Origin of the sequence: Saccharopolyspora flava (assembly GCF_900116135.1) — a bacterium.
In the GTDB taxonomy this organism is placed as follows: domain Bacteria; phylum Actinomycetota; class Actinomycetes; order Mycobacteriales; family Pseudonocardiaceae; genus Saccharopolyspora; species Saccharopolyspora flava.
Window position 1 is genome coordinate 115,344 of record NZ_FOZX01000010.1, and the last position, 57,671, is coordinate 173,014.

General features: G+C 68.9%; 49 protein-coding genes (1 of these 49 only partly in view). 31 read left to right on the forward strand and 18 right to left on the reverse strand.

The window, feature by feature from the left end:
• From BM424_RS23985 to BM424_RS24005, 5 genes are all read left to right on the forward strand, one after another.
• On the forward strand, positions 1–166 hold the 3' portion of the coding sequence (locus tag BM424_RS23985) for a xanthine dehydrogenase family Fe-S subunit (protein WP_093422265.1). It extends 1,058 nt beyond the left edge of the window; 166 of the gene's 1,224 nt are visible here — the last part of the coding sequence; its start codon lies beyond the left edge, outside the window; the stop codon is at positions 164–166.
• The gene (locus tag BM424_RS23990; RefSeq protein ID WP_093422267.1) at positions 166–1,551 is read left to right on the forward strand and encodes an aldehyde dehydrogenase family protein; all 1,386 of its coding nucleotides are present in this window, start codon (positions 166–168) and stop codon (positions 1,549–1,551) included. Before BM424_RS23985 ends, BM424_RS23990 begins: the two co-directional genes overlap by 1 nt.
• Positions 1,552–1,678: 127 nt before the next feature.
• On the forward strand, positions 1,679–3,061 hold the full coding sequence (locus tag BM424_RS23995; protein WP_217649816.1) for a sodium:solute symporter family protein: 1,383 nt from the start codon (positions 1,679–1,681) through the stop codon (positions 3,059–3,061).
• On the forward strand, positions 3,058–4,443 hold the full coding sequence (locus BM424_RS24000) for a UbiD family decarboxylase (RefSeq protein ID WP_093422272.1): 1,386 nt from the start codon (positions 3,058–3,060) through the stop codon (positions 4,441–4,443). The genes BM424_RS23995 and BM424_RS24000 overlap by 4 nt, the downstream gene beginning before the upstream one ends.
• A 55-nt stretch (positions 4,444–4,498) precedes the next feature.
• Positions 4,499–5,839 (forward strand): MFS transporter, encoded by a 1,341-nt coding sequence (locus BM424_RS24005; protein ID WP_093422275.1) that lies wholly within the window; start codon positions 4,499–4,501, stop codon positions 5,837–5,839.
• 393 nt (positions 5,840–6,232) lie between these two features.
• Here the strand turns inward: BM424_RS24005 and BM424_RS24010 are convergent, their stop codons facing one another.
• From BM424_RS24010 to BM424_RS24020, 3 genes are all read right to left on the reverse strand, one after another.
• Positions 6,233–7,498 (reverse strand): NAD(P)/FAD-dependent oxidoreductase, encoded by a 1,266-nt coding sequence (locus BM424_RS24010; protein WP_093422278.1) that lies wholly within the window; start codon positions 7,496–7,498, stop codon positions 6,233–6,235.
• A gap of 61 nt (positions 7,499–7,559) precedes the next feature.
• Positions 7,560–8,924: a TIGR01777 family oxidoreductase gene (locus BM424_RS24015; protein ID WP_093422447.1), complete on the reverse strand. Its 1,365-nt coding sequence runs from the start codon at positions 8,922–8,924 to the stop codon at positions 7,560–7,562.
• A 202-nt stretch (positions 8,925–9,126) separates the two neighbouring features.
• Complete coding sequence (locus BM424_RS24020) at positions 9,127–10,683, reverse strand: cryptochrome/photolyase family protein (protein ID WP_342742648.1); 1,557 nt, start codon at positions 10,681–10,683, stop codon at positions 9,127–9,129.
• An 89-nt stretch (positions 10,684–10,772) separates the two neighbouring features.
• Between BM424_RS24020 and BM424_RS24025 the strand changes: the two genes are divergently transcribed.
• From BM424_RS24025 to BM424_RS24065, 9 genes are all read left to right on the forward strand, one after another.
• Positions 10,773–11,615 (forward strand): SDR family oxidoreductase, encoded by an 843-nt coding sequence (locus tag BM424_RS24025; protein ID WP_093422283.1) that lies wholly within the window; start codon positions 10,773–10,775, stop codon positions 11,613–11,615.
• 340 nt (positions 11,616–11,955) lie between these two features.
• On the forward strand, positions 11,956–13,065 hold the full coding sequence (locus tag BM424_RS24030) for a polyprenyl synthetase family protein (RefSeq protein WP_217649817.1): 1,110 nt from the start codon (positions 11,956–11,958) through the stop codon (positions 13,063–13,065).
• Positions 13,066–13,111: 46 nt separating this feature from the next.
• A complete protein-coding gene (gene crtI, locus BM424_RS24035) occupies positions 13,112–14,641 on the forward strand; it encodes a phytoene desaturase family protein (RefSeq protein WP_093422288.1) in 1,530 nt (509 codons plus the stop codon).
• On the forward strand, positions 14,638–15,687 hold the full coding sequence (locus BM424_RS24040) for a phytoene/squalene synthase family protein (protein ID WP_093422291.1): 1,050 nt from the start codon (positions 14,638–14,640) through the stop codon (positions 15,685–15,687). The genes crtI and BM424_RS24040 overlap by 4 nt, the downstream gene beginning before the upstream one ends.
• Complete coding sequence (locus BM424_RS24045) at positions 15,677–16,036, forward strand: lycopene cyclase domain-containing protein (protein ID WP_093422293.1); 360 nt, start codon at positions 15,677–15,679, stop codon at positions 16,034–16,036. The genes BM424_RS24040 and BM424_RS24045 overlap by 11 nt, the downstream gene beginning before the upstream one ends.
• Positions 16,033–16,374 carry a lycopene cyclase domain-containing protein gene (locus BM424_RS24050; protein WP_093422296.1) on the forward strand — a complete coding sequence of 114 codons (342 nt, stop codon included), beginning with the start codon at positions 16,033–16,035 and terminating at the stop codon, positions 16,372–16,374. The genes BM424_RS24045 and BM424_RS24050 overlap by 4 nt, the downstream gene beginning before the upstream one ends.
• Positions 16,371–17,123, forward strand: coding sequence for a class I SAM-dependent methyltransferase (locus tag BM424_RS24055; RefSeq protein ID WP_093422298.1), 753 nt, complete (start codon positions 16,371–16,373; stop codon positions 17,121–17,123). Before BM424_RS24050 ends, BM424_RS24055 begins: the two co-directional genes overlap by 4 nt.
• The gene (locus tag BM424_RS24060; protein ID WP_093422301.1) at positions 17,113–18,687 is read left to right on the forward strand and encodes an FAD-dependent oxidoreductase; all 1,575 of its coding nucleotides are present in this window, start codon (positions 17,113–17,115) and stop codon (positions 18,685–18,687) included. The genes BM424_RS24055 and BM424_RS24060 overlap by 11 nt, the downstream gene beginning before the upstream one ends.
• On the forward strand, positions 18,684–19,694 hold the full coding sequence (locus tag BM424_RS24065; protein ID WP_093422303.1) for a DUF5914 domain-containing protein: 1,011 nt from the start codon (positions 18,684–18,686) through the stop codon (positions 19,692–19,694). Before BM424_RS24060 ends, BM424_RS24065 begins: the two co-directional genes overlap by 4 nt.
• Before the next feature lie 940 nt (positions 19,695–20,634).
• Here BM424_RS24065 and BM424_RS24075 read toward each other — a convergent pair.
• Positions 20,635–21,744: a hypothetical protein gene (locus BM424_RS24075; RefSeq protein ID WP_093422306.1), complete on the reverse strand. Its 1,110-nt coding sequence runs from the start codon at positions 21,742–21,744 to the stop codon at positions 20,635–20,637.
• A gap of 100 nt (positions 21,745–21,844) precedes the next feature.
• Positions 21,845–25,072, reverse strand: a complete 3,228-nt coding sequence (locus BM424_RS24080) for a DEAD/DEAH box helicase (protein ID WP_093422308.1) — start codon at positions 25,070–25,072, stop codon at positions 21,845–21,847.
• A gap of 27 nt (positions 25,073–25,099) precedes the next feature.
• On the opposite strand from BM424_RS24080, the gene BM424_RS29600 reads away from it, so the two are divergent.
• Positions 25,100–25,294 carry a substrate-binding domain-containing protein gene (locus BM424_RS29600; protein ID WP_245776092.1) on the forward strand — a complete coding sequence of 65 codons (195 nt, stop codon included), beginning with the start codon at positions 25,100–25,102 and terminating at the stop codon, positions 25,292–25,294.
• A gap of 345 nt (positions 25,295–25,639) precedes the next feature.
• On the opposite strand, the gene BM424_RS24085 is transcribed toward BM424_RS29600, so the two are convergent.
• Genes BM424_RS24085 through BM424_RS24100 form a run of 4 tightly spaced genes read right to left on the reverse strand, consistent with a single transcriptional unit; the run spans position 25,640 to position 32,471 of the window.
• Entirely contained in the window at positions 25,640–26,410 is a 771-nt protein-coding gene (locus tag BM424_RS24085; protein ID WP_093422311.1) for an SDR family NAD(P)-dependent oxidoreductase, read from the reverse strand.
• A 15-nt stretch (positions 26,411–26,425) separates the two neighbouring features.
• Positions 26,426–28,657 carry a glycoside hydrolase family 3 C-terminal domain-containing protein gene (locus BM424_RS24090; RefSeq protein ID WP_093422313.1) on the reverse strand — a complete coding sequence of 744 codons (2,232 nt, stop codon included), beginning with the start codon at positions 28,655–28,657 and terminating at the stop codon, positions 26,426–26,428.
• Positions 28,654–31,131: a glycoside hydrolase family 78 protein gene (locus BM424_RS24095; protein WP_217649818.1), complete on the reverse strand. Its 2,478-nt coding sequence runs from the start codon at positions 31,129–31,131 to the stop codon at positions 28,654–28,656. Before BM424_RS24095 ends, BM424_RS24090 begins: the two co-directional genes overlap by 4 nt.
• Before the next feature lie 14 nt (positions 31,132–31,145).
• A complete protein-coding gene (locus BM424_RS24100; RefSeq protein ID WP_245776093.1) occupies positions 31,146–32,471 on the reverse strand; it encodes an MFS transporter in 1,326 nt (441 codons plus the stop codon).
• Between the two features lie 151 nt (positions 32,472–32,622).
• On the opposite strand from BM424_RS24100, the gene BM424_RS24105 reads away from it, so the two are divergent.
• Entirely contained in the window at positions 32,623–33,612 is a 990-nt protein-coding gene (locus BM424_RS24105; protein WP_093422452.1) for a LacI family DNA-binding transcriptional regulator, read from the forward strand.
• A gap of 16 nt (positions 33,613–33,628) precedes the next feature.
• Here the strand turns inward: BM424_RS24105 and BM424_RS24110 are convergent, their stop codons facing one another.
• Positions 33,629–34,837, reverse strand: a complete 1,209-nt coding sequence (locus BM424_RS24110) for a DegT/DnrJ/EryC1/StrS family aminotransferase (RefSeq protein ID WP_093422319.1) — start codon at positions 34,835–34,837, stop codon at positions 33,629–33,631.
• 208 nt (positions 34,838–35,045) lie between these two features.
• Between BM424_RS24110 and BM424_RS24115 the strand changes: the two genes are divergently transcribed.
• Together BM424_RS24115 and BM424_RS24120 are read left to right on the forward strand one after the other, a co-directional pair.
• A complete protein-coding gene (locus BM424_RS24115; protein WP_093422322.1) occupies positions 35,046–35,426 on the forward strand; it encodes a VOC family protein in 381 nt (126 codons plus the stop codon).
• A gap of 18 nt (positions 35,427–35,444) precedes the next feature.
• Positions 35,445–36,917 (forward strand): FAD-dependent oxidoreductase, encoded by a 1,473-nt coding sequence (locus tag BM424_RS24120; RefSeq protein WP_093422324.1) that lies wholly within the window; start codon positions 35,445–35,447, stop codon positions 36,915–36,917.
• 8 nt (positions 36,918–36,925) lie between these two features.
• Here BM424_RS24120 and BM424_RS24125 read toward each other — a convergent pair whose 3' ends face one another.
• Complete coding sequence (locus BM424_RS24125; RefSeq protein ID WP_217649819.1) at positions 36,926–37,930, reverse strand: MarR family transcriptional regulator; 1,005 nt, start codon at positions 37,928–37,930, stop codon at positions 36,926–36,928.
• Positions 37,931–37,965: 35 nt separating this feature from the next.
• Positions 37,966–38,607, reverse strand: coding sequence for a TetR family transcriptional regulator (locus BM424_RS24130; protein ID WP_093422330.1), 642 nt, complete (start codon positions 38,605–38,607; stop codon positions 37,966–37,968).
• 142 nt (positions 38,608–38,749) lie between these two features.
• On the opposite strand from BM424_RS24130, the gene BM424_RS24135 reads away from it, so the two are divergent.
• The 8 genes from BM424_RS24135 to BM424_RS24170 all read left to right on the forward strand — a co-directional run bounded on the left by BM424_RS24135 (position 38,750) and on the right by BM424_RS24170 (position 46,919).
• Entirely contained in the window at positions 38,750–39,544 is a 795-nt protein-coding gene (locus tag BM424_RS24135; RefSeq protein ID WP_245776094.1) for an IclR family transcriptional regulator, read from the forward strand.
• A gap of 82 nt (positions 39,545–39,626) precedes the next feature.
• Positions 39,627–40,343: a hypothetical protein gene (locus tag BM424_RS24140; RefSeq protein WP_139274150.1), complete on the forward strand. Its 717-nt coding sequence runs from the start codon at positions 39,627–39,629 to the stop codon at positions 40,341–40,343.
• A gap of 17 nt (positions 40,344–40,360) precedes the next feature.
• Positions 40,361–42,067, forward strand: a complete 1,707-nt coding sequence (locus BM424_RS24145; RefSeq protein ID WP_093422338.1) for a 3-ketosteroid-delta-1-dehydrogenase — start codon at positions 40,361–40,363, stop codon at positions 42,065–42,067.
• A gap of 204 nt (positions 42,068–42,271) precedes the next feature.
• Positions 42,272–43,198, forward strand: coding sequence for an SMP-30/gluconolactonase/LRE family protein (locus BM424_RS24150; RefSeq protein WP_093422340.1), 927 nt, complete (start codon positions 42,272–42,274; stop codon positions 43,196–43,198).
• Positions 43,199–43,227: 29 nt separating this feature from the next.
• On the forward strand, positions 43,228–44,121 hold the full coding sequence (locus BM424_RS24155; RefSeq protein WP_093422342.1) for an SDR family NAD(P)-dependent oxidoreductase: 894 nt from the start codon (positions 43,228–43,230) through the stop codon (positions 44,119–44,121).
• A 17-nt stretch (positions 44,122–44,138) separates the two neighbouring features.
• Entirely contained in the window at positions 44,139–45,353 is a 1,215-nt protein-coding gene (locus BM424_RS24160) for a cytochrome P450 (protein ID WP_093422345.1), read from the forward strand.
• Positions 45,354–45,384: 31 nt separating this feature from the next.
• Complete coding sequence (locus tag BM424_RS24165) at positions 45,385–45,702, forward strand: 2Fe-2S iron-sulfur cluster-binding protein (RefSeq protein ID WP_093422347.1); 318 nt, start codon at positions 45,385–45,387, stop codon at positions 45,700–45,702.
• On the forward strand, positions 45,699–46,919 hold the full coding sequence (locus BM424_RS24170; RefSeq protein WP_093422349.1) for an NAD(P)/FAD-dependent oxidoreductase: 1,221 nt from the start codon (positions 45,699–45,701) through the stop codon (positions 46,917–46,919). Before BM424_RS24165 ends, BM424_RS24170 begins: the two co-directional genes overlap by 4 nt.
• Before the next feature lie 16 nt (positions 46,920–46,935).
• Here the strand turns inward: BM424_RS24170 and BM424_RS24175 are convergent, their stop codons facing one another.
• The 6 genes from BM424_RS24175 to BM424_RS24200 form a co-directional block, all read right to left on the reverse strand.
• Positions 46,936–47,724: a 2-keto-4-pentenoate hydratase gene (locus tag BM424_RS24175; protein ID WP_217649820.1), complete on the reverse strand. Its 789-nt coding sequence runs from the start codon at positions 47,722–47,724 to the stop codon at positions 46,936–46,938.
• Positions 47,721–48,749 (reverse strand): 4-hydroxy-2-oxovalerate aldolase, encoded by a 1,029-nt coding sequence (gene dmpG, locus BM424_RS24180; protein WP_093422351.1) that lies wholly within the window; start codon positions 48,747–48,749, stop codon positions 47,721–47,723. Before dmpG ends, BM424_RS24175 begins: the two co-directional genes overlap by 4 nt.
• A complete protein-coding gene (locus BM424_RS24185; RefSeq protein WP_093422354.1) occupies positions 48,746–49,654 on the reverse strand; it encodes an acetaldehyde dehydrogenase (acetylating) in 909 nt (302 codons plus the stop codon). The genes dmpG and BM424_RS24185 overlap by 4 nt, the downstream gene beginning before the upstream one ends.
• 418 nt (positions 49,655–50,072) lie before the next feature.
• The gene (locus BM424_RS24190; RefSeq protein ID WP_093422356.1) at positions 50,073–50,960 is read right to left on the reverse strand and encodes a VOC family protein; all 888 of its coding nucleotides are present in this window, start codon (positions 50,958–50,960) and stop codon (positions 50,073–50,075) included.
• Positions 50,957–51,835 (reverse strand): alpha/beta fold hydrolase, encoded by an 879-nt coding sequence (locus tag BM424_RS24195; protein ID WP_093422359.1) that lies wholly within the window; start codon positions 51,833–51,835, stop codon positions 50,957–50,959. The genes BM424_RS24190 and BM424_RS24195 overlap by 4 nt, the downstream gene beginning before the upstream one ends.
• Before the next feature lie 30 nt (positions 51,836–51,865).
• The gene (locus BM424_RS24200) at positions 51,866–53,050 is read right to left on the reverse strand and encodes an acyl-CoA dehydrogenase family protein (RefSeq protein ID WP_093422361.1); all 1,185 of its coding nucleotides are present in this window, start codon (positions 53,048–53,050) and stop codon (positions 51,866–51,868) included.
• A gap of 229 nt (positions 53,051–53,279) precedes the next feature.
• Here BM424_RS24200 and BM424_RS24205 point away from each other — a divergent pair, with 229 nt between their 5' ends.
• The 5 genes from BM424_RS24205 (at position 53,280) to BM424_RS24225 (ending at position 57,392) form a co-directional block, all read left to right on the forward strand.
• The gene (locus tag BM424_RS24205) at positions 53,280–54,473 is read left to right on the forward strand and encodes a 3-ketosteroid-9-alpha-monooxygenase, oxygenase component (RefSeq protein ID WP_093422363.1); all 1,194 of its coding nucleotides are present in this window, start codon (positions 53,280–53,282) and stop codon (positions 54,471–54,473) included.
• Positions 54,474–54,542: 69 nt separating this feature from the next.
• A complete protein-coding gene (locus BM424_RS24210) occupies positions 54,543–54,758 on the forward strand; it encodes a hypothetical protein (protein ID WP_093422365.1) in 216 nt (71 codons plus the stop codon).
• Positions 54,759–54,760: 2 nt separating this feature from the next.
• Entirely contained in the window at positions 54,761–55,831 is a 1,071-nt protein-coding gene (locus BM424_RS24215; protein WP_175548249.1) for a 2Fe-2S iron-sulfur cluster-binding protein, read from the forward strand.
• Between the two features lie 15 nt (positions 55,832–55,846).
• Complete coding sequence (locus BM424_RS24220; RefSeq protein ID WP_093422459.1) at positions 55,847–56,770, forward strand: aldo/keto reductase; 924 nt, start codon at positions 55,847–55,849, stop codon at positions 56,768–56,770.
• 172 nt (positions 56,771–56,942) lie between these two features.
• Positions 56,943–57,392: a flavin reductase family protein gene (locus BM424_RS24225; RefSeq protein ID WP_281248798.1), complete on the forward strand. Its 450-nt coding sequence runs from the start codon at positions 56,943–56,945 to the stop codon at positions 57,390–57,392.
• Positions 57,393–57,671 lie beyond the last annotated feature (279 nt).

Sequence of the window (57,671 nt, forward strand, 5' to 3'; positions counted from 1 at the left end):
CATCAGCCGGCGCATGTTCGAGCAGTTCGCCGACTCGGTCCACCAGGCCGCCACCACCGGAGAAGCACCGCAGCAGTCCCACGCCGCGCCGAGCGCGTTCCGCATGATGTTCGGCACCCTGCTGGACCGGATCAAGCGAATCGGCCGTTCCCGAGGTGGGAAGTGATGAAGACACCGCTCCAGCCGGTCAACCCGGCGACGCTCGAACCTCTGGAAATCGCCGAACAAGCCACGGACGCCGAGATCGACGAAGCGGTGTCGGAAGCGACGCGCGCCATGCGCACCGGGTGGTCGCGAGACCACCGGCTCCGGGTGCAGTCCCTGAACGCCTGGGCGGACCTGCTCAGCGACCACAGCTCGGAACTCGCCGACGACCTGGTGCGAGAAACCGGGAAACCCATCGGTGAAGCGCGCAAGGAGATCGCGGGCGCGATCGACTCCCTGCGGTTCAACGCCGGTCTCGCCAGGCTTCCGCTGGGCCGTGCCGCCGGCCTGCCCGACGGGAGCGAGGCGCACCTGGTGCGCGAACCGGTCGGCCCGACGGTGTTCATCACCCCGTGGAACTGGCCCGTCCTGCTGTTGCTGCGCGATCTGGCTCCGGCGTTCGCCGCCGGAGTGACGGCGCTGGTCAAACCCGCCCCGCAGACCACGCACATCACCCGACGCGTGATCGCGCTCGGTCACCGGGCCGGAGTACCACCGGAGGTGCTCCACGTGCTCCCCGGCGACGCCGAGGTGGGCGCTGCACTCGTGGCCCACCCCGACACCAGAGCCGTGGCGATCACCGGCTCGACCGAGGCCGGGCAAGCGGTCATGAGCGCCGCTGCCACCACCATGACCAGGCCCCTGCTGGAACTGGGCGGCAAGGCCTCGATGCTCGTGCTGGCAGACGCCGACCTGGAAGCCGCGGTGGAGGCGGCCGCCCGCGCCGCCGTGATCACGAGCGGCCAGATGTGCATGGCGTGCACCAGGATCCTCGTGCACGCGGACCACGCGAAGGACGCCGAGGAACTGCTGCGCGAACGACTGGCCGCCTCGACACCGGGCGATCCGAGGGACGAGAGCACCGATCTCGGCCCGCTGATATCCGAAGCCGCGGTGAACAAGGTCCTCAACGCCGTCGACCGCGCGCGCGAGGACGGTGGTGTCCTCGTCGGCGGAGAGCAGGTGCACCCCGATGGACTGGCAGGTCACTTCCTCACGCCAGCCCTCGTGTCCGAACTGGATCCGCGATCGCCCGTGGTGCAGGAGGACATCTTCGGTCCGCTGCTGTCGCTGGAGGTCTTCGACTCCGACGAGAACGCGATCGAGCTGGCCAACGCCACGCCCTTCGGGCTCGCCGCGGCGGTGTGGACGCGCGATCTCACGCGCGGTTTCGCCGTGGCGCGCGAGCTGCAGTCCGGAACCGTGTGGCTGAACGGCTACAACCACTCCTACGCCGAGATGCCCTCCGGCGGTGTGCGAATGTCCGGGATGGGTCGCACCCGCGGGGTCGAGGGCGTCGAGCAGTTCACCGAGCTCAAGCACGTGCACTTCCCGGTCGGGCTATAACCCGAGCCAATAGGAGCTATGCGCAACAGGTTCTGGCTGGTCCTCGCGCACCGGCCTAACTTCGCTCGTAGTTTCTCTGGCCGCAACGGAGCGGCGTTGGAGGGTTCCCTTGCAATCAGGTTGGTTAGTGGTTCTCATCGTCGCGGGCTACATCGCGTTGCTCGCCCTGATCAGCTTCCTGACCGGGCGGTCGACACGTACCGCGTCAGGATTCACCAGCGGCGGCAAGAGCTTTCCCGCCGTCCTCATCGGATTCCTGCTCGCGTCCGAGTTCATCGGCACGAGCGCGAGCATCGGAACGGCGCAGGAGGCTTACGAATCCGGCATCTCGGCCGCGTGGAACATCGTCTCGCTGGGAATCGGGTTCGTGCTCTTCGCCTCCCTGCTCGCCCGCAAGTTCAGCGAGCTGGGGGAGAACACGATCTCCGGTGCGCTCGACCGCTACTACGGGAGGAGGGTCCGCACCGCCACGTCGATGATCATGGTCTGCTCCTTGCTGATCGTCGCCGTCTCGGTCTACGCCAGCGGTGGTGCGATCCTGAGCGGACTCCTCGGCGTCGACCACGACCTAACAGTTCTCCTTGTCGGCGTGCTGGCCACGCTTTACGTGGTGGTGGGCGGCATGCGATCGGTCGTCTACACCAACGTCGTGCACGCGATCGTGAAGATGGCCGGGGTGGTCATCCTCGCGATCATCGGAGCCCAGCGCGCAGGAGGCGTTGACGGCCTGCGAGCAGCGCTGCCGCCGACGATGTTTTCCTGGCACGGAGTGGGTTTCGGGCAGATCTTCGCGTGGCTGATCGCGGGTGTCGGTGCCATCTTCGCGACCCAGTACGTCGTGCAGGCGATCACCACCGCCGGCAGCGCTCACCGCGCGCAGCGAGCCGGGTTCTACTCGGCGCTGATCCTGGTTCCCTACGGTCTGCTCGCCGCGTTCATCGGCATGTGCAGCGCGGTCGTCTACCCGCACCTCAAGAGCATCCAGGCCATGCCCGCGTTCGCCATGGACATCGACCCGGTCTTGGCCGGGATCGTCGTCGCCGGGCTCGCCGGCGCGATGTTCGGAACCATCGCGGCCCTGGTCATCGGCGCTTCCACGCTGCTGCTCAAGGACTTCTACCAGCCGCACTTCAACGCCGCCGGGGACGACCGCCGCGACGTGCTGTTCCTCCGGGCGGCGACGGTGGTGACCGGATTGGTCCCGATCGCACTGGCGCTGTTCGCCACCGATGTGCTCACCGTGACCTTCCTGGCGAAATCGCTGCGCGCGGCACTGGCAGTGCTGGTGCTGCTGATGTTCTACGCGCCCCGGTACGGCACGAGGAGCGGTGCGTTCTGGGCCATCGTGCTCGCGCTGCCGACCACCATCGGCTGGTTCCTGCTCGGTGACCCCTTCGGCATCGACAACGCCTACATCGCGGTCGCCACGCCCTTGCTGGTGATGACCTGCACCCACCTCACATCGGGCCGGTCGAAGACCGTCCCGGCGGTCACCGGGGAGAAGAGATGACGAACAACGCCCTGCCCGTCGGCGCTGATCTGCGCGGCTGGCTGGACCACCTGCAAGCGACCGGACGCCTGTCCGCAGCCAGGCCGGGAGTGGACCTGCGGTTCGAACTGGCCGGAATCGCCAGCCGGCTCGACGGCGATCGCGCGGTGGTCTTCGGGAAGCCCGGCGGGAAGGACATCACCGTCGTGTCCGGGCTGCTGTCGCGCCGCGAGTGGATGGCAGAAGCGCTCGGGGTCGCCGAGACCGAACTCATCGACCGCTTCCAACAGGCGTGCCAAGACCCCGTTCCGTGGACCGAGGTCGAGCACGCCCCGTGCCAGGAGGAGGTGATCCGAGAGGTCGACCTCGGCTCGCTGCCCGTTCCCACGCACAACGAGCACGACCACGGCCCGTACATCACCGCGGGTCTGCTCATCGCGCGCAACCCGACGACCGGGTCCCAGAACGTGTCCATCCACCGCCTGCAGGTCAGCGGGCCGGACCGGCTCGGGGCGCTCCTGCTGCCCAGGCACACGGCCGCGTTCTTCGGACAAGCCGAAGCCTCGGGCACCGACCTGGAGGTGGCGATCGCCATCGGCGTCGACCCGCTCACCTTGATGTCCTCGCAAGCGGCGGTACCGATCGACCACGACGAACTGGAGATCGCCGGTGCGTTGCGCGGCAGCCCGCTGCCGGTGACCAAGGCGGTCACCAACGAGGTCCGCGTTCCCGCCGACGCGGAGATCGTGCTGGAAGGCAGGCTGCTCGCCGATGTCCGGGAACCGGAGGGGCCGTTCGGCGAATTCCCCCAGTACTACGGTCCCCGCGCCGACCGCCACGTGGTGCGCATCGACGCGATGACGCACCGCCGCGACCCGATCTACCACACCGTCGTCGGCGGTGGACTGGAACACCTGCTGCTGGGGTGCATTCCGCGCGAAGGCTCCTTCCTGGCGCACCTGAGGCAGAACTTCCAGTCCGTGCGGGCCGTGCACCTGCCGCGCGGTGGCGTGTGCCGCTACCACCTCTACGTGCAGGTCCGCGATCCCGAACCCGGCGAGGTGAAGAACCTCATCCTCGCAGCGCTGGGCGCGCACTACGACATCAAGCACGTGACGGTGGTCGACTCCGATGTGAACGTCTTCGACCCGGACGAGGTCGAGTGGGCCGTGGCCACCCGCTTCCAGGCCGATCGCGATCTGGTGCTCGTCGGTGGCGCGCAAGGATCACGACTGGATCCGTCCACAACGGACGGTGTCGGAGCGAAGATGGGTATCGACGCGACGGTTCCGCCCGTCGACGACGAAGACCGGTTCACCAGGATCCGCGTTCCGGGGGCGGAGGAGATCGACCTGGAACGCGCAGTGACCCCCGCGCCGGCGAACTGGCGCTCCGCACGTTGAACCGCACGGACTCTTCCGCAACACCACACCAACAGACCTCGATGAGGAGGTGGACATGTCCACTGCGAACACCGGACTGTCCAGAAGAGCCACGCTGTACGCGAGCTTCGCCTCGGTAGCGGGGTGGGCGTTCGACCTGTTCGATCTGTTCATCCTGCTCTACGTCGCCAGCACCGTCGGCGACCTGATCTTCCCGGTGGCGAGCCCGACCTTGAGCCTCGCCGCCGTCTACGCCTCGTTCGCGGTGAGCGTGCTGCTCCGCCCGGCCGGAGCCGCGATCTTCGGAGCAGTCGCGGATCGCAACGGGCGCAAGCAGACGATGGTCATCGTGCTGGCCGGCGTGGGGTTGTCCACCGCCGCGATGGGTGTAGTGCCGACCTACGAGGCAGCCGGTATCGCCGCACCGCTGCTGTTCCTGGCGCTGCGCCTGGTGCAGGGCGTGTTCGTCGGCGGTGTCGTCGCGGCGACGCACACGCTGGGCACCGAGAGCGTCGGGCAGCGCTGGCGAGGCCTGATGTCCGGGCTGATCGGTGGCGGCGGCGCGGGTATCGGTGCTGCTCTGGCCAGCGGCGTCTTCATCCTGGTCAGCGCGATCTTCCCGGGCGAGCAGTTCAACGTCTGGGGGTGGCGCGTCATGTTCTTCGCCGGGCTCATGGCAGCGCTGATCAGCTTCTTGGTGCTTCGCGGGGTCGAGGAATCGCCGCTGTGGAAGGCGCAGCAGCAGACTCCCGGTCCGAAGACGCGCTTCACCGACCTGGCCCGTGGCGGCAGGGGAGGGCTGCTCGTGCTGAACCTGGTGCTGGTCTCCGGCGCCGGCTCGCAGTACTACCTGACCTCCGGATTCCTCCCGACCCTGCTGGGCAAGGTCAGCGGTGTCGCCCAGAGCGCGCAGGGCACGATCCTGCTGGTCTCGAGCCTGGGAGTGATCGTCGCCGCGGTGGCCGCGGGAGAGCTCAGCGAGCACTTCGGACGCCGACGCACGATGCTGGTGATCGGCTCGTTCAACCTCGTCGCCCTGCCCCTGCTGGTGTGGCTGATCACGAGCACCGACCCGGCGAGCACCGGCCTGATCATGTTCTACGCATCAGCCCTGGCCTTCTTCGCCAACGCCGCCTACGCCCCGGTCCTGGTGTTCCTCAACGAGCGCTACCCGACGGCGCTGCGTGGGCGCGGAACCGCGATCTGCTGGAACCTCGGCTTCATGGTCGGTGGTCTGATGCCGAGCTTCGTCAACCTCGCCAGCCCGGAACTGGCCGACGTGCCCGGTCGGCTCATGGTGTTCCTCTTCGTGATGGTTCTGGTCTTCGTTGTCGCGGGAGTGCTGAGCCCGGAGACCCGCGGAGCCATGAACGCCGAGGAGACCGAGGAACGAGCGGTTCAACCCGCAGCCGAATGAGAGTTCCACGGTCGTCGCGCGGAAGACGGGCGGTCCCAGCGCCGCTGGGACTGCCCGTGCTTCGCGACGCGCGCTCAGGCGGAGGTCTCGGCCAGTGCCGGGATCCCGTGAGGTGTGGTGGCGTCGAGCCACTGGGCGAGCCGGGCGGGCGGGAACAGTTCGTCGAGGACCATGAAGCCGCTCCGGTGAGTCCTGCGCGGTCGTGGAGAGCCGACTGCTCGATGCGGAGCTCCCGGGTGACTAGGGGGAGGGAGCGTTGATAGACGTTCTGCCGGATGGTGGCCAGCAGCAGTTTCCCCGCCTTGGCGACGCCGCTGGGATGCTCTACGCCGGGCGGCTGGAATCCGGCCGCTACCAGGGGCGATGGCGACGAGCTGTCGGTGATCGCCGCCGTCATGCTCGGCGGTACCAGCTTTTTCGGCGGCAACGGCAGCGTCGCGAGCTCTCTTCGGCTCCTTGCTCGTCGGGGTCATCAACAACTGCCTCGTCCTCGCAGACCTCGACGTCAGCCAACAGGGGGTCGTCCGCGGCGCGGTCTACCGAGCGCCGCAACGGGTGCGGAGCCCGCATGCTGGGCAGCGCTTGCGGGATCGAGTAGTGGCGGAGGAACTCCCATCTGCTGGTGTTGGTCCGGTAGATCGCGCCGAGCTGCCTGCGCACCGCCGGTTCCAGGGCCTCATCAGCTGCGTCGAGCACGGTGGCGCTGATCAGCGCCTGCCCGGAGGGTGCGTAGCCGGGTGCGACAGCGGAGAGCACGGCGGTGTTGACCACCGGTCCGCGGCGAAGGGCGTCGATGCTGATCGTCGGCTGCGCCAGGGGCGGATCCGGGGTCGTGTAGTAGAACGTGCTCAGCCCGTTCCACTTCGGGACCGACAGGCCCGGGAGCAGTCGCTTCGCGGTCGTGGCATCGGCGGCGACGATCACCGCGCGGGCGCGGTGGAGGGCGTCGGCGATGGTGACCTGCCCTGGAGCCACGGCTTCAGCGGGTGTGTTCAGCCGAACTGTGCCTGGCGTCAACCGGTCCGCGAGGTGGTCGGGCAGGGACTGCATTCCCGCGGCGGGAAGCGCTGGTGCGGCGCGTGCGAAACTCCGCCACACCAGGTGGAAAACTCGTGCCGAGGTGTCCAGGTCCTCATCACCGAAGATTCCGGCGACGAACGGTCGCAGCACCTCGTTGACCGTTTCGGTGCGCAGGCCCCACCGGTCGAGTTCCTCCGTGACCGAATGGTCCGCCGCGCGGGTGAGCATTCGGGACGGGGCGAGGGCATCCCGGGCCGTGACCGCTGAAAGCCTCGCGATATCGGTGAATCGCGGCTGCCCTGGCCGCAGCGCACCGGTCAGGGCGCGAGCGGTGTCGAGCGGATTTCCGAGCGAACGCACCTCGCGGTCCCCAACGACCCGCAGCACGCGCCAGAACGGGTGCAGCTTCAGCGCGGTCAGGTCGACCATCTCCCGCAGGGCGGGATACGCGGGCAGCAACACCTGAAATCCGCGGTCGAGCAGGAACCCGTCGACCTGATCGGTGCGAACACGGCCGCCTACCTGATCGGAGGCCTCCACGACGCGCACAGGCACGTTGGCGCGCTGCAACTCGGTCGCCGCGGCGAGCCCGGCCAATCCGGCGCCCACCACGATCACGTCGGTCGCTGGTGTGCTCATCGCCTCCTCCTCTCTTCACGCGGAGTCGAGCGCTGCGGGGGAGATGTCGCCGTCGAACGCCTCAGGCAGCGTCACTCGCCCTGCTCGGCGGGAGGGCTCCGAGCACGTGCCGCAGCGCGGAGCGGAGTTCGGCGTGGCGGAACACGTGCTCCGCGGCGAGCAACCGCGCGGGCCGGACGTGCTGGTCGGCCAGGGCGAGCTCGCCGGCTCCTTCCTGTCCGAGCAGGATCCGCGGTGCAAGCGCGGGGACGGGCACGACCGCGGGGCGGCGCAGCACGGTGGCGAGCACGCGGGTGTAGTCCTCGTTGCGCGCCGGGTTCGGCGCAACCGCGTTGAGGGGACCGGCTGCGGCCGGGTCGCACACCGCGCGCAGGTAGATCTCCGCGAGGTCGTCGATGCCGATCCAGGACAGCCACTGGCGCCCGTCCCCGAGACGACCGCCCAGACCGGCGGCGAACAGCGGGTACAGCAGCTGCAGCGTACCGCCTCCAGGCGATTGCACGATTCCGGTTCGCACCTGAACGCAGCGCAGACCAGCCCGCTCGGCCGGCGCGGTCGCAGCCTCCCAATCGGCGACCACCTCGGCGAGGAACCCGTCGCCGCGCTCGCTGTCTTCGGTCAGCGGCTCCTCTCCCCGGTCGGGCCCGTATATCCCGATCGCGGAGGCGGACACGAAAGCGCCGGGCCCGTCAGGAGTGGTGGCCGCTCGCATCGCCAGCAGCCGAGTGGGTTCGACGCGACTGTCGCGGACAGCGGCCTTGTGGGCTTGGGTGAACCGGCCGACGATCGGTTCACCAGCCAGGTGGATCACGGCATCAACACCGCGGAGGAGATCAACCGCCGGGTCGAGGGGATCCCAGCGGCGTTCGTCGCGATGGCGGGCGGCACGACGCACGAGCCGGATCACCCGGTGCCCCCCGGTGCTCAGCAGGGCGGTGACCGCGCTGCCGACCAAGCCGCTCGATCCGGTGACGGCGACGGTCAGCGCCCGATCGCTCAGCGAGCGGTATCGGGCATGGGCGGCGAGGTCCTCGGCGAGTTGAGCGTGGCGGTAGCGGAGCATGGCTCGCAGCGCGCAGCCGGGCACGGGTGTGTCGATCGCGTCGTCCACGCGTGTCCGTTGATCGCCCACCGCTGTGAACCGGTGGGTGTGGCGCCAGGGCAGAGCGCCCACGGGTGGCCGCGACACCAGTGCGTCCACGAATCGGTGGGGCGGGTCGTAACCGTCGGGCTGGTGAGCGGCGACCCATCGAAAACCCCCGGGCAGGCCGAGCACGGCTTGGCCGTCGCGCAGCGACGACGATTCGGCCAGCACCCGCACGGGTTGCCACGGAGGTGTCAGTCGAGTGATCGCCCCGGGCCGGCTGTGCCAGGCGAACACCTCCTCGACAGGCGCGTCGACCACGCTCGAATGAGTCAGCTCCACGCTCGGCACCCCTCTTCGTCGATCCGGCGCACCCGAAGGGCAGCGCGTGAACGCGCATCGGCACACCCCGCACCTCTAGGAGTGATTCTATGCACAACCTATGCAACTCGCCAGCCTCCCGCGGGCCGACGTCCGGTGGGTTTCGGTCGCGTGTTCTCGGCGATCAGCTTCAGCGCCAACGAGTTCTGATCCGGACCAAGGGTCAGAATTCGTGACGTCCGCGTTCCTGCCGGTCGATCGCGTCCAGGTCGGCGAGCCCGCGCATCGTCGCCAGCGGCTGCCGCATGCGGTGATTGCCCCGCAGCTGTTTCTCGTGCCGGTGCATCCATGCCCAGTAGCCTGCGGTGAAGGGACAGGCGTCCTCGCCCACGCGCTGGGCGGGATCGAAGCGGCAGCTGCGGCAGGAGTCGCTCATCCTGTTGATGTAGGCGCCACCGGAGGCGTAGGGCTTGGTCGCGACCCGGCCGCCGTCGGCGTGCTGGCTCATCCCGATGACGTTGACGGGCATTACCCAGGGGAAGCCGTCGACGAACGCGGTCGCGAACCACTCGGTCAGCTCGGCAGGTCGGTAGTCGCGTTGCAGGGCGTGGTTGCCGAGCACCATCAGCCGCTGGATGTGGTGCGCCCAGCCGCGGTCGCGGACGCCGTTGAGCGCCACCCGGAGGCACTCCGCGTCGAGCTGATCGCCATCCAGCTCCTTCCACCACTCTGGCAGCGGACGCGTGGCGTTGAGCTCGTTCGCGCGCAGGTAGGACGGTCCGAAGTGCCAGTAGAGGTGCCACACGTACTCCCGCCAGCCGAGGACCTGCCTGATGAAGCCCTCCACGCTGGACAGCGGCGCCTTCCCGCTGCGGTATTCACGTTCGGCCGCGCGCGTGACTTCCAGCGGTTCCAGCAATCCCAGGTTCATCGGTACCGACAGCAGCGCGTGCGCCATCGACCAGTCGGCGTCGAGCATCGCGTCCTGGTACGGCCCGAATTCCGGCAGGCGGTAGTGGAGGAAGCGGCGCAGCGCTGCCCGGGCCTCAGTGCGGGTCACCGCGAAGAGCCGCGGACCGTCGGCTCCGATCGCGCGCAGGGCACCGTCGCGCTCCCACTGGTCCAGGTCGCCGCGTACCTGATCGTCGACGGAATCCTCGCGGGGGTGCCACGGAACGGGGACACCGAGATCTGAAGCGTTCTTGGGCGGACGGTGCCGGTTCTCCGAGTCGAAGTTCCAGCGCCCTTGAGCTGGTGAGCCGCCTGGCTCCATCAAGACGTCGAACTTCTGGCGCTGATCCCGGTAGAAGTCCTCCATCCGGAAACGCCGCTGCGCCCGCGCCCAGCGCGCGAAGGAATCCTTCGACCGCGCGAACCCCGCTGTCGGCACCACCTCACGCACGAGCCCCTCGTCGGACATCGAGTTCACCAGCGCTGCTGCGGCGTGCGATCCCGGCTCGTGCACCACGACGGGCGTGCCCAACTCGCGCAGGGCAGCTCGATACGTGTCCGCGCGCACGATGCGGGCTCTGCTTCCCAGCTCGTCGGCGAGATGACGCATCCCCGACAGGACCAGGTGCAGCTTCTGCCGATGGCACGGGCGACGGGTCAACGCGCTGGTGGACTCGATCAACACGATCTCCCGGTGACGGTGTTCCGGGCCGGAGTGGAAGTGCGGACCGAGCTGATCGCCGAAGAGCCACAGTGGTGCGTCATCGCGCATTGCCACAGACTGCACCGAACGATCCTGCTGCGCAGTACGGTTCGCCGGCAGCCTCACCGCGGGACCGGGTCACCCGGTCCACTAGGTTCTAGTCGTCATGGTGGTGCATCGACTTCTCGGGTGTGGGCCGGGAGAGGAGGGGTTTCATGACGGTGCTCATGGCGGGGTGCGGGGATCTCGGTACCGAGGTCGGATTGCGGCTGGCCGCGTCCGGACGTCGTGTCGTGGGGATGCGGCGGAATCCCGACCACCTCCCGTCCGCGATCGAGGGGCGCGCGATCGACCTGTCGGTGGAGCGGCCGGACATCCCCGCGGACACCGAAGTCGTGATCTGCATCCTCGCGGCCGGGGAGCGGAGCGGTGACGCCTACCAGCGGACCTTCGTCGGCGGTCTGCGCAACGTCCTGGACGCGCTGAGCGCGCACCGGGTTCGACCGCGCATCATCTTCGTGTCCTCCATCTCGGTGTTCGGCCACGCCGAAGGCGGCTGGGTCGACGAGCGGACGCCGCCGGAACCGGGATCGGCGACCGCGGAGGCTCTGCTCAACGCCGAACGCATGCTGCACGCGCACGACCGCCGTTCGATCGTCGTGCGGTTGGCCGGGCTGTACGGGCCAGGGCGGGACTCGTTGATCAACCAGGTCCGCTCGGGCAAGGCCGGCGTCCCCCGGCAGACGACCTACACCAACCGGATTCACCGCGACGACGCGGCATCCGCGATCGTGCACCTGGCGACCCGGGTCGACCGTCCCGAACCGCTCTACATCGGCGTCGACGACGAACCCGCCGAGCGCGCCGAGGTGCTCGGCTTCCTGGCGCGCGAGCTCGGCGTGGCCGACCTCCCGCTCGCCGATCAGTCCGCGCCTGCCAGATCGAACAAGCGGTGCCGCAACGATCGTCTGCGATCGACGGGTTTCGAGTTCGAATTCCCCTCCTACCGCGAGGGGTACGCGGCGGTTCTCGCCGGGCAGGGCGTCCGGCACGGGTGAGTCGGTGCGTCGCGTCGTCGTGATCCGACGGCGCTCGGGCGCAACCACTTGTGTGTTGTCCTACGCCCATTGGACGGACAGCGCCCGGTTCGAGTTGCTTCGGTGGTGCATTGCTTTCTAGGGTTGCCTCTGGAAACGGTCGTGCGCCTCTCCGATGGGAGATGGTGCTGACGCCACGGCTGACGTTGCTCGCCGAATTCATCTGGTGCACGTCCTGCACCGCATCGGTGCAGGCGCTCAGGCCTGCGGGGTCGCGCGGCCGGGTGACGCGGCAGCGAGAGCAGTTCGAGCCGGGCGATCCGGATCGAAGGGCAGGTCCGAGGTGCACCGAACGTCCATCGTGGGAGCGAACGCGGCGGGGTCGGAAACCGATCCGTCGGCCGTCGGCCGACGAGTCGGCCTCGACGGTTGGTTGGACGGTGTGCGCGACCGGGTGGCCGAGCACGTGCGGGAGTTCGTCCGCGCCCGGTGCGTGTGCCACGTCCGCGCTCTGCCGGATTCCGACTTCGTGGCCGACCTGCTGGCCGAGTTCAGCACGGGCGGCAAGTACTTGCGTTCGACGTTCACCTACCTCGGCTGGCTCAGCGCCGGGGAGCCGGGTGACAGCGCGTTGCGAGCTGCGGGCAGCGCCGAACTGCTCCACGCATTCGCGCTGGTGCAGGACGACGTGATGGACGGCTCGCTCGTTCGCCGCGGTCGCCCGGCGGCGCACGTGCGCCTGGCCGACTGGCATCGCACGAGAGGCCTGTCTGGATCGTCGGAGTGGTTTGGCACGTCCTCGGCCGTGTTGCTGGGGGATCTCCTGCTCGTGTGGGCCGAACAGCTCCTCCGCGAGAGCGGGTTGGCGGCGTCCGCTCTCGACCGGGCTTGGCCGGCCTACGACCAGATGCGCAGCGAGTTGGCGATGGGGCAGTTCGCCGACCTGGTCAACGACGCCCGGAGGCTGCCGGGGCTCGAGGACGTGCTGGCGGTCGCTCGCAGCAAGTCGGGGAACTACACCGTGAAGCGGCCGCTGGAGATCGGCGCGCTGCTCGCCGGGTGCGATGCGGAGGTGCTGGACGTCTTCCGCCGCTACGGCACGCTCGTCGGCGAGGCGTTTCAGCTGCGCGACGACCTGATCGGAGTGTTCGGCACCCCGCGTGAACCCGGTGGCGCCGACCTGTGGGACCGCAAGGCGACCACCGTCGTCGTTCTCGCCCGCGACCTCGCTTCTCCGGTTGTTCGGGAGCGGATGTCGGAGTTGTTCTCCGCCGCTGAACTCGACGCGTCCGCTGTCGAGCGGTGGCGTGATCTGATCGCGAGCACGGGCGCGCGGGACCGCGCGGAGGAACTCATCGCCGATCGGGTGTCGGAGGCGTTGCGCGTGGTCTCTTCGGCACCGATGGAGCCCTTCCTCGGGGAAGTGCTGGCGGACATGGCGATTCGATGCACCGAAGACGGAACGCGTTGACCGGCCGGGCCCAGGGCCGACTCGCCCCGTCCCCAGGGGGAGACGGATGCGCACGGTGAGTGGTCGAACTGATCGGGTGGTGGTGGTCGGCGCCGGCTTCGCCGGGCTGTCAGCCGCGCTGCACCTGGCAGGGCGGGGGAGGCGCGTCGAGCTGTTGGAGCGGGAGTGCGTTCCTGGTGGGCGCGCCGGGCGGCTGGACATGCTGGGCTACCGCGTCGACACCGGTCCGACCGTGTTGACCATGCCGGACATCCTCGAAGGGACCTTCGCGGCGGCCGGGGCGCGCATGTCCGATCACGTCGAACTGCTCCCGGTGGATCCGGCCTACCGTGCTGTGTTCGCGGACGGGAGCAGCTTGGCGGTGCACAGCGACGCCGCGGCGATGACGGAGGAGGTCAGGGCGTTTTCCGGTGCTGCCGACGCAGCCGGTTACCAGCGGCTGCGGGCGTGGCTGACGGAGCTCTACCGGGTGGAGTTCGACCGCTTCATCGCCGCCAACCTGGATTCTCCGCTGTCCCTGCTCGCACCTGAGCTCCCGCGGCTGGTGGCGATGGGGGCGTTCGGGCGGCTGGACCGCGCCATCGGCCGGTTCCTGTCCGACCCTCGACTGCGCCGGGTGTTCAGCTTCCAGGCGCTCTACGCTGGGGTGTCGCCGCACCGAGCGCTCGCCGCGTACGCGGTGATCTCCTACATGGACACGGTGGCGGGGGTGTGGTTCCCCCGTGGCGGCGTGCGAGCGGTCCCCGATGGACTGGCGCGGGCGGCGGAGGACGCTGGCGTGGAGATCCACTACGGCGCCGAGGTGGAGTCCTTGGAACGCTCGGGGTCACGGGTCCGCGCCGTCCGGACCTCGGACGGCAGGCGCTTCGCCTGCGACGCAGCGGTGCTCACGGTCGACTCGCCGGTGGCCCACCGGCTGCTCGGGCGTGAACCGCGTCGTGCGGTGCCGCTGCGTCCCTCGCCGTCGGCCTTCGTCGTGCACCTCGGAGTGCGCGCTCAACCCGGGGCCCTCGCCCACCACACGATCTCGTTCGGAGACGCGTGGCGCTCGACTTTCCACGAGCTCATCACCGAGGGCAGGGTGATGCGCGATCCCTCGCTGCTGGTGACAAGACCGACGGCGACTGACCCGGCCCTCGCGCCCGAGGGGCGCGATCTGTTGAGCGTGCTCGCCCCGGTTCCCCATCTCCGCCGCGGACCCATCGACTGGCGGACGCGTGCCGAGCCCTACGCCGCCGAACTCGTCAGCCTGCTGGAAGACCGGCTGCTCCCAGGTGTGCGCGCATCGGTGGACGCCTCGCACGTGCTGACCCCGGCGGACTGGGCCGAGAGGGGCATGGTCGCAGGGACCCCGTTCGCCTGGTCGCACACGTTCGCGCAAACAGGTCCGTTCCGGCCCAGAAACTTCCCCCGATCCTCGCAGAACGTGGTGTTGGCCGGTTCGTCCACCGTTCCGGGGGTCGGGGTGCCGACTGCGCTGGTGTCCGGGCGCTTGGCGGCGGACCGCATCACCGGAGCTGGCTCGCCGCGCTCGGCGGAGCGCGGTCCGATGAGAGCGATGAGGAATCGCCCATGAGAGATGCGGAACTCGACGCCGCCGGGATCACCGACCCGGGGCTCCGGCAGGCCTACCAGCGATGCCGGGGGCTCAACGCGCGGCACGGGCGGACCTACTTCCTGGCGACTCGGCTGCTGCCCCGCGGGCGGCGCCCCGCGGTGCACGCGTTGTACGGGTTCGCCCGGTGGGCCGACGACATCGTCGACGAGCCCCGCTCGCCGGCGAGCACCGGCGAGCGCGGTGCTGAGCTGGCCCAGCTGGGACGCGAGCTGCTGACCGGCCTCGATCGCGGGAGCAGCCGGGACCAACTGATCGCCCCGGTGGTGGACACCGCACGGCGCTACGGGCTGCACCGAAGCCTGTTCGAGGACTTCCTGACGTCCATGCGCACAGACCTCTCGGTGACCGACTACCCGGATCGAGCAGCCTTGGACCGGTACATGCGCGGCTCGGCCGAGGCCATCGGGCTGCAACTCCTGCCGGTGCTGGGCACCACGGGCCCGCCTGAGCACGCGGCTCCGCACGCTGCGGCGCTGGGGAAGGCCTTCCAGCTGACCAACTTCCTGCGAGACGTAGCCGAGGACCTGGACCGCGACCGGGTTTACCTGCCGGCCGATGAGCTGGCCGCGCACGGCGTGGACCGGGAACTGCTCACCTGGTGCAGGCAGCACCGGCGCACTGACCCGCGCGTTCGCCGGGCCCTGGCAGAGCAACACGCCGCCGCCAGGGAGGTCTACCGGTTCGCGCGGAAGGGGATCGAGTTGCTGGAACCGGTTTCGCGCCCCTGCATCGAGACCGCGTGCACCCTCTACGCCGAGATCCTGGACCGCATCGAGGAGCAGGACTTCGCGGTGTTCCACAGCCGCGCGGTGGTCGGCAGGTGGCGTCGGGGCCGGGTCGCGGCCGCCGGCCTTCTCCGCGCGGCGCTGGCCCGGCAGTCGAGGGGCGCACCGCGGCCCGGCCGAGCGGGCAGGGGAGATCGCATGATCGGACCACCGATCGGGAGAGGCGCGAGCACCGGGGAGCGGGACGACCACCATCCGGAGGCGGGCCATGGAACCTGATCAGCTGCGCTACCTGCTCATCCTCGCCATGTGCGTGGCCATCACAGCTCCGCTGGAATTCCTCGGGGCCAGGGTCTACCGCAGGCCGCGACGGGCGATCAGGAGTGTTCTGCCGGTCGCGGCGGTGTTCCTGGTCTGGGATGCGGTGGCCATCGCGGCTGGGGTGTGGTCGTTCGACGCGCGCCGGGTCTCCGGGGTGGAAGTGCTCGGTCACCTGCCGCTGGAGGAAGTGCTGTTCTTCGCGGTGATCCCGCTCTGCGCCCTGCTGACCTTCGGCTGCGTCGAGGCGCTGCTGGCCGCCTTCCGCCGGACGGGGAGCTCACCGGCGCGGAAGGAGCGTGCATCGTGATCGGCATCGGTTACACCGTGCCCGCAGTGCTCTCGGTCCTGATCGTGCTGGTGTGGGAGGCCGCTGTGCTGCGCACCGGGCTGTTCGCCAAACCGAGCTACTGGCTGACCACGGTCATCGTGCTCGGTTTCCAGATCCCGGTCGACGGCCTGCTCACCAGGCTCGACGAGCCCACCGTCATCTACGCGGCGGAACACCTCAGCGGTGTGCGGTTCCCGTGGGACATCCCCGTCGAGGACTTCCTCTTCGGGTTCTCGCTGGTGACTTCCGTGCTGCTGCTCTGGGAACGCCAGCGGGGCGCGAGAACGCCACCGCAGAGGGGAGGGGAAGCGCCGTGAAGCCAGGCGAGATCGGCACGCGCGGCCCTGCTGTGACCGAGGCCTTCGACCGCGCCGCGGGTTCCTACGACCGGCTGGTGGCGGCCAACCCCGGCTACCACCGACACCTCCGCTCCTCGGCGCGCCGGATGTGCTTGCCCGGGGCGGGATCTGGCTTGCGGCTGCTCGACGCCGGGTGCGGGACGGGAGCATCGACCGCGGCGCTGCTGGAGGTGTACCCGCACGCGGAGATCGTGGGGGTGGACGCGTCGGCGGAGATGCTGTCGCGCGCGCGGCGGAAGGACTGGCCGGAGTCGGTGCGGTTCGCGCACGCCCCGATCGAATCGCCGGCCGAAGCAGGTGTGCGCGGACCGTTCGACGGGATCCTCGCCGCGTACCTGATCCGCAACGTGACCGATCCGGACGCACGGCTGCGCGCCTTGCGGGCGCTGCTCCGGCCCGGCGGCGCGCTGGGCGTCCACGAGTACTCCGTTCAAGACTCGCTCCTGGCGCGGGCGACGTGGCAGGCGGTGTGCTGCGGCGTGATCATCCCCTCCGGGTTCGCAGCCACCGGTGACACCGCGCTGTTCCGATACCTGCGGCGCAGCGTTGCGGAGTTCGACGGGGTGGGGCGCTTCCGCCGCAGATTGGCCGAGGCGGGGTTCACGGCGGTGCGCACCGCGACCATGACGGGCTGGCAGCGGCGGATCGTGCACACCTTCGTCGCCGAGCGCCCGGTGGAGTCGGGCCGAGGTCGAGATGAGCGGTGAGATCGCCAAGGATCGCAGGATCGTCCGCCACCCGGGACCCCGCGCGAGCACGCATCCGGTCGAACGAGCGGGCAGACCGCGAGTGGTCGTCGTCGGGGGCGGAATCGCCGGGCTCTGCGCGGCGACCGGACTCGTCGAACGCGGCGTCGAAGTTCGGCTCATCGAGCGCGAGTCCTACCTGGGCGGCAGGGCAGGCGGTTGGACCGAACAGCTCGGCGACGGCGGGCAGGTCGCCATGAGCCGCGGTTTTCACGCCTTCTTCCGCCAGTACTACAACCTGCGCCTGCTGCTACGACGCGCTGACCCCGGCCTGGAGAGGTTGACCGCGCTGGACGACTACCCCCTGATCGACTCGCGCGGACGCCTGGACAGCTTCCGCGGCCTGCCTCGAAACCCGCCGTGGAACGCGGTCGCCTTCGCACTGCGCAGTCCGACCTTCCGCAAACGGGACCTGCTCCGCTTGGATCCCCGCGCCGCCGCACCGCTCGGCAACGTCACCGTGCCCGGCATCTACCACAGGCTGGACCACGTCGACGCCGAGAGCTTCCTGAGGTCGATCAACTTCCCGCCTGCCGCCCGGCACCTGGCGTTCGAGGTCTTCTCGCGAAGCTTCTTCGCGCACCCCTCTCAGATGTCGGCCGCGGAGCTGGCCGCGATGTTCCACATCTACTTCCTCGGTTCCAACGAGGGAATCCTCTTCGACGTCCCGGACGCGGGGTTCGACCGCAGTCTGTGGACACCGCTGCACAAGTACTTGACCGCCCGCGGCGTCGAATTCCGGGTCGGCACAACCGTCCAGCGCATCGATCTCGTGGACGGCGGGCGGTCGTTCCGGGTGCATGACGACGCCGGGAACACCGACGCGGTGAACGGCGTGGTCCTGGCCGCCGACGTGCCCGGCCTTCGCGAGGTGGTGGACGCGTCCCCGGACCTGCACGCACCGCACTGGACCGAATCGGTGCGGAGCTTGCGATCGGCTCCGCCGTTCTTCGTCCAGCGCCTCTGGCTCGACGAACCCGTCGCGCCTCACCGCCCCGCATTCCTGGGCACGGCAGGCCGGACGCCGCTGGACAACATCAGCGTGCTCGACCGCTACGACCGCGACGCGCAGGACTGGTCGGCGCGCCGCGGGGGCTCGACCGTCGAGCTGCACGCCTACGGAATACCCGCGGACCCCGGAGTCGGGCAGGAGGCGTGCACCCAGCGGTTGCGCCGGGACCTGCTGCGCCGCTTGCACGAGATCTACCCGGAGACCGCACGGTCCGGCATCGCCGCCGAATCGTTCCTCTGGCGCGAGGACTGCCCGTTGTTCGGGGTGGGGGATTTCGCCCGGCGGCCCCTCGTCGCGACCCCGCACCCCGGTCTGGTGCTGGCCGGCGACGGGGTGCGGATCGACCTGCCGGTGGCGTTGATGGAGCGTGCGGCCACGACCGGTTGGCACGCCGCCAACCACCTGTTGGCGAGGTGGGGATTGCGCGGCCACGACCTGTTCTCGGTACCGACAGCAGGGCGAACGGCGGCGCTGCGCTGGCTCACCACGCGAGTGAAGGAGGGCACGCGATGACGACCTGGCGCGCGCTGCAACGGCGTTGGCCGCAGAACTGGCCGGTGCAACCGGTCGTCGAGAGCCAGTGGGCCGACCAGGCGCCCACCTACCGCGACGCCGAACCGGCGATCATCGACGCCGCGCTCAAGCGAGCAGAAACCAGACAGTCCGGGAACTGGTACGTCTTGGCCGCCAGCCGGGAGATCGACACCAGGAGACCCCGCGGTTTCCAGGTCGCCGGGATCGAACTGGTCGCCTGGCGCGACTCGGCAGGGGCCCTCCGCGTCGGCCCGGGGACCTGCCCGCACCTGGGCGCACCGCTGAGCCAGGCCACTGTGGACTGCGATTCACTGGTGTGCAGATGGCACGGGCTCCGCGTGGGCCCGGGCGCGGGCCGGGGTTGGAAACCGCTGCCGTGTCACGACGACGGGGTTCTCGCGTGGGTTCGGCTGGATCACGTCGGTGGAGAGGAGCCCCTGGACACACCCGTCATCGCCGCGCGGCCACCCGCGGCTTCCGGCGTCGTAGCGGTGGCCTCGATGGCCGGGGCGTGCGAACCCTCGGACATCGTCGCCAACCGCTTGGACCCCTGGCACGGGGCCTGGTTCCACCCTTACTCGTTCACCCGCCTGACGGTCCTCAGCGCTCCGCCGCCCGTCCTGGACGACGAGTCTCAGGACCGGTTCCTGGTGGAGGTGACCTTCCGCGTCGCCGGCCAGTTCGGCGTTCCGGTGCGCGCCGAGTTCGTCTGCCCGGAGCCCAGGACGGTGGTAATGCGCATCGTCGAGGGCGAAGGCGTGGGAAGCGTGGTCGAGACACATGCGACACCGCTGGGCCGGGGAGCCGACGGCCGCTTCCGGACCGCCGTCGTCGAGGCGGTGATCGCCGATTCCACTCGACCGGGATTCGCGGTCGCTCGGCGAGCCGCGGGAGCGCTTCGCCCGATCATGAAGCGGAGAGCAGCCAGGCTGTGGCGTGACGATCTGGCCTACGCCGAAAGGCGCTACGCACTTCGAAACCGTTGACGCCACGCCTCCGATCCGGTCGGTCAGCACCAGGTCCGGCTGGGAGCACGCACCAGAGAACCTACGTTCGAACGCCGATGGCGTGCCACTCGGAGGGCGGTTTCGATGTGCAGGCGCAGGACGAGGGTGTCGAGTGCGGGGGTCGTCGCCGGTGGTGGCGGCGATGTGGTTGATTTCGTTGAGCCGGTTGTCCGGTAGTCCTCGGCGGGCGCTGGCGAGCCGTCGGGGCTTGGTGGCGTTCTTGGCCGGGTTGTCGCTTTCGGTGATGAGCTTGTCGGCGACGGCGTGGTTGTAGAGGCAGCGGATGGCGGTGATGAAGTGCTCGGCGGCGCCGCGTCCACCGCGGGCGTTGCGGCGCACGACAACCTGTGAGCTGATGGTTTCGGCGAGCTGCTGGATTTCGAGGGTGGTGGGTTCGTCGAGGTGTCGGTGTCCCCAGTGTTGGAGGATGCGGTTCCAGTAGGTGCCCTACACATGCTTGGTGCCGGGGGAAACGGCCTTGGCGACCTCGGGGATGTAGTCGACGAACGTCGGCGCCTGCTGATGATCTGCTCGTTCACGGCGCCGACCGCCTCAGCGGGTGGTTGGTGAACGCAGCAACACCGCAGCGATCAAGCGATCGCTGCGGTCCCAAAGTGTCTGCCGTGCGTCGGTGAAATTGCACGCATTTTTGTGTCCGAGGGGGGAGTTGCGCACTAACCACACGGCTTCTGCTTCCCGAAACAGCCTGAAGCAGAGGGCTTTTTGCTGTCCCGGGTGTCCCAGCTCTAGTCCATCTGGGACACCCGGACGGGACAGGTCGTCGGGTCTTCTGAACTGCAGGAACAGGGGTTGGGTGCGTGGTGGGACGGGTGTTGCTGGGTGTCCCGATGTGTCCCTGAACCGGCTGCACGATCTCAATCGGTGCACCGGTGCCGGCGGCCATGCCGTGGCCGCGCGTCTACAGCCGAAGAAGATCCCAGCCGGTTGCTCCGTACGGGTCGTGGACGACGACAATGCGGCCGCCGATAGCGACGGTGGGGCGGGTGGCCAACCATCCGTCGCTGTAACGTTCGTAGCGGGTTTGCATTTCGGGCATGATGTCTGCGGTCTCCGAGGGCCTGAGCTGCTCGTTGAGCACTCCCAGGAATAGCCTTCCCGGTCCGCGGCGAAACAGGTCAGTGGGCACCCAGCCTCCCCGTAGGTTCCGCCCCGCAAACCCGACCGAGTCTTCCTCTTCGGCTGAGTGGAAGAGCTCGGATTCAAACCGGTGTAGCTCCTGAGCCGCCATGGTGAAGGTGCCCTCCGGCCCGCTGTTACGATGACGGACTTCGTTCGACTCCTCCGGCCACCACGGTGTGAGGAACGATGACAGGCTTTTCACGTTGGGATTCGTTGTTCCCGACCACGTCTCGGATGTGAACGGCGTGAAGGCGCGCCCTCCCGGATCACGTGGCACGAAGAGATCGACAACGGTTTCAGTGTCGGTGAAATATGCCCAGGTCATCAACAGCGGGGTGCCGGTGCTTGCGCTCCAGGGCAGCAAGCTTTCGAGTCGTTGGTACTGCTTCGAGGTGACCAAGCGATGCGGGTTGTTCGATCGGCCCCGTGCTTCGCCCGCGAGCATGCGTTTCAAGCCGAGGTCGAACAGCAGGTCTGGCCGCGATCCGTTCCCGCTCCTGTACTGCTTTGCCAGCGCTCCATTGATCACGTCGACGTTGTGGACGGGGCCGTGTCCCGTACTCCAATTCCAGCATGCTTGGACTACTGCGGTGAGCACGCCAAGCCCGCCGGACTCGCTGACGAAACGTTGGATGTGGTGTGCGCTCGAACTGAACTCGGCCCTGCGGAGTCTGATCGCGTTGGCCTCGTCCGCAAGGAACGAGGTCAACAGTTGAAGCTCGCTTCGCCTTGTCCGGTAGTCGAGTTTGGCGCTCTTCAGCGGGGTGGCCAGGGCGTTTGTCTTGATCACTGAGGCGAGGTTCACCGGGATCAGGAAATCTTTGCCGACCTGTGTAGGAGTCCCCTTCAACTTCGGGGACCGACTGCCGGTCGCCTCGTACTCGAACACACGTAACCTGGCTGATCCCATGCTCGCCTTGATCTCCCTCGTGCTGGTGTCAGATGTTTCGATCAGGCGGCCGCGGCGACACCACTTGTGCGCGAGCGCCTCACCGCCACTCGTGAACGGGGAGCGACGCAGCGAGCCGATCGAAGAAGCGGAGATCCTTCCAGAGCTGTCTATTGCCGACGACGTAGAACCGTCGTTTGGCCCTGGAGACCGCTACGTTGAGCAGGTTCGGGCGTTCGGCCGCCCACAGCCGTGCGCCGGGGCTTTTCGGAGCGCTCCCCAGCACGAGGACGATGACGTCGGACTCCTTGCCCTGCACGGTGTGCACGGTCCCCACGTTGCGCTTCGCGAACTCAGGGCCGACGTGCGCGCTGAGCCGGTTCTTGGCTCCTCTGACGACGTCGCGGAACGGACTGATCACCCGGACGTCATCCAGGTCGACTTCCTGCGCCACCAGTTGCTCGAACAGATCGGTGAGCGCGTTTCCCTCATCGCCAACCCAGTGGCCGGTGGAGATCTGGCTTCGGACGTCGATCCAGCGGTTTTCGTCCGGGAACTGACCAGTGTGCTGGGTTCCGTAGACCATGAGCGTTCCGCCGTAGGCGATGTCGTTCGACACTTCGAACATCGGTCGGTCGCAACGTCGGTGGACGCGCAGCGGAGCGCCCACCCAGACCTGCTCGTCGCTGTCCTGGAGGGGCAGCGCGGTCCCGTGACGGGTGAGCCTGTCGGCCACGCCCTGAGCCGAGGTCGTCTCCGGAGTCCATTGCTCGTCGACCTGGTGATGACGGCGCAGCGCGTGTTGTGCCGAGGTCGGCAGCGTCACGATCGGCTCAAGCTGCTGCGGATCTCCCACCACGACCGCCCGTTGGCAGCGCCACATACCGCCGACCACCTGCTGCGGGGTGGCCTGGCCTGCTTCGTCGACGAGGAGCCAGCCCAGGCTCTCGCGCCCGAGACCGTTGAACAGGCGAGGCAGTGAGGCGAACGTCGTCGAGATCATCGGCACGACCAGGAACAAGGACTGCCAGGCCGCCAATCTCGCTGCCGAGGAGGGCTTGGCGTTGCCCTGCAGGATCTCGGTCATGACGCTGAGGTTGCTGCGGATCCGGTTGCTGGAGTGCAGGATGAAGGCGCGGTGCAATCGCAGCGCCTTCAGGAAGAGCCGGTTGCGGGCCGTGACGTACTCCTCGTCGGACCACGGCGCGCACTTCTGGAACTCGTCGTCGCCGGAGAAATCGTCGGGGATCGGCACATGGCCGGGCCATCGGTCGCGCGCCTGAGTCACCTTGCCCTGAGCCAGGTCGAGCTCGTACGAGGCCGCGGCGCGTGCGTCTTCAGCCTTCTGCAGCTCGGTCAGTTTCGCGCTCAGTCGCTGCTGGAGTCGTTCCTGCGTCCCTTCGGCGTCGCGGAGCTTCTTCTTCGCCGCATCCCGAGCCTCCTCGAGACCCTCGTGCTTGGCCTGCCATTCGCGCGGTGCGCGGAACCACGTGGCCAACGTGACCCATAATCCCGGCCGGTGCCGGAGGTGGCTCTCGTAGTCGTCGTCGGTGTCGCGGAACACCCGGTCGGCATGCTTCGCCTCGGCGTCGCTGGTCGCCAAGTCCTTTCTCACGAGGGCGCACAACGCGTCGGCGTCGGCGAACGCCCTCTTGGCCTCATCCCAGCGCCGACGGCACTTGCTTTCCGCGGTGATCGCGTCAGCGGCGTGCTGCCGCGTCTGGGCGAGGCGCTCCACTTCCTCGCGGGCACGGCGAAACTCGGCGACTGCGGTGTCCCAGTCGTCGACCGCGTCGGGATCGTGGGCGGATTCCTTGAGCTGCTGGTACATGCCCACGGCGTCCGATGGCTCAGCGTCCTGGGAGTCCTGGTTCCGCGAGGTCCTGTAGTTGCCCCACCAGAAGCGCTTGGCGAACGTGTTGCGGTACTTGAGACTGCCGAGCGTTGCCGCGACCAACCCCCACGCCTCGGCGTCGAGGACGTGCGAGGCCAGGTCGGTGAAGTAGTCGGCGTCGAGAGCTTCGTCGGTGTATCCGCGCACGGCGTCGATCCCGGGCACCTCAGCGGTCACGTTCTTCGCCGCGTCGTTGGTGGCAGTGGCGAGGACGATCTCGAAGCCGCTCAACGCGCAGGACACGCCATGGACCGGCGTGGGGATCTTCTTCGGCCCGACCGGAACGAGTTCGAGCCGCTCGGTGAAACCCTCCGACGGGGACGCGAGTTCGGCGAGCCGGTCCGCCCGCTCGAGGACGATCGCGGAGAGCACGTCGCGCAGCAACGTGGTCTTGCCCGTGCCCGGCGGACCGTTCACCGAGAACAGCCCTGCGTCGTCCTTGAGCTCGCTGACGACGCGGTTGACGGCGAACTGCTGACTGAGCACGAGCGGCTTGCCCGGGTCGCCGGGCCACCGCGCGGCCGGGACGTGCTGAGGTTCGACACCGGCGATCACCGCGTCCGGGTGCGCCCGGACGTCAACCCGGCGCGCCGTGTCGAGCGCGCTCTCGTCGGTCAGGTAGTTCCGCAAGGCAGCGCCCATGTCGTCCCTGGCCACCGCGTCCGCGACATGGCTGAGGTCGTTGGAGATGTGGCTGTTGAGGAAGTCCTGATCGGCGGAGTCGTCGCGGATCGGTATCGCACGGCACCGGACGCGCACTCCGGTGGGGTAGAGGGAATCGCGCACGCCCAGCGCTGCGGCCATCTCGGCGACGAAATCGTGCAGTGCCGAGGCGGTGACGAGAAGGCGAGGTGCGCTCGGTTGCGCGGTGGCGGTCTCGGACCCAGCACCGTCGTCCGCAGCGTCGCCCGGGCCGAGCACGCTCTCGGTGAACGCTCCCGCAGCGGCACCGGCGACACCGCCGAGAACCGGGCCCACGGCGGTCTCCGTCGCTGTTTTGACAGCCGTGCCCGCGGCTTCGGCTCCGGCGCTCCACGCATCAATGCCCGCGGACTTCAAGCGGTCGCCGAAGGCGCGCACGACTCGATCGAACGGGCCGGAGGTCGTCTTGCCGTCGTGTTCTTCGTCGGTGGAGGAGCGACGTTCCGGCGGCACCAGCTTGTCCATCGCCTCGGCGAATGCCCGTTCCTCCTCGTCGAACCCGTCGAGGGTGTTGGGATCCAGCCTGGAGGACGTCAGCTTCCCCAGTGTCCATGCGCAGGCCGACAGGGTCGCGCCGTTCTCGATCAGGCACCCGTCGGCGTCGATCGTGAGCGCGAACAGGGCGGTGCGCCCGTCGCCCGGTCGTTCCTCCCTAGTGTCCTGCCCGAACGCCTCCACCAGCGCCTCGGCCACGGCCGATCGGGAGTACAGGCCGCCGTAGACGCCGCGCACGCGCTGGGCCTGGAGGTGCCGAGGGACGTGTCGATCGTCGGCTACAACGACATCCCGGTGGTCAGCAGGCTGCCGGTGCCGCTGACCACCGTGCGGGTGCCGTTCCGGCAGATCGCCGCCGACGCATTGAGCCTCGTCCTCGACGACGGGGCGGCGAGGGGTGAAACCGCGGTGAGCGCCCCGACTCTCATCCCGCGAGCTTCCACAGCACCGCCGAGGTGAAGGCGTGGTACCCCGGCTGATTGATGCGGGAATCGGCCTGAGTGTCGAATCTCAAATGCCCACCAAGAGATCCATTTGGTCGCACACCGGTAGCCGAGAAGATCGCGGCCATCCTGGTGGACTCGGCTTGGGCCTTGAGATCGAAGACGTCCGGATTTCGCACGGCCAAGGCGTCAAGAGCGGTCGCAGCGACACGGGATCACCGAGTTCTCTGGGTGCCGACAAGCTCCAACATGTTCAGAGGACTCCACCGGTGTCACCCGATTTGGCGCTGAGAACTGCGCGTCAAGTTCGGCGAGGTCGTCTGGCGACAACCAGATCTCCAGCGTCGTGCCCCCACGTGGTTCAGGCGTGGGTGCCGCCGTCGATACGGATTTCGGTGCCGGTGATGAAGGCTCCGTCGTCGGAGGCTAGCGTGGCGACTACGCCTGCCACGGCTTCAGGGTCGGCGAAGCCGTCACCGAGGGCCGGGCTGAGCTTGCTCATCAGCGACCAATCGGTGTCGACGGGCATGTACTCGTAGATGTTGTTGGTGATACCGCTCGAGATGCTGCCCGGCTTGATCGAGACCGCGCGCAGGCCTCGCTTGGCGTATTCGAGGGCGATGGCGTGGGTGAAGGACTCCACCGCGCCCTTGCTGGCCGAGTAGGCGGCCATGAACGGGTGCGCGAAGCTCGCCGAGGTGGAGCTGAAGTTGACGATCACTCCGCGTCCGCTGTCGAGCAGCGCGGGCAGCGCGGCCCTGGTCAGCAGGAACGTGCCGGTCGCGTTGACGGCGAGGATGTGGTTCCACAAGTCCAGGGAGAACTCGTGGGTGTGGCCGCCGCGCAGCATCCCCGCGGCGTTGACCAGCACGTCGAGGCCGCCTAAGCGCTCGACGGCGTTGAGCACCGCCTGATCCACGGCGGCTTCGTCGGCGATGTCGAGGACCACCGTGGAAAGGCGGGAATCGGTACCGGCCTGCACGGCGTGCTCGGTGGTGCCTGCCAGGCCCTCCTCGGAGATGTCGGCCGCGACGACGTCGGCGCCTTCGGCGAGCAGTCGCAGGACCGTGGCGCGGCCGATCCCTGACGCGCCCCCGGTGAGAAGCACCTTGCGGTTGGTGAAGCGTTGCATGTGGGCTCCTGATCGTCAGTCGGTGGTCTTGCTGAGCTGGATGAGCTCCTCGATCTCCTCAGCGGGAACACCGCCGCCGAAGCCTTCGAGGAAGTTCAGGAACTGGTGCAGGGGAAGGGAATCGATCATGCGCAGCTCGCCGGTGCTCCGGTCGGGGTCGTGCGCCTGCTGCTCGCCCATTCCTGCGGCGATCCGGTCCAGGAATCGCGGGCCGACGTCGGGATGCCCGAACCACTCCCGGACCGTCGAGTCGAGGGTGAGCTCCTTGCGGATCACCTCGCCGTCGAGCGAGATGCGCTGCTCCGCGACCACGTCAGCCGCGCTGCGGCCGACCTGGATCGCGTAGTCGCCCGGGGCGGTCACCCAGCGGCCGGCTTCGACGTCGTAGTAGGCGAAGGCGCGGGAGTCCAGCTCCAGCTCAACGGTGCGGGTCTGGCCCGGTTCGAGCGCGACCTTGGTGAAGGCGCGCAGCTCGCGGGCCGGGCGGCGCACGGGGCCTGCGTCCGTGGCGACGTAGAGCTGGACGACGTGCTTGCCGGCACGGCTGCCGGTGTTGGTGACGGTGATCGAAGCCGTTGCGGTGTCCGGGCCGGTCGTGGTCACCGTCAGATCGACGGTCTCGAAGGTCGTGTAGGACAGCCCGTGGCCGAACGGGTACCGGACCGGGACCTGCGCGGTCTCGTAGTAGCGGTAGCCAACCATGACACCTTCGCCGTACCGGACGTGGCCCTGCTCCCCGGGGAAGTTGAGGTATGTCGGGTTGTCCTGGAGGCGTAGGGGGATGCTCTCCGCCAGGTGGCCGGACGGGTTCACCTCGCCGCGCAGCAGGTCCGCGAGTGCACCACCGCCGGCCTGGCCCAGCAGGAACCCGTCGAGGATGGCGTCGACGTCGTCGTGCCACCCCTCCAGGGAGACGACTCCGCCGTGCGAGAGGACCACGACCGTGCGGGCGGCGGCGTCCGCCACTGCCCGGATCGTGGCGATCTGATCCGCGGGCAGATCGAGGGTGTCCCGATCGTAGCCCTCGGACTCGTGAGCATCGGGGAGTCCGGCGAAGACGACCGCGACATCGGCGGCCCTGGCCGCGCTGACGGCTTCCGACCTGAGCGACTCGTCCGGCGAGCCGTCGAGGTGGAACCCGGGTGCGTAGGTGACGTTCGTGCCGAGCTCGCGCAGGGAGTCCAGAGCGCTCTGCACGCGCGTGGGGTTGATGTGCGAGCTGCCGCCTCCCTGGAATCGCGGAGCACGGGCGAACTCGCCGATCACCGCCACCTCGGCGTCATGGGCGAGCGGAAGGCTCTGCCGGTCGTTCTTGAGCAGCACGGCGCATTCCGCGGCCAGGCGGCGCGCTAGAGCGTGGTGTTCGTCCGCGTCGAATCGACCGGTGGGCTCGGTGTGGTGCCGCGTGAGGGTGAGGACGCGCTGGACGGCCTCGTCGACGCGGGATTCGGGGACCTCTCCGCTGCAGACGGCCTCGACGAGCCGGACGTCGTTCTTACCGCCGGATCCCGGCATCTCCAGGTCGAGCCCGGCCAGGAGCGAGGCGAGCTTGTCGTAGACGGCGCCCCAGTCGGAGATCACGACGCCCTCGAACCCCCACTCGTCGCGCAGGACCTCCGTCAGGAGCCACCGGTTCTGGGACGCGGCGACGCCGTTGATGCGGTTGTAGGAGCACATCACCGTCGCGGGGTCGGCCTGGGTGACGACGCGTTCGAAGGCCGGGAGGTAGATCTCGCGCAGGGTGCGTTCGTCGACCTCGGCGCTGACGTGCATGCGCTCGGTCTCCTGGTTGTTGGCCGCGAAGTGCTTGACGGAGGCCCCGACGCCCTGGCTCTGAAGCGCGCGGACATGAGCCGTACCGAGCACACCGGACAGCAGCGGATCCTCTGAGTAGTACTCGAAGTTGCGGCCGCACAGCGGGGAGCGCTTGATGTTGACGCCTGGTCCGAGGTTGACCGCCACCCCGGCGGCCCGGGCTTCGCGGCCCACGGCCTCGCCCACGCTGCCGGCGACGTCGGGGTCCCAGCTGGATCCGACGGCGACCGCCGGTGGGAAGCAGGTGGCAGGTCGGCTTTCGTGCACCCCGAGGTGGTCCTGGTCGGCGTCTTGGACGCGGAGCCCGTGCGGACCGTCGACGAGCGTGAGGGCGGGAACGCCTGCCTCGTCGACGGGCTTGGTGTGTGCGAAGTCCTGCCCTGACAGCAGGGCGGCCTTCTGGTCGAGGGAGAGACGCGTCGAGTCGGTCATGATCGTCCTTTCTGGTGGCCGAGTGCGTCGCGGAGGTCCGACTCGAAGTCGGGGGAGGCGCCCGGGATGTGCTGCAGGAGGCCGTTCAGCGAGATGCCCGCGGCTTCGGGTGCGGTGCCGTCGATGGGGATGCCCGGCAGGTGCTCGGCGAACACGGCCGTGAGGTCTCGCCAGACGGCGGGGTCTTTCGCGAGCGTCTGCAACGGGGTGTCCATCGTGTGTCGCTCGGCCGAGACGTCCTCGGGAAGGGCGTACTCCCAGAGGTGCTCACCTCCGGCCACGCGCTCGACGCGCGCCTCCGGGTCGAGGGGAAGCACCACGGTGGCCGTGGTGCCCGCGGGGATGCTCACCTCCACGCGCATCCGCTGGTCAGTGATGCGCCAGGCCACGGACGCACGGCCGTGCGGGGTGTCGTGATCGACCTTCGCGCGGGTGAGACCACCGCCGGGCTGCGGCGCGATGATCATGCTGCGGTAGCCCGGTTCATCCGCTTCCAGGCCGCCGATGACCCGGTGCATCCAGTCCACCACGGCGCCGAGCGCGTAGTGGTTGAGCGAGGTCATGCCGGAGGGGTTGATGGTTCCGTCCGGGCGGATGGAGTCCCATCGTTCCCAGATCGTCGTCGCACCCATGGTCACGGGGTAGAGGAACGAGGGACAGCCGGTCTCGGTGAGCAGCAGGTAGGCCTCTTCCAGGTGCCCGGTCTCCGACAGGGCTGCGGTGACGTGCGGCGTCCCGGCGAAGCCGGTGGCGATCCGGTAGCCGTCCTTGGCGACCAGCTCGGCGAGTCGGTCGCCCGCCGTGGTCCGCTGGTCGTCATCGAGGATGCCGAAGCGGATCGCCAGTGCGTAGGCGGTCGCGGTCTCCCCGGAGATCCGTCCTGACGGGGTGACGTACTCGCGGCGGAACGCGGTGCGCACCCGGTCGGCGAGCTGCGCGAACTCGGTCGTGTCCTCGCCCAGGACTTCGGCGGCCAGCGCCATCTCGCGCGTGGTCTTGCACAGGAACGCCTGCGCCACCAGGTGCCGGTCGGTCTTGCCGCCGGCGGGGTTGTCCATCGGGGCATCGGGGTCGAGCCAGTCACCGAACTGGAAACCGGTGCTCCACAAGTCGTTGTCGTCGAGCCGGTCGGCCACGTCCCGGATGAACGTCGTCATCGACGGGTAGCTCCGGCGGAGGATCTCCGCGTCGCCGTACTCGCGGTAGAGGGCCCAGGGGAGGCTGACGGCGACGTCGCTCCACAACGCCGTCGGGGGTGACGGCGTCGAGAGCACGTCGGGCACGACCCACGGCACGTACCCCTTCTCCCGCTGCTCGGCGGCCAGATCGGCCAGCCACGAACCGAGCACGCCGCGCACGTCGTGCAGGAAGCTCGCCGCGGGCGCGAACGCGTTGAGATCACCGGTCCAGCCCAGCCGCTCATCGCGTTGCGGGCAGTCGGTGGGAACACCGACGAAGTTGTCCCGCATGGACCAGACGGCGTTGGCGTGCAACCGGTTCAACCGGTCGTCGGAGGTCTCCAACCACCCGGTGCGGGGCATGTCGCTGTGGAGCACGACGGCGCGCAGTTTGTCGGGCTCGACATCGCCGCCGAGCTCGACGTAGCGGAACCCGTGGAAGGTGAACCTCGGCTCCCACGTCTCGGTCCCTCCGCCGCGCAGCACGTAGCGGTCGGTGGCGACGGCCGTGCGCAGGGTTTCGGTGTCGATCTCGCCGCCGGTGCAGACCTCGGCATGCCGCAGCTGAACCGTTTGGCCGGCCTTGCCGGTGACGGTGAAGCGCACGCGGCCCGAGATGTTCTGTCCGAAGTCGAGGATCGTCTTGCCACTCGGGCTCGTCGCCACGTCGACCGGATCGATCTCCTCGATCCGGCGGATCGGCGGTGCGCCCGTGTCGATGAGAGCGTCGAGGTTCCACTCGAAGGGCTCGGCTGGGCTCCACTTGGCGGCGTCGAAACCGGGTTGGTCCCATCCGCGGGGTTCCAGCCTGGCGTCGTGGCTTTCGCCGTCGTAGAGGTCGTTGCTCAGCACGGCACCGGTGGAGACTTGGAACTCCTGGTCGCTGCCAATGATCTCGGTGTGGTCGCCGTAGTCGAGCTCGAGGCGGAGGAACAAGGCGGGCCGGTCGCTGTAGTGGTTGCGCCGTCCTTCGAAACCCAGGCGCCCGACGGCCCATCCCTCGCCGAGGATCGCTCCGATGACGTTGGGACCCATGGCGATTCTCTCGGTAACGTCGTAGTGCGAGTCGGCCAGCCGGTGCCGGTACGACGTCCAACCGGGAGCGAGGACCTCGTCGCCGACCGGGGACCCGTTGAGGTGCGGTTCGACGAGTCCGATCGCGCTGACCTGCAACACGGCTCTGACGGGGGCGCTCGGCGCCTGGAACTCGCGGCGGAAGTACGGCGCCGCGGTGCCGGGCCGGGTCCAGTCGCCGAACGGCGCGGTGATGAATCCCGCCTGCTGATCGATGGGCAAGACCGCTCCACTCCTCAACGCACTGACCTGATTCGGGTGATCACGATGCCGCCGAGCACGGTGAACGCGCCGGCGATCGCGAACAGCAGGGGGTAATTCTTCTGGCCCGCGGCGACGCCGATCGTCAGGAAGACCGGGGCCACCAGCGGCGCGACGGACTGCGGGATGCTGGCGGTGAGGCCGAAGATGGCCATGAACCGACCCGCGTTGGTGGCGCGCTCCGGCAGCACGTCCAGTGCCAGCGCCTGGTCCACCGACGAGAACATGCCGAGAGCCAGGGACGTGGTGAGCTGGGAGGCGAACAGTAGCGGCACGGTCGGCGACAGCGCCATCCCGACCGAGCCGAGCCCGAACAGGATCCCCGACGCCAGGACGAAGGCGCGGCGACGCCGCAAGCGGTCGGACAGGAATCCGCTCCCCAGCGCACCGATCGCGGTGGCCACCACGCCGAGCGCGGAGAGCACGGCCATCGTGCCGGCCACGTTTTGCACCCCCACGCCCATCCGAGAAGCGAGGAAGAAGGCCGTGAACGTGGTGCACAAGGTGAGTCCGAAGTAGAACAGCGCGCGCCCCAGGAGGTTCAACGAGTAGTCCGGGTAGCGTGCCGGGTTGAACACGTACTTGCCGAGCACCGTGCCCGGCGAGAGCCGACCCATGTCGGGCATGTTCCGGCTGTCGGACTCGGGGATGAAGAGGATGAACGGGGCCAGCAGGAGGGCTCCGAGCAGGCCGGGGATGCCGAACAGCAGGAGGTTGTTGCCGGCCAAGCCACTGCTGAGGCCGACGCCGGCCACGGGGGCGACCAGGTTGACGAAACCGACGAACCCCGCGAGGCGTCCGCGCTGCTGTTCCGGGACGCGGTCGGCCATCGAGTTGGTGAGGCCGCCGAGGGCGAGCCCCCACGTCACCTGGCTCATGATCCAGCCGAGCGCCAGCACGATCATGGAGGGCGCCAGCGCGATCACGACCAGTGAGATCGGTCCGAGCACCAGGCCGGCGATGAGGAAGGGCTTGCGTCGGCCGAGCCGACTGCGGGTGCGGTCCGAGAGGACCCCGAGCAGCGGTCCGACCAGGACCGAGACCGCAGCGCCTGCCCCGGTGACGTATCCCAGGTATTCCTCGTGTCCGGGGGCGAGCTGGGCGACGCGAATGGAGAGGGAGACGGCGATCGGTGTGATGAGTGCGAGGAACACGCCGAACTGCGCGACGACCATGAGCCAGATGTAGCGGGAGGAGACGGGAGTCGGCTCTCCGCCGCTGGTCGGTGTATCAGGTGGGGGCGTCACCTTGGTGGGGGTGGAGGAGGAAGCGGATGCTTCCGGGTCGTTCTGCGGCTTCATGGCGACTCCGTGTCGAGGGGCCTGAGCTAGCACGTGGTAGTTGCCGAGAGGTTAGTTGTGAGGACTAGCACGTGCAAGTGTGCGGAGTTCGCGAGTTGAAACTGTTACCGTCGGTCCGGCTAGCACGTGCAAGGAAGTGAGGGTGGTCGTGATGGGCGGTTCCGCATCGCGGCGCCGGGTGACCGCGGCCGATGTGGCGCGATCGCTGGGCGTGTCGCGCGCGACGGTGGGATTCGTCCTGAACAACACGCCGGGGCAGACGATCTCGGAGGCCACGCGCGAGCGCGTGCTCGCCGAGGCCGAGAGGCTCGGGTACCGGCCGCATCAGCAGGCGCAGGCCCTGCGTCGCGGCAGCAGCAGGCTGGTCCTGCTGGTGCTGCCCGATTGGCCGATCGAGTTCACCATGCGCCGTCACCTGGAGGAGGCGTCGCTGGCGCTCGACGAGGCCGGGTACTCGCTGGTCACCTACACCCGCCACGAGGTCGGGCGAACGCGCCCGCTCTGGGAGCTGCTCTCGCCATCGGTGGTGCTGGGCTTCGCGCCCTTCGACGCTGATGAGATCGCCTCCATGCGCGCCTGCGGGATCACCGATGTCTTCCCGACCCCCGAGCACGCGGATCGCTTCTTCGAGTCTCCGGCGTTCACCGCGGGCCCGAGGTTGCAGGTCGAGCACCTACGGGCGCGCGGGCACCAGCGGTTGGCCTTCGCCGCGTCCCCCGATCCCCGTCTGTCGCCGTTGGTCGGGCGTCGCGCCCGCGTCGCCGAGGAGGCCGCCGGGGAGATCGACGTGGTGACCGTCGATCACCGCGATGACTCCGCGCGCACCGCCGTGCGTCGCTGGAGAGCGCAGGGCCGCACCGGCGTGATCGCCTACAACGACGACGCGGCCGCCGCGGTCATCGGCGCTGCGGTCCGCGACGGTCTCGACGTGCCAGAAGATCTGGCGGTGATCGGGCACGATGACAGTCCGCTGTCCGGGATGTTCCTGCCCTCGATCTCCAGCATCCGCTTGGACCCGGTCAACGTGGGTCGCTACTGGGCCGACCTGGCCCTGCTGCACGCCGAGGGGAAGCCCGTCGACTCCGAGGAATCCCCCGACGTGAACTCGACGGTCATCGTGCGGGAGTCCACGGGGGGCTGATCCTCGGAGGTCGAAGTTACGCGTGCTGCTTCGCGAAGTCGTGGATGCTGCTGACGACGTGCTGGAGCTCGTCGTCGGTGGTGCCGTGGCTCATGCCCAGGGACATGCCGCGCTGGAAGACCTCGTCGGCGACCGGGAGCCCGTTCTCGGGAACCCGGTAGGTCACGCCGCGCATCATGGGGTGGCGGGTGACGTTGCCGCTCCAGACCGTGCGGGTATCGATACCGGCAGCTTCGAGGGCTTCCTGCAGGTCGCTGCGCTCGAAACCGGCGTTGGGTTTGACCAGGACCGGGTAGCACAGCCACGCGGTGTGGAAGTCCGCGAGCTGCCGGGGGAGCGAGAACAGGTGGGGATAGGTTCCGAAGGCGTCGTTGTACGCACGGAAGATCTCGGCCCGGCGGGCGTAGTTCCTCTCGAGTTTCGCCAACTGCTGCAGGCCGAAAGCTGCCCCGAGCTCGGAGGGCTCGAAGTTCCAGGGAAGCAGGTCGAAGATGAAGTCGTTGTCGTAGGCGATGCCGTCGAGATCCTCGCGGAAGATCCTGCCGGTGCCCGCGGACCCGAAGAGGTGCGGCTCCGAACGGCGTCCCCAACGGCGCAGCATCAGCGCTTTGTCGCGCAGCTGCTCATCGTTGAGACAGACCATGCCGCCGTTGCCGGCGCAGGTGATGATGTGCGCCATCGCGAAGCTGGTGACGGTGATGTCGCTGCGCAGGCCGGTGGGCGTGCCGCGCAGTGAGGTGCCGATGCAGTCGCAGGAGTCCTCGATGACCTTTAGCCCGTGCCGGTCGGCGATGTCGCGGATGGCATCCCAGTCCGGCGCGTTGCCCGCGAGGTTCGGGATGAGCACCGCTCGGGTCTTGTCGGTGATCAGTTCCTCGATCTTGCCGACGTCGATGTTGTAGGTGTCGGGCTCGACGTCGGCGAACACCGGCACCAGCCCGGCGCGCACGAGCGGCGCGACGTCCGTGGAGAAGGTCAGCGGCGAGGTGATGACCTCCGATCCCCGGGGCAGATCGAGCAGTTCGACCGCGAGGTAGATCGCCGAGGAACCGGAGTTGCACATCACTCCTAGCTGTTTGCCGTAGAGCTGGGCGACGCGCTGTTCCATCTCCGCGACGTTCTTGCCGATCTTCATGCCGAGGGGCCCGGCGCGCAGCACCTCCAGCACCGCATCGATCTCGGCCTCGTCGTGCACGCTGCGCGCGTAGACGACACGTTTACCCATCTCGAACCTCCTGGAAGAACCGCTCGATGCGACTGCGTGGCACAAGCGGGCCGGAGATTACGAGCCAACGTCGCGACGGGGTAAGGGTTGTCCCGCTCATCGGGCTCTGTTCGTGGGATTCCGGTGAGCGGGACGGTCGGCACACCGCGATCTGGGGCTGCGGCAGCGTGCAGGAGAACTGCCGTGCTGAATTCCAGGGAGGACCGCCGTGCTCGACTCACCTCGCTACGGCTTCACCAAGATCGTCGTCAACGACCTCGATGCCGAGTTCGCCTTCTACAGGGCCGTTCTCGGCCGAGTGGAGCGCACCCGGTACGAGTTCGACACCCTTGCAGAAATCCTCATGACCTCTCCGGGTGGCACGGACCAGTCACTGGGCCTGTTGCACTTCAAGGGCAAGCCCGCACCCACACCGGGCTCGTCGGTCCTGGGGTTTCAGACCGCCGACATCGAGGACACCGTGCGCAGAGCAGAGGAGGCCGGCGGCACGGTCACCGAACCGCCCAAGGAGATTCCCGAGGTCGGCGTGAAGGTTGCCTTCGTGCAGGACCCGGAAGGCCACGTCCTCGAACTCGTCGAACAACTCTGAGCTAGGGGAGGTGACCAGGTGTCTGACAGTGTCCGCCCTGCCAGCGCTCGACGAGAACCCGAACTCGCGTCGTGGGACGAGCATGCCGATGTTGTTGTGGTCGGATTCGGTGTCGCGGGAGCCGCCGCGGCCGTCGCGGCTGCGGTGAGCGGTGCCGACGTGCTGGTGGTGGAACGGACCTCCGGCTGGGGCGGCGCAGCATCGCAGGCCGGCGGATTCATCTACTTGGGCGGAGGCACGGCGATACAGCGGGCATGCGGGTTCACCGACACCCCCGAGAACATGCATGCCTTCCTCGCTGCCGCGATGGGAACCGGCGCCGATCAGCGCAAACTCGCGCTCTACGCCGAGCGCAGCGTCGAGCACTTCGACTGGCTCGTGGACTGCGGCGTGCCGTTCCGGAAAACCTTCTACGGCAAGCCAGGTTGGGAACCGCCGGGGGATGAAGGACTGATGTACTCCGGCGGGGAGAACGCCCATCCGTTCGATGGCCTCGTGCCGCCGGCGCCACGTGGCCACGTTCCGCAGATGACGGGCAAACGTACCGGTGAGCGCGGCGGTGGCTACATGCTGATGAAGCCACTGGTGGAGACCGCGCTCACGGCAGGCGTGCGCGCGGTCTACGACACCCGATTCGAGCGCCTGGTGACCGCCAACGACGGCCGGGTGCGCGGTGTGGTCGCCACCCACTACGGCCGTGAGATCGCGATCCACGCGCAGCGCTCGGTTGTGCTCGCCGCCGGGAGTTTCGCGTTCAATCCGGCCATGGTCGACCGCCACGTGCCCGCGTTGTCAGGGCGTCCGGGCGCGGCGGTCGAAGAACACGACGGCCAGGCCGTCCGCGCCGCGCAAGCATTGGGCGCCGATGTCGAACACCTGCATGCCTGCGAGGCCGCAGTACACACCGACCCCGGCCTCATGGTCCGCGGCATCGTCGTGGACGCGCGGGGTGACCGCGTGATCAACGAGGACACCTATCCCGGCCGAATCGGGGAGGAACTCCTGGCTCGACGTGGCAGCCAGGGGTTCCTCCTGGTCGACGAACAGGCTGCCGAGGAGGCCGAGGCTGCTCGGGATGCCGCAGCCCTGCTCGCACCGCAGCCATCGTGGGTCTCTGAGGACATCGGAGAGTTGGAAGCTGAAGCCGGCATCCCGGCCGGAGCCTTGGCGGCGACGCTTGAGGTGTATAACCGGCATGCTGAGAACGGCCAAGATCCGGTGCACCGCAAGGCCACACGCTGGGTCCGGCCGCTGCGCCCGCCGTACGGGCTCTACGGCGTGCGTGGCCGCACTGGCGGATTCCCGCTCGGAGGCCTGAGAACGGACGTCGACGGAGGCGTGCTCGACGTGGATGGGCAGCCGATTCCCGGTCTTCGCGCGGCCGGTCGCACGACCGCAGGTCTGGCGGCCGGCGGTTACGCCAGTGGGATCTCGCTGGGCGACGGGAGTTTCTTCGGACGACGAGCAGGCCGCGCCGCCGCGCAGACCTGACCCAGGGATCAGCTCGTTCCGGTCTGCGCCTGTGTGGCGAGGCGGGAGACGAGGGTGATCATAGGCGGGGTCCAGCGGGTGCGGTCGGCGCGGATGATAGGGCCGAGAGACTGGCGGAAGCCCTTGAGCTGGAACTCCTCGACGTGTTCGATCAGGTCGACGCCGCGCGGGGTCACCTCGACCACGCCCACCCGGCGGTCCTGTTCGCTGGGACGGCGGTCCACCAGGCCGTATTCGCGTAGCTCGCGCAGGCGCTTGCTGGCGCGCGGCACGTCGATGTCCATCCGGGCGGCAAGCTCGGAGACCGCGATCGGACCGTGCGCGCCAATCAGTCGAAGGGTGACCCACGAGTGCTGGCGCACGGGTGCTTCGACCGCGCTCAGCATGTCGTCGAAACCGTGCGAGCGGCCCACAACCTCGGCCAACCGCACCACTGCGCGCAGGTAGTCCTTCAACGCCGGCTCGGGGTGGGGGACCTTGGCCGCACGTTGCCAGCCCATGGGCAAACCGAGCCCGGAGTCTTCCACACCCAGTGCCTCGGAGAGTCGGTCGGCGACGTGCGCGAGCCATTCGGCGAGTGCGCCGAGCTGATCGGAGCTCAGATCGCCGACAGGGCCCAGATAGTCCTGGACCCATCCGCGCCGCCACCGGTGCAGCAGGCGTGTCCCCTCCTCGGTGAGCCCGACGAGCATTCGCCTGCGATCGGTGGGGTCGGGTTCCCGCAGGACCAAGCCGGATTCGACCAGCGTGGCGATCTGCCTGCTGAGTTGCCCCAGGTCGAGGTTGAGCGCCGCGGCCAGCTCGCCGATTGGGGTAGGGGAGCCGGGGCGCAGTGCGATCAGCGCGCGCAGTTCGCTACCGGGAAGAGAGGTGCCGGTAGCGCGCGCGAAGCGCCGCGCGAAGGTGCGCCCGTGTGCGCTGTAGCCGATGAGGTTGACCAGGCGAAGGGTCTCGGTTTCCAGCTCCGGGTGCGCGTCGGCGCGGGACCGGATGCTGCTGGAGGACTCGACCACGTCTGCAGAGGATAGTCGCGTCATCACCTGCGCGGTCACCCGGCGCGCCGTCCCCGCCCGGTCTCGCGGAGCCGCAATCCGTCGAACACCGTGCGCAGCCCCCGGCGCAGCAGCGGGTCCAGCTCCTCCGGCGTCGCTCCGCGCAACCACAGCTCCAATACGTGGTGCACGGCGTGCACCACCAGCGACGAGGGCAGGTCCTGCAATCGAGGATCGAGATCAGCATCGATGCGCCCGGCGAGGAACTCCCGGACCGCGTCCTGCGTGGTTGTGGCCGTCTCACGCCAGCGCAGCCGCAGTTCGGGCAGCTCCGAGACCAGTTGCATGAAGACCTGGTGCTGCGGCGTCATCCGCTGTTGTGTCTCGTCGAGCAGCGCCATCATGGCGTCCACCAGCACGTCGACCGGATCGCCGTCGCGCGGTGCCGCGCGCAGAGCGGCGCTGGTGAGCTCGGCGCTGCGCTCGAACACCGGTCGGACGACGTCTTCCTTGGCGGGGAAGTAGCGGTGGAACGTCCGCGCGGAGACGCCGGCCTCGGCGGCGATCCGCTCGACGATGGCCGAGGTGTCGCCGTCCTCGCCGAAGATCCGCATCGCGGTACGGGAGACGTCCAGGCGTCTGGCGCCGAGCCCGGAGGTGCGCCGCGGATCCTGGGCGTCGTCGTGCACCGGCCTCATCTAATGATTGCCTTTCGTCAAATTTCTAGCTACCTTCGCAGGTGTCAGTTTCTGCCACTCCGTTACTCGGCGGCAAGTTCTCCCAGCAATGAGTGGCAGGCGACTCATCACCCGTACTAGGCGACGACGCCGGAGGTGCTCCGTGGAGACGACGCAGGTCGCACCCGCATCCATGATCGACCGGATGGTCTCGGTGCTGGAGCTCCTCCGCGGGCACCAGCGGCTCACCCTGGCGCAGGTCTCGCGTCGATCCAGCCTTCCCCGGTCATCCGCGCACCGGATCTTGCAGCGCCTGGTGGATTTCGGATGGGTCGAGCGCGACGGCTACGGCTATGGGCTGGGAATCCGGGTCTTCGAACTCGGATCCCACGTCGCTCGACACGATCCGGTTCACCGCGCGGCGGCGTTGGTGCTCGGCGACCTGCATCGCTCCACGGGGCTGTCGGTGCATCTGAGCGCCCTGTCCGAGGACGACGTCGTGCACCTGGAACGGGTCGGTGCCAGCGGCGCCAACTGGGGGGTCGGCACGCGCAGCCCCGCGGTGCACACCGCTCCCGGTCGGGCGCTCCTCGCGTGGCTGGCGCCGGAGGAACTTCCGCACGAGGTCGTCTCGCCGCCGTCGCCGCGCGGTATTCGCAGCGCCCAACAGTTGGAGCGCGAGCTCGCCCACGTGCGGCGCTCCGGTGGTCTCTCGATCGATGCGCAGCTGGGCATGCCCGGCATCACGGTCGTGGCCGCGCCGATCGGCCCGGAGGGAGTCCGCGCGCGGATGGCCTTGTCGGTGTCGGGTCCGTGTGAGCTCGTGCGGGTGGAGCGCGTCGCGGGTGCGCTGCGTACTACGGCGATGGACATCTGGTGCGCCGCGACCGGTGTGTCGCGGCTGCCACGCAGGGTCAAGGCACCGACCCGAATTCCGTCGACCGACGTCGCGATGTGATCGCGCGTCGTACACAGGACTGATTTCACGGCCGAGCCGTCCGCTCACCGCGGAGTGGGCGCCGCAACGAACAGGAGTGCCCGTGCCGACATCCGAATCGCCTGGAAACGCACCGAGAACGTTCAACACGCTGGCGAATACTCCCACCGCGCTCGCCCACCTGGCGGTGCACTTCCGCCCCGGCGAACGCGAGCTGGCCACGCGCTTCTTCCAGCTGCTGGGCGCCCGGATCCGGGAGTTCCCGAACCCGTTGTCCCCAGAACCGATCTACCTGGTTGCGATGAACGGCGCCGAGCCCGATCGAGCCAGCGACATCATCTTCCTGATGGCGCTCAAACCGGCGCAGGCCGAGTTGGAGGAGGTCATCGCCTCCGCGCTGCGCATCGGCACCGCCGAGGAGCACCCGGCGGTGGGGGCGTTCCACGCGCACCGCAACGAATGGCTGGAGTCCTACCTGCACTTCGGGCTCGTCTTCGATTCCCTCGACGAGCTGGAGGCGTCTGTCGGGCGCTTGCGCTCCGAGATCGAAGCCGATCCGGTGTTCGGAGCGCGCATCAAGGATCTCCGGGTGCTGCGGGCGCGCGGCGAGGACGGTGATGAGGCCGTCGCCGCGAGGATGGATTCCTCCGCGGTCTTCGCCGAGGCCGAGCACGCCTACGGCCGCAACACCGTGCAGGTGCACATCCGCACCGACCTGTTCGCCACCGGCTTGGCGATGCTCGACTCCGTCGTGGAGCTGGACTTCGTGTTCACCGGCCCCGGCCGGGAGCGCAACCCCTTCAACGACCTGACCCCCTGAACCGGAGGAGCCCCATCGTGACCCACGACGAACCTCCTGCCTCCGCGCCCGCGCGCGACGACGAGGTGGACCTGCTGGTGATCGGCTCCGGTACCGGGATGGCCGCCGCGTTGGCGGCTCACGAGAAGGGTCTGCGGGTCCTGATCGTCGAGAAGACGGGCTACGTGGGCGGTTCCACGGCGCGTTCCGGCGGCGCGTTCTGGATCCCGGCGAGCCCGGTGCTGCGCGACTGCGGTTCCGCGGACACGGCCGAGGCGGCTCGCGCCTACCTGGACTCGGTCGTATGCGACTCCTCGCCGGAGCCGCGTCGGCGTGCGTTCCTGCACAGCGGGCCAAAGACGGTGGAGATGCTGCGGCGGACGACGCCGATGCGGTTCTTCTGGGCCGAGGGCTACTCCGACTACCACCCCGAGTCGCCCGGCGGCTCGGCCATCGGACGCACCTGCGAGTGCCGACCGTTCGACGCGTCCGTCCTCGGTGGTGAACGCGCCCGCCTGCGACCGGGAGTCATGGAATCGCCGGTGCCGATGCCGGTCACCGGCGCCGACTACAAGTGGATGAACCTGCTGGCCCGATTACCGGGCAGAGCGCTGCCGCGGGTGCTCAAGCGGGCCGCGCAGGGCATCGGCGGGCTGGCGCTGGGCCGCGAGTACCTGGCAGGCGGGCAGGCGTTGGCCGCCGGGCTCTACGCCGGGGTGCTGGCCGCGGGGATCCCGGTGTGGACGCGCACCTCTCTGCAGCGCCTCGTTCTCGACGGGGATCGCGTCGGTGGAGCCGTGCTGGAGCAGGGCGGGCGCGAGGTCACCGTGACCGTCCGCCGGGGAGTGCTGCTGGCGACCGGCGGGTTCGACCACGACATCGCGATGCGCCGCCGGCACCAGCTCGCCGCGCTGGAGCCCGGGTGGAGCCTGGGCTCGGAGGGCAACACCGGGGACGGCATTCGGGCAGGTCGTGAGGTCGGCGCGGACATCGCGCTGCTGGATCAGGCGTGGTGGTTCCCGGAAGTGGCGCCGTTCGGCGGGAACCCACCGCAGGTGCTGCTCGCGGAGCGCTCGCTGCCCGGTTCGTTCATGGTCGATTCGACCGGGCGGCGCTTCGTCAACGAGGCGACGGACTACATGAGCTTCGGACAACGCGTCCAGGAGCGCGAGCGGAGGGGAGAGTCGGTCGGAACGACCTGGCTGATCTTCGATCAGCGCTACCGCAACAGCTACGTCTTCGCCGGTTCGCTCTACCCCCGAATGCCGCTGCCGCAGTCCTGGTTCGACGGCGGCATCGCCCACCGCGCGCACAGCCCGGCCGGCCTCGCGCTCGCGGCCGGGCTGCCCAAGGACGCATTCACCGCGCAGTTCGCCCGGTTCAACGAGCTGGCGAGCGGGGGAGTCGACCACGACCATGGGCGGGGGCAGAGCGCCTACGACCGCTACTACGGCGACCCGACGATCGCACCGAACCCGAACCTGCGGCCGCTGTCCGGACCTCTCCACGCCGTGCGCGTGGTGCTCGGCGACCTGGGCACCTGCGGAGGGCTTCGGGCCGATGAGCACGCGCGGGTACTGCGAGCCGACGACTCGCCCGTCGAGGGGCTCTACGCCATCGGCAACACCGCCGCCAACGCCTTCGGCACGACCTACCCGGGCGCGGGCGCGACCATCGGTCAGGGTCTGGTCTACGGGTTCATCGCCGCCCGCCACGCCGCGTCCGTTGACCGCGCGCTCGCGTGAGGTGCCCCTCCCGGTGACCGGGAGACCCGATTGCCCGGCGCGGGGTGCGGCCGGATCGTGATCGCACCGCGTGCGCGAACCATCGGGCGCACCAAACATTTTCGCGACCGAAGCGTAGGGACGACCATTGGCCGATTTATTTGATAAAAAGCAAGTAGTATGCGGTTCGGGTCCCGGATGCGGTCGAGCGGAGGGAGACGTGCCATGACCGAAACCACCTCCGACCCGTTCGCCGCGGCAGCGGTGACGACGTCGAAACGCCTCTCCAGCGGCTACAGCTGGCCGGAGTGCCCGCGCTGGCACGACGGCGCGCTGCACCTGACCGACATGTACAACCACCGACTGCTCCGACTCGACGAGTCGGGGACGCCCGAGGTCGTCATCGACGGTTCGCAGCGCGAGTCGCGCAACGGCACCGAGGTGATCTTCGGTGGGTTCGGGTGGCTCCCGGACGGCCGCATCGTGGTCAACTCGATGCACGAGCGCCTGGTCCTGGCCTGGGACGGACGCGAGCTCACCGAACACGCCGACCTCAGCGGCCTGGCCACCGGCCCGATCAACGACATGGTCGTCGACGCCGACGGCCGCTGCTACATCACCCAGCTCGGCTTCGAGCTGTTCCGGGGCGAGGACGCGCGCCCCTCGCCGCTGCTGGTCGTCGAGCCCGACGGCAGCGCCCGGGTGCTCGCAGAACTCGGCGAGTTCCAGTGCGCCAACGGCATCGCCATCAGCCCGGACGGTTCGTCGGTGGTCACGGTCGAGGCGTTCGGCACCACCGTGCACGCCTTCGACCGGGACTCGGAGGGAAGGCTCAGCCGCCCGCACGTGTTCGGCGAACTGCCCGCGCCCGGCGACGGGATGTGCCTGGACAGCGAAGGTGCGGCATGGCTGTGCTCGCCGGCCGGTGGTTTCGTCACGCGGATGCTCGACGGCGGGATGCTCACCGACGTCGTTCGGTTCGACATGACCGAGGTGATCCCGGTGGCCTGCGTCCTCGGCGGATCCGATCGGAAAACCCTCTACGTCGCGGGCGGTGTGGAGGTCTTCGACTGGGAGAAGTCCCGCCGCGAAGCCAAGGGGTCAATCTGGACCGCCTCCGTCGACACCGGTGGCGGACAGGCCCGCCCCTGACCACCGACTCGCGAAAGACTGGACAACACATGGAAAACCTGGACTTCACCGGTCGTGCGGTCGTCGTGACCGGTGCCGGACGCGGCATCGGCCGGGCGCACGCCCTGCTGCTGGCCTCGCGCGGTGCTTCGGTGGTGGTGGGCGACCTCGGCGCCCGCACCAACGGCTCCGGCGTCGAGGACGGCGACCCCGCCGGTTCCGTGGTCGCCGAGATCACCGCAGCCGGTGGGAGCGCGGTGGCGGCGCGCGCCGACGTGTCCACCGAATCCGGTGCGGGAGCGATGGTCTCGGCCGCAGTCGAGCACTTCGGACAGTTGGACGCGATCATCAGCAACGCTGGCATCGTGCGCACCGCGCGCTTCGACGAGGTGGATCTCGCCGAGTACCAGCGCCACCTCGACGTGCACTACTTCGGCTCGCTGCTGCTGGCGCGCGCCGCCTGGCCGCACCTGAAGGCCTCCGGCAGCGGGCGGATCGTCAACACGATCTCGGCGGCCATGCTCGGAAACCCGCTCATGACCCACTACGGCTCTTCCAAGGGCGCGGTGTTCGGACTCACCCGCAACCTCGCGATCGAAGGGGCCGCGCACGGCATCACCGTCAACGCCATAGCACCCGGCGCGGGCACGCGGATGGCCGAGAACTCGGCGGAATCGCTGGCGCCGGAGGTGCTGGAGTACCTGCGCACCCAGCTCCTGCCGGAACACGTCGCTCCGGTCGCGGCCTACCTCGTCCACCCCTCCTGCGCGGTGACCGGCGAGGTCTTCAACGTCGCAGGTGGCGCGGTCAACCGTATGGCCGTGGTCAACACGGCCGGCATCCACGACGCGGCTTTGACCCCGGAAATCGTCGCCGAGCGCTTCGACGAGGTCATGGCGATCACCCCGGACGCCGTAGCGCAGACCATTCCGACCGAGCAGTGACCTCCGAGGAGACAGCGATGACGCAGACCGCCGAATACCCCTTCGCCCCGCTTCCGATGGAGCAGGCCGCCGAGCACATCCGCGCAATCCTGCGCGATCGACCCATGACCAAGGTGACCATGCCCGTCGGCGGCGACGTTTGGGTGGTGCACCGGAACAAGGCCGCCAAGGAGCTGCTGAGCGACAAGCGGTTCGTGCGCGAACCGTTCCGCACCGGTGAGCGCGAGGTGCCGTTCATGGCGCCGTTCCCGGACATGCTGCGCTCCACGCTGCAGTTCGAGGACCCGCCGCAGCACACGAAGCTGCGCAAGCTCGTGCAGAAGGGCATCACCCCGCGCCGGGTCAAGGCCATGCGCGAGTCGGCCGTGGCCTTCGCCAACGAGCTCATCGACCAGATGGTCGCCAAGGGCGGTACTCGTGATCTGATCAGCGAATACGCGATGTCGCTGCCGATCCAGATGCTCTCGGACCTGCTGGGCGTTCCGGTGGAGGACCGGGCGCGGTTCGAGCACTGGAGTTCATCGTTCCTGGAGACCTCCGGCAAGACCGTCGAGGAGATGGGGCAGGACGTCGCCGAGCTGGCCGCCTACATGAGCGAGCTGATCGCCCGCCGCCGCGAGGAGCCGCGCGAGGACCTGCTCAGCGCGCTGGCCAACGCCCGTGACAAGGACGAAACGCTCACCGACGACGAGATCCTGCCGATCGCGTTCATCCTCATCATCGGCGGGTTCGACAACACCGCGACGTTCTTGGCGTCCGGGGTGCTGGCGCTGCTGCGCTCGGACGACCAGCGCGAACGCCTGCTGGCCGACATCGACGGTCTCGCGTCCACCGCCGCCGAGGAGGTGCTGCGGCACGGGCGCACCGCGGTCAGCCTGCAGATGGGCGGGGGTGGGAGCCTCGTGCCGTTCGTGGCCACCGAGGACGTCGAGATCGACGGGCAGCTGGTCAAGGAGGGGGAGGCCATCGCGGTCGACCCGGGCCTGGCCGGGCACGATCCGGAGGTCTTCGACGACCCGTTCCGCTTCGACATCGGACGTACCGACAACCCGCACCTGACGCTGAGCCACGGCCTGCACCACTGCCTGGGAGCTCCGCTGGCCCGGATGGAGCTGCAGGTCGGCATCACCGAGCTCTTCCGCAGACTGCCCGGACTGCGCCTGGACGGCGAGCCCACCTACAGCAGCGAGCACATCTCGCAGCCGATGACCTCCATGCCCGTGGCGTGGTGACCGACACCTGATCGAACAAGAAAGCCCTGACATGCCCAAGGTCTTCTACACCCTGCCTGACGGAACCGAACGCGTCGTAGAGGCAGCTGCCGGCGATTCGGTGATGCAGACAGCTGTGCGCAACGGCGTCACCGGCATCGTCGCCCAGTGCGGCGGCGAACTGTCCTGCGCGACCTGCCACGTGTTCGTCGACGCCGACGAGCTGGCGGCCTTCCCCGCGCCGAGCGAGGACGAGGAGGACATGCTCGACGGCACCGCCGTGGATCGGGAGGACACCTCACGCCTGTCCTGCCAGCTGGTCCTGGCCGACCGGGACCTGCACGTGGTCATCGCGGACGAGCAGCTGTGAGCGGACTGCTGATCGTCGGCGCGTCCCAGGCGGGCGTCCAACTCGCCTGCAGCGCGCGGGAACTCGGCTGGGACCGGCCGGTGACGATCATCGGCGCCGAACCGCACCCGCCCTACGCCCGCCCGTCGCTGTCGAAGGCGTTCCTGAAGAGCAACGCCGCTTCGCTGGAACTGCGCAGCGCGGAGTTCTACGCCGAGCACGACATCGAGCTGGTGCTGGGTGATGCGGTGACCGAGTTGCGTTCGGATGCCGTGATCACCGCGTCCGGGCGGAGGATCGGCTTCGAGCGGTTGGCGTTGGCCACCGGTTCCCGGCCACGTCGATTGCCGATCGACGGCGCCGAGTTGCCGGGCGTGCACGTGCTGCGGGGGCTCGACGACGCGCAGGCGTTGCGCGCCGAACTGGAACGCGCACCCGAGGTGGTGGTGATCGGCGGCGGGTTCGTGGGGCTCGAAGTGGCCGGTACCGCAGCCGCCCTCGGGTGCCGGGTCGTGGTGCTGGAAGCCGGGCCGGCGCTGATGGGCAGGGCCGTGGGATCAGCCACTGCGGAGTTCGTGCGCCGCGCCCACGAGCGCACCGGGATCGAGGTGCGCACCGGAGTGCTCCCGCAGCGCATCGTCGGTGACGACCGGGTGGCAGGCGTGGACCTGGCCGACGGAACCCGGCTCCGGGCATCGCTGGTCGTGGTGGGCGTGGGAGTCGAACCGGTCGACGAGCTGGCTCGCGGTGCCGGGCTGAAGTGCGACAACGGTGTCGTGGTGGACGAGTTCTCGGTGACCTCGGACGGCCGGACGCTGGCCGTCGGGGACTGCGCGAACCTGCCCGACCCGTCACCGGTGCCCGGGCCATCGCCGAGGTTGCGGCTGGAGAGCGTGGACAACGCCGTCGAGCAGGCCCGCGCGGCGGCGACCACGCTCGTCGGCGATCCGCGCCCGTACCGAGGGGTGCCGTGGTTCTGGTCCGAACAGCCCTCGGCGAAGCTCCAGATCGCGGGCTTGGCAGCCACTTCGGACGACGAAGTGGTCCGTCCCGCCCTGCGCGAGGGCCAGCAGACGGTGCTGCGCTACCGCGACGGCGTCCTGGTGGCGGCCGAATGCGTCAACGCACCGGCCGAGTTCCTGGCCGCCCGCCGTGCCATCGCAGGGGGCACGCCGCTCAGCGCGGACACCGCCAGGCTGCCGGGCAAGCTGAAGGACCTCCTGGTCGCCCGAACCTGACGATGTCCGCGGCGACCTACGGTCCGACGGTGAGCCGGACGGTGCCGAGGCGGTCGAACTCGGCGAAGAACTCGTCGCCCTCGGACATCGGGACCGCCGCGTGCAGAGCCCCGGTCATCACGAGGTGACCGGGTTCGAGGGCGACGCCGTTGCGGGCGAGGACGTTGGCGAGCCAGGCCACCACCGCGACCGGGTCGCCCAGCGCGGCAGCCCCGGCCCCGGTGTCGACGAGGTTTCCGTTGCGGGACAGCACCATTCCCACCAACCGGGGATCGGCGACCTCGTCGAACGGGACGACCCGGTCCGACAGCGCGAGGGCGCCGTTGGAGGCCAGGTCGGCGACCGTGTCGGCCAGCTCGATCCGCCAGTCCGCGATCCGCGAGTCCACGATCTCCAACCCGGCCACGACCCCGCTGATGGCCTGCCGCGCCTGCTCCACCGTCACGTCCGGCCCCTCCAGACGAGTCCCGAGCACGAACACGATCTCGGCCTCGATCTTCGGCGCGATGAACCCGCGCAGGCTCACGGTGCCGCCGTCGCGGTATCGGGTGGAAGCCAGGACCGGTCCGTGGTCGGGGGAGTTGACGCCGAGCATCCGCTGCATGGGTGCCGAGGTCACCCCGACCTTGTGCCCGATGATGTCGTCTCCATCGGCCAGGAGCATCGACACCAGCTCGCGCTGGATGGCGTAGCCCTCGTCCATGCCCAGCGTCGGATCCTCGTCGGTGAACGGGGCGATCGGCTCGCGCGTCGCCCGAGCCCGGTACAGCGCCAGGGCGCGCTGCCGTGCCAGTTCGGGGGTCACCGGTCGGCCGCCAGGGACAGCGCGACGTCGATGATCATGTCCTCCTGGCCGCCGACGTAACCGAGCTCACCGCAGCGCTTGAGGATCTCGTGCGCGGGCACGCCGTAGCGCTCCGCGGCGGTCTCGGCGTGCAGCAGGAACGACGAGTACACCCCGGCCCAGCCCTGCACGATCGCGTTGCGGTCCATCTTCGGCCACCGGTTCAGGTACGGGCGCACGACCTCCTCAGCGGCGTGCAGCAGACCCATCACGTCCAGTCCAGTGGTCACGCCGAGGCGGTCGAAGACCGCGGCCAGGACCTCGGTGGGGGAGTTGCCGGCACCCGCGCCCAGCGCGCACAGCGAGCCGTCGATGTAGCGCACACCGACCTCCTGGGCGATCACCGAGTTCGCGACGCCGAAGCTGAGGTTCTGGTGCCCGTGGTAGCCCACCCACGCCTGGTCACCGACCTCGGCGACCAGCGCCTCGAAGCGGTCGCGCGCCTCGTGCATCAGCAGCGCGCCCGCCGAGTCGGTGCAGTACGGGGCCTGGCAACCGGCGTCGACCATGATGCGCGCCTGCTTGGCCAGGTCCTCCGGGCTGGTGCGGTGGGCCATCATGAGGAACCCGGCGGTCTCCATGCCCAGCTCGCGCGCTGCCTCGAAGTGCTGCGGTGACACGTCGGCCTCGGTGCAGTGCGTGGCCACCCGGACCATGTCGGCGCCGGCATCGCGGGCCATCTTGAGGTGCTCGACGGTACCGATGCCCGGCACCAGCAGGACCGCGATCTTCGCCTGCGCGGCCTCCTCGCGGGCGGCGGCGATCAGGTGCCTCTCGTCAGTGTGCGAGAAGCCGTAGTTGAACGAAGAACCGCCGAGCCCGTCGCCGTGGGTGACCTCGATGACCTCGACCCCGGCGGCGTCCAGCGCCCGGACGGTGTCTCGGACCTGGGCTTCGGTGAACCGGTGTGCCATGGCGTGCGAACCGTCGCGCAGCGTGGTGTCGATGATGCGGACGTCGTGGGCCAGCGGCGGTCGGGCGCTCATGCCTGTGCTCCGTTCGTGCGGGCGGCGGCCATCTGCTCTCCGGTGCGGGCCGCGGCGGCGGTCATGATGTCGAGATTGCCCGCGTAGGGCGGCAGGTAGTCGCCGTTGCCCGCGACCTCCAGGAACATCGCCACGCGGGCGTTGCCGTTCCACCCCGGGCGCGGCCGGTCGAACTGCGGCTCGGCGCGCAGGGTGTAGCCGGGGACGTACTGCTGGACCTCGGCGACCATCGCGTGCACGGAGGCGGTGATCGCGTCCTGGTCGGCATCCGGGCGGATCATGCAGAACACGGTGTCGCGCATGATCATCGGCGGTTCGATCGGGTTGAGGATGATGATCGCCTTGCCCTCCTCGGCACCACCGACGTCGGCGACCGCACCAGAAGTGGTGTGAGTGAACTCGTCGATGTTGGCCCGCGTTCCGGGTCCGGCCGAGCGCGACGACACCGAGGCGACGATCTCGGCGTAGGGCACCGGGGTCACGCGCGAGACCGCGTGCACCATCGGGATGGTGGCCTGGCCACCGCAGGTGATCATCGAGACGTTCCGGGCGTCGAGGTGCTCGGTTCCGTTGACCGGCGGGCAGACCATCGGACCGAGGTGCGCCGGGGTCAGGTCCACCGCCTGGATGCCGGCCTCGGCGTAGCGCGGGGCGTTGGCGATGTGCGCCTTCGCCGAGGTCGCCTCGAACACGATCTGCGGCAGCGGTTCTTGCCGCAGCAGCCAGTCCACGCCGTCCGCGGAGGTCTCGATGCCCTGGGCACGCGCCCGCGCGAGGCCGTCGGATTCCACGACGCCGACCATGTACCGGACGTCGATGATCTCGCTTCGGACCAGCTTGGCCAGCAGGTCGGTGCCGATGTTGCCCGGGCCGACGATCGCCGCCGTCACTCGGTTGTCTGTCATGTTCGCACTCTCACGCCTGGCGGGGCGCGGCGAGATGCGTTCGCCCGCTGACCGGGACACTCATTGGTGGGTGACTCGAGGCTCGTCTGCTCAACGGGACCGTCCGATGTCCGCAGGTCTGTCTTCGGATTGGATGCGGTAATGACAGCTGGATCCGTGGGGTCGGTCCCGCAGAGCGGGTCGGGCACCAGAAGAAGACCATCCTGGAGACCGGCACGACGGACAGCGTTGACATGTTCGGGCTCCCGGTGGTGATGCTCACCGTTCGTGGTGCCAAACCTGGCAAGGACGTCGAACAAGGGAACGTGGAAAGGCTGATGAGGGGAACGGCATCTCGGGAGTTCCTGGCGGAGGTGCGGCGGAGGCCGCGGCGTTCGACGGGCGCTGCGGCCTCCGGTTCAGCGTCCGTGATGCACCGTCAGGAGAAGTCCCACTGGTGTCCCCAGTAGCTGTCGGCGGTGATCTCTTCGGCGGAGTAGTGGTCGTCGTCGACCAGCATGCCTTCGCAGCCGACTTCGAGGTCCCAGCCGCCGGGAGTGCGGGCGTAGAAGGACACCATCTTGTCATTGGTGTGTCTGCCCAACGTCGAGGACACGTGATACCCCTTGGCGGTGAGGCGGTCCAGAGCGCGGCCGACCTCGTCGAGGGTTTCGCACTCGACCATGATGTGCACCAGAGCAGGGGACTTCAGCTCTGCTGAGGGCAGGATCGCCAAGCTGTGGTGGCGGGGGTTGACGCCCATGAACCGCAGCCGCACCGGCCCGGTCTCGGGCGGAGTGGGCAGACGGAACGCGCCCCGGTTGTGGAAGCCGAGGGTTTCGTCGTAGAAGCTGAACGCGCCGTCGAGGTCGTCGACCGGCACGACGACGTGACCGAGGCCGAGTTCGCCCGCCACGAAACGGTTTCCGTACGGTGTGGCCAGCGGGGAGTGGTCCAGCGCAGATCCGTGGAAGATCTCGGTCGGCGTGCCGCCCGGTGCGTTGAAGGTGAAGCCCGCTTCGACCCGGCGCAGGTCGGCCTCCTCCTGGGAAAGCGGCTTGGTGGCCACGCCCGCGGACTCGACGGACTCGCGCACCCGGGCCAGTGCCTGACCGTCTCCGACCTCCCAGCCGACGGCTTCGACCCGGTCGGTGTCGCCGGGGAGCACGACGAGCCGCGCGGGGCGCTCGTCGATGCGCAGGTACAGCGCCTCGTCCGCGGGTCCGTCGCCGAAGGCGAAACCGATGACCTCGCCTGCGAATTCCTTCCACTTCGGCATGTCGGTGGCGCGGACCCGGACGTAGCCGAGCGCCTTGATGTCGGTCATCGTTCCTCCTGCTGGTCGTCGCGGGTGAGGAATTCCAACACCACGCGTTCGAAGTCGTTCTGGCGTTCCTGCATGGCCCAGTGGCCGCAGTTGGGGAACACGTGCAGTTCGGCGTTGCGCAGGGTGCGCAGCGGGTGCAGCGCGGATTCCAGGGGCGTCACGCGGTCGTCGCGTCCGTAGGTCAGCAGCACCGGATGCGCGACCTCGCCCGTCCTCGCCCACAGCGGGGTTCCGGCGGCGGCGCCGGGACGCATGGCGGCGCGGTAGAAGTCCCGGACGAAGTCCACGCCGCCCGGCGCGGACGCGGTCTTCCAGCGCTCCTCGATGCGTTCCTCGGTGAGGAACCGCTGGTCACCCACCATGGCGCGCATCCAGGAGACCAGCCGCTCGCGGGTGGGGTCCTCGCAGAACTCGATGAGCAGCCGGATGCCTTCGGTCGGTTGGGGTGCCAGCAGCGGTGGCGCGATGCCACCGGGCCCCATCAACACCATGCGGCGAACGCGATCGGGGTGCTCCAGCGCGAGAGAGGTCGCGACCATCCCGCCCAGCGAGTTGCCGACCACGTCGACGGTGTCGAGCCCTTCGGCGTCGAGCACGCGCAGCAGCGCGTCCACGGATGTCGTGGAGTACGGTGCGGCGGTGAGATCAGGGCGATGGCTCTCGCCGAATCCCGGCTGATCGGGGATGATTACGGTGTGATCGCGGGAGAACACCGGGACGTTCGCCCCGAAGTTCGCCCAGCCGCTCACGCCCGGACCGGACCCGTGGATCAGCAGCAGACCACGCCCCTCGCCTGCCCGGTGGTAGTGCAGCGGTTCCGCCCCGCCGAGGGTGCGGGAGGTCTGCTCCCGGAGTTCGGAATTGCCGGTGGTCATGGGCCTCCTTCGTTGAAATGTGCGGAAGTGTCAGATCATCACGCGCTGCCCGGGAGCCGGGTCGATGCCCATCTCGGTCAAGGCCGCCGTGTGGTAGGTGGGTCCGGGCGTGTGGATCGCGTGGTGGAGTCCCGCGTGGGCATCGCGCCAGAACCGCTGGAGCGGGTTGTCGAGGCGCAGGGCGTTGCCTCCGGAGCGGCTGAAGATCTGATCGGCGGCCATCACAGCCCGCCACGCGCACCGAATCTGGTTGCGGCGCACGAGAGCGCGCTGCTCGAAGGTGATGGTTTTGCCCGCTTCGGCGAGGTCGTGGAGCCGGGTGATGCCGTCGAGCAGCTGGGCGCGGGAGGCCGCGATCTCGGCGGCGGCATCGGAGATCGCGTAGAGCGAGTACGGGTCCTCTTTGATCTTGGTGCCCGTCGACATGGTCCGGTCTCGCTGGTAGGCGAGGTGGTGTTCGAGCACCCCCTCGGTGATCCCGACGACCGCGGAGGTGATGCCCAGCGGGAACATCGACCAGAAAGGCAGCCGGTAGACCGTCTCGGTGCGGCCCGCCCGCTCGGCGGCGGTCTCGCCTTCGGCGACCTCGGAAGCCGAGATCGTGCGGTAGGCCGGCACGAAAGCGTTCTCGACGATGATGTCCTTGCTTCCGGTCCCGGCCAGGCCGACGACGTTCCAGGAGTCATCGACGATCGTGTAGTCCGCACGCGGCAGGATCACGTGCAGCCCGTTCGGTGGGGTGACCGGCTTGCCGTCCGCGCCACCGACCATGGCTCCGAGGAAGATCCAGTCGCAGTGGTCGGTTCCTGAGGAGAACTGCCACCGTCCGTTGAGCACGTATCCGCCCTTGGTGGGCACAGCGACGCCACTGGGCATGTAGGGCGAGGCGATCCAGGTCTGCGAGTCCTGTCCCCAGACCTCCTCCTGTACCTTGCGGTCGCACAAGGCCATTTCCCAGGGGTGCACACCGCCGACTCCGCAGACCCAGCCGGTCGAGCCGCAGTGGCGGGCCACAGCCATGACCGCTTCGGCGAAGTCGCGGGGATGCGCGGCGAAACCTCCGAAGTCCTTGGGCTGGAGCATCCGCATCACGCCGGCCTCGCGGACCAGCGCTACGGACTCGGCTGACAGCTTGCCCAGCTTCTCGGTTTCGGCGGCGGCTGCGGCGAACCGCGGTCCGAGGGCCTCGACCTTCTGCACGACTTCGTGCGTCATGGTTCCTCCAGCGATTGCGTGAATGCCGCCACGGCGGCGATGCAGCCGACGCTAAGGATGACTGCGCTCGGATCCGACCGTTGTTCCCGCTCATCGGGAGCATGCGGGCTTCCCGATGAGCGGGAACAACGTTGGAACGCTGCGGCGGCGATGCTTAGCGTCGGTCGGGAACCGCCGGGAGCAGATGCACCCATCCGCCGTCCGCGGCGCCGCCGACACGGAGGTACCCATGACCGCCACTGAAACCGACGAGGAGATCAGGACCATCGAGGCCGTCGCGCCGCCGACCCGGTTCGCACGGGGATGGCACTGCCTGGGTCTGGCCCAGGACTTCCGTGACGGCAGCCCGCATCCGATCGAGGCGTTTGGGACCAAGCTGGTGGTCTTCGCCGACAGCACGGGGAAGCTCAACGTGCTCGACGCGTACTGCAGGCACATGGGAGGCGATCTCTCCCGCGGCGAGATCAAGGGCGATGCCGTGGCGTGCCCGTTCCACGACTGGCGTTGGGGCGGCAACGGCCGCTGCCAGAGCATTCCCTACGCCAAGCGAGTTCCGCCACGCGCCCGCACTCGCGCATGGACCGTGCTGGAGCGCAACAGTCAGCTGTTCGTCTGGCACGACCCGCAGGGCAATCCACCACCTGAGGACGTCACGATCCCGGAGATCGAGTCTGACGGCTGGACCGACTGGACTTGGAACTCCATCACTATCGAGGGTTCGCACTGCCGGGAGATCGTCGACAACGTCGTGGACATGGCGCACTTCTTCTACGTGCACTACTCGTTCCCGACGTTCTTCAAGAACACCTTCGAGGGGCACATCGCTGCGCAGCACATGAACTCGCGTCCACGACCGGACGTCGACATCGGCACCAACTACTCCAAGAGCGACGACGCCGTCGGCCGTTCCGAAGCCGCCTACTACGGGCCTTCATACATGATCGACTACCTGTGGAACGACTCCCCGCTGGGCACCATCGAGACCGCGCTGATCAACTGCCACTACCCGGTGTCGGCCACGAGCTTCGTGCTGCAGTGGGGCGTGAGCGTCAAGAAACCCGAGGGTATGACCGATGAGCAGGCCACCGAGATGGCGAGGGCCTTCGCTGCCGGCGTGGAGAAGGGTTTCGTGCAGGACGTCGAGATCTGGCGAAACAAGACCAAGATCGACAATCCTCTGTTGTGCGAGGAAGACGGGCCGGTCTACCAGCTCCGTCGTTGGTACGAGCAGTTCTACGTCGACGTCGAGGACGTGACTCCTGAGATGACGCAGCGCTTCGAGTTCGAGATCGACACCGAACGCGCGGTCTCGTTCTGGAAGCAGGAGGTCGCCGACAACATCGCCGCGGGCCGGCTCATCACCTCCGATCCCGCGGTGGAGAGCTTCGAGGCTGAACGAGCAGCCGAGGCCGGAACCCGCTGATCCGTCCGGGCGTCGGGGTGAGTCCCGATGCCCGGTTCGACACCTCACCGAACGGAACTGGGAGACGCCGTGCAACCCCTCGACTGCCACCGCTGCGGAAATCACGTCCTGGTCAAGAAGAACAGTCTCGCGCACACCTCGGTGCAGTGGACCGAGACCAACCGCTGCGCGGAGCTCGCACCCACGAACCTGACCGAACGTGCTCTGCGGCCGGGTTGTTCGCAGATGCGCGCTTCGATCGAGAACGCAGTGCGGACCGGGACGATCGAGGTGGCGGACCAGTGAGCGTGTCCACCGCTGAAACCGGCCGTGATGTGGTGCTCCCGGAAGGGGCAGGGCACAGCTTGCTGGTCCGCGACGTGGTGAACGAGACGCGCGATGCGAAGACCGTGGTCTTCGACGTGCCTGATGAGCTCGCGGAGCGCTTCCGCTACAGGCCGGGTCAGTTCCTCACGCTGCGGATGCCGGGCTGGCAGGCGGCGGCGCGCTGCTACTCGCTGTCCAGCGCGCCGGACCTGGATCGGCATCTCGCCGTCACGGTCAAGCGCGTGGCCGACGGGGCGGTGTCGAACTGGATGTGCGACGAGGTGCGCGCAGGCGATCGGATCCTGGTCCTGCCGCCCTCGGGGCGGTTCGTGCCACGATCGCTGGAGGAAGACCTGCTGCTCGTGGCCGGCGGGAGCGGCATCACCCCGATGCTCTCGATCATCCGCTCGGTGCTGGAGCGCGGCACCGGGTCGGTGGTGCTCTGCTACGCCAACCGGGACGAGCACTCGGTGATCTTCGCCGAACGCCTTCGGGAACTCAGCGAGCGGTACCCGGACCGGCTGAGCGTGTCGCACCTGCTGGAGAGTGTCGAGGGGCTGCCTACCGAGGCGCGGATGCGAGGTCTTCTCGGTCCGTTCGCCGGGCGGGACGCGGCATTCCTCTGCGGCCCCGAACCCTTCATGGACGCCGCGGCCGCGGCGCTGCGTGACCTCGGCGTGGATCGGGAACGGATCGTGGTCGAGCGATTCGTCTCGCTCACGGGTGACCCGTTCGAGGGGACTCGGCCGCGGTCGGCCGAGGACGGTGGTGAGCAGGGGGCGCGGGTGACGGTTGACCTCGACGGGCAGCGGCATGAACTCGACTGGCCGAGGGAGGCGCACCTGCTTGACGTGCTGCGTTCGGCGGGCCTGGATGCTCCGTTCTCCTGCCGTGAAGGCGCCTGCAGTGCCTGTGCTTGTCGGGTCACAGCCGGTCGCGTGACCATGACCCGCAATGAGGTCCTCGAGGAGGAGGACCTGGCGGAGGGGCTGGTGCTCGGGTGCCAGGCGCTGCCGGCGACCGATGTGGTCGCACTGACCTACGACGAGTGAGTGGAAGGTTCGCAGATGGAGAAGCGTCGGCTCGGTACCGATGGGCCGGAGTTGTCCGTGATCGGCCTGGGGTGCAACAACTTCGGGATGAAGCTGGAGCTGGAGGACTCGCGGGCGGTGCTGCACGCCGCGCTGGACGCGGGCATCACGCACCTGGATACCGCGGAGATGTACGGCGGCGGCCGGTCCGAGGAGATCATCGGGGAATGCCTGGGCAAACGCAGGGACGACGTGGTGATCGCGACGAAGTTCCTGCCCCGGCCGAAGGACGAGGACTACGCGCCGGGTGCGCTGGCCCGACGCATCCGGGAAGGCTGCGAGGGCAGCCTCCAGAGGCTGCGCACGGACCGGATCGACGTCTTCTACCAGCACTACCCGGATGCCGAGGCGCTGGAGGACGAGGCGCTGGAGGCCCTGGACGAACTCGTCCGCGCGGGCAAGGTGCTGCACGTCGCGTCGTCCAACGTCTCAGCCGAGCAGGTGGAACGAGCGGAGGACATCGCGGTGCGGCGCTCGTTGAGTCGGTTCACCGGAACGCAGATCGAGTGGAACCTGCTCAACCGCGCGGTGGAGGCGGAGATCGTGCCCGCCGCCCGCCGCAACGGGCTGGGCGTGATTCCCTACTTCCCGCTCGCGTCAGGTCTGCTCACCGGCAAGTACCGCAAGGGCGAGACGTTCCCGGAGGGCAGTCGTTTCGACACGCTCAGCTTCCTGGCGGACAAGGTCGTCAACGATGAGAACTTCGACGAGGTCGAGCGGCTGACCGCCTTCGCCGAGGAGCGCGACCACACGATCCTGGAACTCGCGATCGCCTGGCTCATCGCCCAGGAGGACGTGAGCTCGGTGATCACCGGTGCTACTCGGCCGGAGCAGGTCCACGCCAACGTCGCCGCCGCGCGGTGGCGCCTCACGGAGCAGGACCTCACCGAACTCAAGTGACCACGGTGGACGTAACGGGGCGGGCCGATCGGTCCGCCCCGTTTCTCTTTCCGGCAGGACGCCGACCGATGAGCGGGAGAAGCGCTGGGCGTCGGCATCGCTTCGATGGAGGATCGAGTCGAATCATCCAGAGGAAGGGGAAGCGGTGGTGCCGTCCGATGAGTACCGCAACGTGCTCGGCTGTTTTTGCACCGGAGTGACCGTGGTAGCCGGGATGCGGGATGGCGGCCCCGCCGGGTTCGCCTGCCAGTCCTTCAGCGCGGTGTCACTGGATCCACCTCTGGTGCTGATCTGCCCGGGCCGGGAATCGATGAGCTGGCCGCGCATCCGCTCCAGCGGACGGTTCACGGTCAACGTCCTGGCGGAGGACCAGCGTGACGTGTGCACTGCCTTCGGATCCCGTCAGGGAGCGAAGTTCAACGCGGTGGAATGGCGAACCGGTGGGGCGGGGGAGGTCGTTCTCGACGGAACCCTGGCGTGGATCCACTGCGAGATCGACTCCATCCACGACGGTGGTGACCACGAGATCGTCGTAGGACGCGTCGACTCCCTGCACGTCGAGCGTCAGGGACGCCCGCTGCTGTTCTTCCGCGGTGGTCACGAACTCGACGTCGCCGCCTGACATCGGCCGCTGGACCCCGGGCGGTGCTGCGAGGCGGCGCACCGAGTTCCGCGAGGTCGGCGCCACCTCCGTGACGGTCGAGCGGTGCCGGGAGCACTGCAGCGGTCAGCTGGGGCGCTTGCGCGACGCCGTCGAGGTGGAATCACTCGGGAAACGGTGATCAGGTCGGTCTGCCGGAAAGCGCGCGAGGTTGCCCATCTGCGCGCGGAACCGAGCGTGTTCGGGACAGCCGGTGCTCGGGCTGCTGAGGCACGGCATCCGGAACGAGCTTGGGAATCA

What these genes read in the sequence shown, in the direction of transcription:
- BM424_RS23990 (WP_093422267.1), top strand. Translation starts at nt 166, where the DNA reads ATGAAGACACCGCTCCAGCCGGTCAACCCGGCGACGCTCGAACCTCTG.
- BM424_RS24000 (WP_093422272.1), top strand. Translation starts at nt 3,058, where the DNA reads ATGACGAACAACGCCCTGCCCGTCGGCGCTGATCTGCGCGGCTGGCTG.
- BM424_RS24005 (WP_093422275.1), top strand. Translation starts at nt 4,499, where the DNA reads ATGTCCACTGCGAACACCGGACTGTCCAGAAGAGCCACGCTGTACGCG.
- BM424_RS24010 (WP_093422278.1), bottom strand. Translation starts at nt 7,498, where the DNA reads ATGAGCACACCAGCGACCGACGTGATCGTGGTGGGCGCCGGATTGGCC.
- BM424_RS24025 (WP_093422283.1), top strand. Translation starts at nt 10,773, where the DNA reads ATGACGGTGCTCATGGCGGGGTGCGGGGATCTCGGTACCGAGGTCGGA.
- crtI (WP_093422288.1), top strand. Translation starts at nt 13,112, where the DNA reads ATGCGCACGGTGAGTGGTCGAACTGATCGGGTGGTGGTGGTCGGCGCC.
- BM424_RS24040 (WP_093422291.1), top strand. Translation starts at nt 14,638, where the DNA reads ATGAGAGATGCGGAACTCGACGCCGCCGGGATCACCGACCCGGGGCTC.
- BM424_RS24045 (WP_093422293.1), top strand. Translation starts at nt 15,677, where the DNA reads ATGGAACCTGATCAGCTGCGCTACCTGCTCATCCTCGCCATGTGCGTG.
- BM424_RS24060 (WP_093422301.1), top strand. Translation starts at nt 17,113, where the DNA reads ATGAGCGGTGAGATCGCCAAGGATCGCAGGATCGTCCGCCACCCGGGA.
- BM424_RS24065 (WP_093422303.1), top strand. Translation starts at nt 18,684, where the DNA reads ATGACGACCTGGCGCGCGCTGCAACGGCGTTGGCCGCAGAACTGGCCG.
- BM424_RS24085 (WP_093422311.1), bottom strand. Translation starts at nt 26,410, where the DNA reads ATGCAACGCTTCACCAACCGCAAGGTGCTTCTCACCGGGGGCGCGTCA.
- BM424_RS24090 (WP_093422313.1), bottom strand. Translation starts at nt 28,657, where the DNA reads ATGACCGACTCGACGCGTCTCTCCCTCGACCAGAAGGCCGCCCTGCTG.
- BM424_RS24100 (WP_245776093.1), bottom strand. Translation starts at nt 32,471, where the DNA reads ATGAAGCCGCAGAACGACCCGGAAGCATCCGCTTCCTCCTCCACCCCC.
- BM424_RS24105 (WP_093422452.1), top strand. Translation starts at nt 32,623, where the DNA reads ATGGGCGGTTCCGCATCGCGGCGCCGGGTGACCGCGGCCGATGTGGCG.
- BM424_RS24110 (WP_093422319.1), bottom strand. Translation starts at nt 34,837, where the DNA reads ATGGGTAAACGTGTCGTCTACGCGCGCAGCGTGCACGACGAGGCCGAG.
- BM424_RS24130 (WP_093422330.1), bottom strand. Translation starts at nt 38,607, where the DNA reads ATGAGGCCGGTGCACGACGACGCCCAGGATCCGCGGCGCACCTCCGGG.
- BM424_RS24150 (WP_093422340.1), top strand. Translation starts at nt 42,272, where the DNA reads ATGACCGAAACCACCTCCGACCCGTTCGCCGCGGCAGCGGTGACGACG.
- BM424_RS24155 (WP_093422342.1), top strand. Translation starts at nt 43,228, where the DNA reads ATGGAAAACCTGGACTTCACCGGTCGTGCGGTCGTCGTGACCGGTGCC.
- BM424_RS24160 (WP_093422345.1), top strand. Translation starts at nt 44,139, where the DNA reads ATGACGCAGACCGCCGAATACCCCTTCGCCCCGCTTCCGATGGAGCAG.
- BM424_RS24165 (WP_093422347.1), top strand. Translation starts at nt 45,385, where the DNA reads ATGCCCAAGGTCTTCTACACCCTGCCTGACGGAACCGAACGCGTCGTA.
- dmpG (WP_093422351.1), bottom strand. Translation starts at nt 48,749, where the DNA reads ATGAGCGCCCGACCGCCGCTGGCCCACGACGTCCGCATCATCGACACC.
- BM424_RS24185 (WP_093422354.1), bottom strand. Translation starts at nt 49,654, where the DNA reads ATGACAGACAACCGAGTGACGGCGGCGATCGTCGGCCCGGGCAACATC.
- BM424_RS24190 (WP_093422356.1), bottom strand. Translation starts at nt 50,960, where the DNA reads ATGACCGACATCAAGGCGCTCGGCTACGTCCGGGTCCGCGCCACCGAC.
- BM424_RS24195 (WP_093422359.1), bottom strand. Translation starts at nt 51,835, where the DNA reads ATGACCACCGGCAATTCCGAACTCCGGGAGCAGACCTCCCGCACCCTC.
- BM424_RS24200 (WP_093422361.1), bottom strand. Translation starts at nt 53,050, where the DNA reads ATGACGCACGAAGTCGTGCAGAAGGTCGAGGCCCTCGGACCGCGGTTC.
- BM424_RS24205 (WP_093422363.1), top strand. Translation starts at nt 53,280, where the DNA reads ATGACCGCCACTGAAACCGACGAGGAGATCAGGACCATCGAGGCCGTC.
- BM424_RS24220 (WP_093422459.1), top strand. Translation starts at nt 55,847, where the DNA reads ATGGAGAAGCGTCGGCTCGGTACCGATGGGCCGGAGTTGTCCGTGATC.